45 protein-coding genes and 2 tRNA genes (2 of these 47 running past the window's edge) are annotated in these 57671 nt (G+C 34.4%); 24 read left to right on the top strand and 23 right to left on the bottom strand.

All coding sequences use genetic code 11. The annotated features are described in order from the left end of the window. Positions 1-45 carry the 5' portion of a HupE/UreJ family protein gene (locus K0R77_RS10400; protein ID WP_300352001.1) on the bottom strand. Its footprint begins 534 nt before the window's first position, so 45 of the gene's 579 nt are visible here — the first part of the coding sequence; its start codon is at positions 43-45; its stop codon lies beyond the left edge, outside the window. A gap of 69 nt (positions 46-114) precedes the next feature. On the opposite strand from K0R77_RS10400, the gene K0R77_RS10395 reads away from it, so the two are divergent. Further along, the gene (locus tag K0R77_RS10395; protein WP_300351999.1) at positions 115-282 is read left to right on the top strand and encodes a hypothetical protein; all 168 of its coding nucleotides are present in this window, start codon (positions 115-117) and stop codon (positions 280-282) included. 45 nt (positions 283-327) lie between these two features. After that, a complete protein-coding gene (locus K0R77_RS10390) occupies positions 328-828 on the top strand; it encodes a DUF6702 family protein (RefSeq protein ID WP_300351997.1) in 501 nt (166 codons plus the stop codon). A gap of 6 nt (positions 829-834) precedes the next feature. On the opposite strand, the gene K0R77_RS10385 is transcribed toward K0R77_RS10390, so the two are convergent. The 3 genes from K0R77_RS10385 to radA all read right to left on the bottom strand — a co-directional run bounded on the left by K0R77_RS10385 (position 835) and on the right by radA (position 4471). Next, positions 835-1428, bottom strand: coding sequence for an ACP phosphodiesterase (locus K0R77_RS10385; protein ID WP_300351995.1), 594 nt, complete (start codon positions 1426-1428; stop codon positions 835-837). 83 nt (positions 1429-1511) lie between these two features. After that, positions 1512-3050, bottom strand: coding sequence for a M12 family metallo-peptidase (locus tag K0R77_RS10380; protein ID WP_300351994.1), 1539 nt, complete (start codon positions 3048-3050; stop codon positions 1512-1514). A 71-nt stretch (positions 3051-3121) separates the two neighbouring features. Next, positions 3122-4471 carry a DNA repair protein RadA gene (gene radA, locus K0R77_RS10375; RefSeq protein WP_300351992.1) on the bottom strand — a complete coding sequence of 450 codons (1350 nt, stop codon included), beginning with the start codon at positions 4469-4471 and terminating at the stop codon, positions 3122-3124. Positions 4472-4575: 104 nt separating this feature from the next. On the opposite strand from radA, the gene K0R77_RS10370 reads away from it, so the two are divergent. The 3 genes from K0R77_RS10370 (at position 4576) to yidC (ending at position 8954) form a co-directional block, all read left to right on the top strand. Then, a complete protein-coding gene (locus K0R77_RS10370) occupies positions 4576-5142 on the top strand; it encodes a YceI family protein (protein ID WP_300351990.1) in 567 nt (188 codons plus the stop codon). A gap of 195 nt (positions 5143-5337) precedes the next feature. Continuing rightward, positions 5338-6951 (top strand): CTP synthase, encoded by a 1614-nt coding sequence (locus K0R77_RS10365; protein WP_300351988.1) that lies wholly within the window; start codon positions 5338-5340, stop codon positions 6949-6951. Positions 6952-7130: 179 nt separating this feature from the next. Next, complete coding sequence (gene yidC / locus K0R77_RS10360) at positions 7131-8954, top strand: membrane protein insertase YidC (RefSeq protein WP_300351986.1); 1824 nt, start codon at positions 7131-7133, stop codon at positions 8952-8954. Between the two features lie 114 nt (positions 8955-9068). On the opposite strand, the gene K0R77_RS10355 is transcribed toward yidC, so the two are convergent. After that, a complete protein-coding gene (locus tag K0R77_RS10355) occupies positions 9069-9653 on the bottom strand; it encodes a ribonuclease HII (RefSeq protein WP_300351985.1) in 585 nt (194 codons plus the stop codon). A gap of 131 nt (positions 9654-9784) precedes the next feature. Between K0R77_RS10355 and K0R77_RS10350 the strand changes: the two genes are divergently transcribed. From K0R77_RS10350 to argS, 5 genes are all read left to right on the top strand, one after another. After that, complete coding sequence (locus K0R77_RS10350) at positions 9785-12778, top strand: SusC/RagA family TonB-linked outer membrane protein (protein WP_300351984.1); 2994 nt, start codon at positions 9785-9787, stop codon at positions 12776-12778. Positions 12779-12787: 9 nt separating this feature from the next. Beyond that, the gene (locus K0R77_RS10345) at positions 12788-14461 is read left to right on the top strand and encodes a SusD/RagB family nutrient-binding outer membrane lipoprotein (protein WP_300351982.1); all 1674 of its coding nucleotides are present in this window, start codon (positions 12788-12790) and stop codon (positions 14459-14461) included. Between the two features lie 919 nt (positions 14462-15380). Next, complete coding sequence (locus K0R77_RS10340) at positions 15381-18404, top strand: SusC/RagA family TonB-linked outer membrane protein (protein WP_300351980.1); 3024 nt, start codon at positions 15381-15383, stop codon at positions 18402-18404. Between the two features lie 4 nt (positions 18405-18408). Next, positions 18409-19896, top strand: coding sequence for a SusD/RagB family nutrient-binding outer membrane lipoprotein (locus K0R77_RS10335; protein WP_300351978.1), 1488 nt, complete (start codon positions 18409-18411; stop codon positions 19894-19896). A 77-nt stretch (positions 19897-19973) separates the two neighbouring features. Then, positions 19974-22058, top strand: a complete 2085-nt coding sequence (argS, locus tag K0R77_RS10330) for an arginine--tRNA ligase (protein WP_300351977.1) — start codon at positions 19974-19976, stop codon at positions 22056-22058. A gap of 45 nt (positions 22059-22103) precedes the next feature. Here argS and K0R77_RS10325 read toward each other — a convergent pair whose 3' ends face one another. The 5 genes from K0R77_RS10325 to ccoN all read right to left on the bottom strand — a co-directional run bounded on the left by K0R77_RS10325 (position 22104) and on the right by ccoN (position 34200). Further along, on the bottom strand, positions 22104-23030 hold the full coding sequence (locus K0R77_RS10325; RefSeq protein ID WP_300351976.1) for a YihY/virulence factor BrkB family protein: 927 nt from the start codon (positions 23028-23030) through the stop codon (positions 22104-22106). 195 nt (positions 23031-23225) lie between these two features. Further along, positions 23226-25577 carry a BamA/TamA family outer membrane protein gene (locus K0R77_RS10320; protein ID WP_300351975.1) on the bottom strand — a complete coding sequence of 784 codons (2352 nt, stop codon included), beginning with the start codon at positions 25575-25577 and terminating at the stop codon, positions 23226-23228. Beyond that, entirely contained in the window at positions 25577-30616 is a 5040-nt protein-coding gene (locus K0R77_RS10315) for a translocation/assembly module TamB domain-containing protein (protein WP_300351973.1), read from the bottom strand. Before K0R77_RS10315 ends, K0R77_RS10320 begins: the two co-directional genes overlap by 1 nt. Before the next feature lie 401 nt (positions 30617-31017). After that, complete coding sequence (locus K0R77_RS10310) at positions 31018-31896, bottom strand: cbb3-type cytochrome c oxidase N-terminal domain-containing protein (RefSeq protein WP_300351971.1); 879 nt, start codon at positions 31894-31896, stop codon at positions 31018-31020. A gap of 24 nt (positions 31897-31920) precedes the next feature. After that, positions 31921-34200, bottom strand: a complete 2280-nt coding sequence (gene ccoN / locus K0R77_RS10305) for a cytochrome-c oxidase, cbb3-type subunit I (protein WP_300351969.1) — start codon at positions 34198-34200, stop codon at positions 31921-31923. A 183-nt stretch (positions 34201-34383) separates the two neighbouring features. Between ccoN and K0R77_RS10300 the strand changes: the two genes are divergently transcribed. Together K0R77_RS10300 and K0R77_RS10295 are read left to right on the top strand one after the other, a co-directional pair. Next, positions 34384-34677 carry a helix-turn-helix transcriptional regulator gene (locus K0R77_RS10300; RefSeq protein ID WP_300351968.1) on the top strand — a complete coding sequence of 98 codons (294 nt, stop codon included), beginning with the start codon at positions 34384-34386 and terminating at the stop codon, positions 34675-34677. Between the two features lie 166 nt (positions 34678-34843). Beyond that, positions 34844-35806: a beta-1,6-N-acetylglucosaminyltransferase gene (locus tag K0R77_RS10295; RefSeq protein ID WP_300351966.1), complete on the top strand. Its 963-nt coding sequence runs from the start codon at positions 34844-34846 to the stop codon at positions 35804-35806. A gap of 147 nt (positions 35807-35953) precedes the next feature. Here K0R77_RS10295 and K0R77_RS10290 read toward each other — a convergent pair. Further along, positions 35954-36024: transfer RNA gene (locus K0R77_RS10290), tRNA-Gln, on the bottom strand. Between the two features lie 152 nt (positions 36025-36176). Next, positions 36177-36247 (bottom strand) — tRNA-Gln (locus K0R77_RS10285). Positions 36248-36344: 97 nt separating this feature from the next. On the opposite strand from K0R77_RS10285, the gene K0R77_RS10280 reads away from it, so the two are divergent. From K0R77_RS10280 to K0R77_RS10255, 6 genes are read left to right on the top strand one after another with little or no spacing between them, the layout of a single operon-like run. Then, complete coding sequence (locus K0R77_RS10280) at positions 36345-37376, top strand: AMP-binding protein (protein ID WP_300351964.1); 1032 nt, start codon at positions 36345-36347, stop codon at positions 37374-37376. Continuing rightward, on the top strand, positions 37366-37827 hold the full coding sequence (locus tag K0R77_RS10275; RefSeq protein WP_300351962.1) for a hypothetical protein: 462 nt from the start codon (positions 37366-37368) through the stop codon (positions 37825-37827). Before K0R77_RS10280 ends, K0R77_RS10275 begins: the two co-directional genes overlap by 11 nt. Continuing rightward, entirely contained in the window at positions 37827-38219 is a 393-nt protein-coding gene (gene arfB, locus K0R77_RS10270; protein ID WP_300351961.1) for an alternative ribosome rescue aminoacyl-tRNA hydrolase ArfB, read from the top strand. Before K0R77_RS10275 ends, arfB begins: the two co-directional genes overlap by 1 nt. A gap of 46 nt (positions 38220-38265) precedes the next feature. Continuing rightward, the gene (locus K0R77_RS10265; protein ID WP_300351959.1) at positions 38266-38931 is read left to right on the top strand and encodes a hypothetical protein; all 666 of its coding nucleotides are present in this window, start codon (positions 38266-38268) and stop codon (positions 38929-38931) included. 27 nt (positions 38932-38958) lie between these two features. After that, entirely contained in the window at positions 38959-39930 is a 972-nt protein-coding gene (locus K0R77_RS10260; RefSeq protein WP_300351957.1) for a deoxyhypusine synthase family protein, read from the top strand. 56 nt (positions 39931-39986) lie between these two features. Beyond that, the gene (locus K0R77_RS10255) at positions 39987-41078 is read left to right on the top strand and encodes an acyltransferase (protein WP_300351955.1); all 1092 of its coding nucleotides are present in this window, start codon (positions 39987-39989) and stop codon (positions 41076-41078) included. A 67-nt stretch (positions 41079-41145) separates the two neighbouring features. Here K0R77_RS10255 and K0R77_RS10250 read toward each other — a convergent pair whose 3' ends face one another. Further along, the gene (locus K0R77_RS10250; protein ID WP_300351954.1) at positions 41146-41292 is read right to left on the bottom strand and encodes a hypothetical protein; all 147 of its coding nucleotides are present in this window, start codon (positions 41290-41292) and stop codon (positions 41146-41148) included. A gap of 56 nt (positions 41293-41348) precedes the next feature. On the opposite strand from K0R77_RS10250, the gene K0R77_RS10245 reads away from it, so the two are divergent. Beyond that, the gene (locus K0R77_RS10245; protein ID WP_059136069.1) at positions 41349-41645 is read left to right on the top strand and encodes an MGMT family protein; all 297 of its coding nucleotides are present in this window, start codon (positions 41349-41351) and stop codon (positions 41643-41645) included. A 285-nt stretch (positions 41646-41930) separates the two neighbouring features. Here the strand turns inward: K0R77_RS10245 and htpG are convergent, their stop codons facing one another. The 7 genes from htpG to K0R77_RS10210 form a co-directional block, all read right to left on the bottom strand. Beyond that, positions 41931-43823 carry a molecular chaperone HtpG gene (gene htpG, locus K0R77_RS10240; protein ID WP_300351952.1) on the bottom strand — a complete coding sequence of 631 codons (1893 nt, stop codon included), beginning with the start codon at positions 43821-43823 and terminating at the stop codon, positions 41931-41933. A gap of 164 nt (positions 43824-43987) precedes the next feature. Beyond that, positions 43988-44995: a recombinase RecA gene (gene recA / locus K0R77_RS10235; RefSeq protein ID WP_263003617.1), complete on the bottom strand. Its 1008-nt coding sequence runs from the start codon at positions 44993-44995 to the stop codon at positions 43988-43990. Positions 44996-45142: 147 nt separating this feature from the next. Next, positions 45143-46339, bottom strand: coding sequence for an oxygenase MpaB family protein (locus K0R77_RS10230; protein ID WP_300351949.1), 1197 nt, complete (start codon positions 46337-46339; stop codon positions 45143-45145). Between the two features lie 71 nt (positions 46340-46410). Next, positions 46411-46881, bottom strand: a complete 471-nt coding sequence (locus K0R77_RS10225; protein WP_300351947.1) for a hypothetical protein — start codon at positions 46879-46881, stop codon at positions 46411-46413. A 77-nt stretch (positions 46882-46958) separates the two neighbouring features. Further along, on the bottom strand, positions 46959-48149 hold the full coding sequence (sucC, locus tag K0R77_RS10220) for an ADP-forming succinate--CoA ligase subunit beta (protein WP_300351945.1): 1191 nt from the start codon (positions 48147-48149) through the stop codon (positions 46959-46961). A gap of 198 nt (positions 48150-48347) precedes the next feature. Beyond that, on the bottom strand, positions 48348-48734 hold the full coding sequence (locus K0R77_RS10215; protein WP_300351943.1) for a DUF423 domain-containing protein: 387 nt from the start codon (positions 48732-48734) through the stop codon (positions 48348-48350). A 193-nt stretch (positions 48735-48927) separates the two neighbouring features. Continuing rightward, positions 48928-50256, bottom strand: coding sequence for a hydroxymethylglutaryl-CoA reductase, degradative (locus K0R77_RS10210; protein ID WP_300351942.1), 1329 nt, complete (start codon positions 50254-50256; stop codon positions 48928-48930). Between the two features lie 197 nt (positions 50257-50453). Here K0R77_RS10210 and K0R77_RS10205 point away from each other — a divergent pair, with 197 nt between their 5' ends. From K0R77_RS10205 to gap, 4 genes are all read left to right on the top strand, one after another. Continuing rightward, positions 50454-51713, top strand: a complete 1260-nt coding sequence (locus tag K0R77_RS10205; RefSeq protein WP_300351940.1) for a putative DNA modification/repair radical SAM protein — start codon at positions 50454-50456, stop codon at positions 51711-51713. A gap of 106 nt (positions 51714-51819) precedes the next feature. Then, a complete protein-coding gene (locus K0R77_RS10200; RefSeq protein ID WP_300351938.1) occupies positions 51820-52578 on the top strand; it encodes a TIGR03915 family putative DNA repair protein in 759 nt (252 codons plus the stop codon). A gap of 161 nt (positions 52579-52739) precedes the next feature. Further along, entirely contained in the window at positions 52740-53726 is a 987-nt protein-coding gene (pfkA, locus tag K0R77_RS10195; protein ID WP_300351937.1) for a 6-phosphofructokinase, read from the top strand. Between the two features lie 32 nt (positions 53727-53758). Continuing rightward, entirely contained in the window at positions 53759-54769 is a 1011-nt protein-coding gene (gene gap, locus K0R77_RS10190) for a type I glyceraldehyde-3-phosphate dehydrogenase (protein WP_300351935.1), read from the top strand. Between the two features lie 443 nt (positions 54770-55212). On the opposite strand, the gene K0R77_RS10185 is transcribed toward gap, so the two are convergent. After that, a complete protein-coding gene (locus K0R77_RS10185; RefSeq protein ID WP_300351933.1) occupies positions 55213-55713 on the bottom strand; it encodes a hypothetical protein in 501 nt (166 codons plus the stop codon). 125 nt (positions 55714-55838) lie between these two features. Further along, positions 55839-56726, bottom strand: coding sequence for a mechanosensitive ion channel domain-containing protein (locus K0R77_RS10180; protein WP_300351931.1), 888 nt, complete (start codon positions 56724-56726; stop codon positions 55839-55841). Between the two features lie 96 nt (positions 56727-56822). On the opposite strand from K0R77_RS10180, the gene K0R77_RS10175 reads away from it, so the two are divergent. After that, complete coding sequence (locus K0R77_RS10175; RefSeq protein ID WP_300351929.1) at positions 56823-57458, top strand: peroxiredoxin; 636 nt, start codon at positions 56823-56825, stop codon at positions 57456-57458. 94 nt (positions 57459-57552) lie between these two features. Here the strand turns inward: K0R77_RS10175 and K0R77_RS10170 are convergent, their stop codons facing one another. Further along, positions 57553-57671, bottom strand: the end of a protein-coding gene (locus tag K0R77_RS10170) for a hypothetical protein (protein ID WP_300351927.1). The gene runs 472 nt beyond the window's last position; only the last 119 of its 591 coding nucleotides appear in the window; its start codon lies beyond the right edge, outside the window; the stop codon is at positions 57553-57555.

Raw genomic sequence — 57671 nt, 5'->3', positions numbered from 1 at the left:
AATATGTTCCCAACCAAGTTTTAAATAGAAAAGAAAATCCTGCATTTTTTCAATATTTTTTTTGAAATGCGATGATACAAAATTTATTTTAACTTTGTTGAAAAATTCAATGTCATGATTGCTAATATAGAATTAGAAAAGGATGAGGAAGAATTTTATGAAGATGATATACCAAAATGGTTTATTGATAAAATTTCAGATTATGCAGATCGCCTTGAAGAAAAAGACCTGATTTCAAAGGAAGATTTCTTTAAATTTATTGATGAAGAAATATTCAGGTAAATTCTCAAAAATAGCCAGACAAACTTTATCTGAAAACATTTTAAAATGAAAAAAATATTTTTTCTTCTGATTTTTTCTCTGATTTGCTCGTCTTTCAACAAAGATAAACATCCATATCACGTTGGTTCAGTAGAAATCAACTACAATTCAAAATCAAAAACGTTTGAAGTTACCGGACGTTTTTTTCTTGATGATCTTGAAAATGGTTTAACAGAAAAATACGGAAAACCTTTTCATTTTAATGATGAAAAATATAAATCGCAACTTAATATAGCTTTAAAAAATTATTGTACAGAATATTTTAAACTAAAGACAAATAATCAGTTTTTACAAGTGAATTATGTCGGTTATGAAGAAGACAGCGAGTCTGTAAATGTTTTTCTTGAATCTGAAACGGTAAACAATCCTAAAAAAGTAGAAGCTGCGGTGAGTTTTCTGTATAATTTATTTGACGATCAGATCAATATTGTTCATATTATTGTCGATGGAAACCGGAAAAGTGAAAAACTGAGTTATCCGAACAGATATTTGTTCCGGCAATTTTAATCTGATTTATTTTTGAAGCTGTAAAACAACATTTTCAGCTTTTGCGTGTGCTAAAAGGTCAGGAAAAAAATCATCATAGCATTTTTGCAAAACATCTTTATTATCCAAAAAAGCCTGAAAAACAGGAATATCTTTATCTAAATATTTCGCTTTATTCAAAACATTCTGAATGCTGAATTTGATACCCCAATCTTCACGATAATTGTATAACCAATCGTCGTGTTCCATTTTTACAAGCATTCTTTTGAAATTTTCAGGAAGCCATTCATAATTTTCATTCAAAACTCTATACACTTTCAGTGAATGTTCCTTCCAGCCTTGTAATGAGTTTAAAGTGAAATCTGTAGCCAGAAAATAATCCATCGAAACATCTACAAAAGCTCCTGCATACAATCTTACAAGCGGACTGAAAACCTTTTTCGCCTCATGAATTGCGGGGTGAGAGTCTGTAAACGTGTCAATTGCACGGTGAAGAGTAATTCCATCCTGAATATCTTTAGGGAAAGAGTATCGATCTTTGTTTCGGATGAAATCTTCAAGAAACTGCCCGACAATTTGTCCGTCATTGAAAGTGAGAAAAGAATGAGCGAGAAAGTTCATATTGCAAGTTAAGGCTATAAAATTAAAATCCTCCGAATAAATTTAAACTATTCGAAGGATTTTGATGTTATTTTTTTTGAAAATTATTTAATAATAAACTTTTTACTTCCCACTAAAGAATTTTTATCAGAGTAAACACTCAGGAAATATTCTCCTGAAGGTAAACCACGAAGATTAATGGTTTTCTTATCAGATGTCAGAATAATTTGACCCAATGGATTGATCACTTTAAAAGTGTATTGCTCATCATTTGTAATCCAGATATTGATTTCATCTTTAGCCGGATTTGGGAAAATAGTAAAATCTTTTACTTCTTTATAAAAACTTTCTGTGGTGGTTAGCAAAGCGGTTGGTGTAAACTGCGAAACAACACACGCAAAACGTGCAAAGCCAAAGGCTTCGTTAGAAGGATTTGGGTTTCCAATAGCAATTCCGGTGGGTTCAGAATTATAATTTACATTAGGATTTGCCCATCGGTTAATTCTTGAGCAGCCAATTCCTGCAGAGGCACACTCATCGTTATAAGCCATTATCGTTCTCCAGCGTTGAGAATTTGTACTTAAAGTTCCTAAAGTCACAGCTGTCTGATTACTATACCCATGATGATGACTGCAGGGAGTAGTTGACTGACTTACAAACCAATCATGATTCAGTCCCATATTATGACCCATTTCGTGAGCCAAAGTATAGTTGGAAACTACACAACTGTAAATGGAAACCGTAAACGCTGAATTTGCCGAATAGTTAGTAGGATTTGAATTAAAATACCCAAGTCCGCATGTATTTGTGGGTGTTGAAGTGACAAGTGCACAAAGATCTGCTCCGTAGGTTGATCTCAATATATGTACATCGTCCATCACACCATCATTGTTGTTTCTGAAACTTGCAAGATCTGTACTGATATTTCCGGTTTCTGTATAAATAATTTCTCCTGCATAAACTAAATTGATAGTAACATTTGAAACTCCGGAGTTTTGAAGGGAATTATTAAAATTAGTAATCGCCGTAGCAATAAAAGAGTTGCTTTGAGCTATGCCTCCCCATGCAATTCTTGCAAGATTGGTGTAAACGACCAAAACATCAATAGTAGTTGCCGAACAAACGGGTGTATTGTCTAAACAGATATTGGCATTTACTTTCTGACTGATTGCTGATTCGTTTAAAATAAAATCATTCTTAGAATCCTGATTTACCAGAGTGCCTTCATTGACAACAGAAACTGCAAAAATGCCGTTACTTGTCTGATGAAAAATTACTTTCTCGCCATTATTTGAAGCATACATTCCGGTTATGATGTTGTCATATTTAGAAAATACCAGTTCAGATTTTGGTTCATTTTCTATAACATATGAAGATGATTCGCTTTTATTACTGTAAGAAAATGATTTTGAGAACTTAGCTTTGATCTCTTTATTGTTTGGCAGAAGAATCTGAAGGTCAGAATTCAGGTCAAAAGAAGACTGAGAATAATATTTGGTGAGTATATAATTAGAAGCAAGATTTGTACTTATTTTTTGCTGATTATTCAGGTTGTTTTCATTGATTGTATGTTCAAAAATTCTATTTTGTGCCGACAAAAATGCAATACAAAAAATGAGAAGACAGGTAAATCTTTTTTTCACGTTAGATTGGTTGAGGTTATTGATACACAAATATATACAATTGTTATTGATATTTTAAGATTTTTTTAAGACTAAAACAGTCTCTCATGAAAATCCTCAACTTTGCTCACTTCTTCAATTTTGATTCCGAATTTTTTCTTTGGAAGTTTATTTAAATTTGAAATAAAAATCTTTTCGTAACCCAATTTTTCAGCTTCAGTGATACGCTGTTCTGCCTGTGCGATCGGACGAATTTCTCCACTCAGACCAATTTCTCCTGCAAAACAGTAATGTTCAGAAATCGCAATATCCTCATTGGATGAAAGAATCGACGCTACAACTGCCAAATCCAAAGCCGGATCGTCGGTTTTTATTCCGCCTGTAATATTCAGGAAAACGTCTTTTGCGCCTAACTGAAAACCCGCTCTTTTTTCTAAAACTGCCAAAAGCATATTGAGCCTTTTTGAATCAAAACCTGTACAGCTTCTTTGCGGAGTTCCGTAAACTGCAGTACTTACCAAAGCCTGAATTTCCAAAAGCATCGGTCGGTTTCCTTCTAAAGTAACGGCAACGGAATTTCCGGAAAGTTCTTCAAATTTTTTAGTAATTAAAATTTCTGAAGGATTTTTTATTTCTTTTAAACCTTGAGAAACCATTTCGTAAATTCCGATTTCCGCGGTTGATCCGAAACGGTTTTTATTTGCTCTTAATAATCTGAAAAGGTGATTTCTGTCGCCATCAAAATTCAAAACTACATCAACCATATGTTCCAGAACTTTAGGGCCTGCAATTTGACCGTCTTTGGTAATATGACCCACTAAGAAAACAGGAACATTATATTCTTTAGCATATTTAATAATCTCATTGGAGCATTCTCGGATTTGCGAAACTGTTCCCGGCGAACTTTCAATTAATTGCGACTGCAAAGTTTGGATAGAGTCAATGATTACAAAATCTGGCTCCAGTTTTTTAGCTTCATGTAGAATTTTTTCTAAAGAAGTTTCGGTATACAGAAAACAGTTCGGATTTTTTACATCTGCCAAACGGTCGGCTCTCATTTTAATTTGAGAAGCACTTTCCTCTCCGGAAACGTAGAAAATTTTTTTCTTCATCTTTAATGCAAGCTGAAGGAGTAGGGTAGATTTCCCGATTCCCGGTTCTCCACCGATCAATGTGACCGAACCTAATACGATTCCGCCTCCTAAAACCCGGTTGAGCTCATCGGAAGGTGTTTTTATTCTCGGTTCTTCAATTGCTTCAACTTCGATGATATTGATGACACTTTGTTTGGTTTTTGAAGGAGATAAACTTTTTTGTGGTGTTTTTTCTACAATTTCTTCTATCAAAGTATTCCATTCGCCACAGTTTTTACACTGTCCCATCCATTGTGAATATTGCGATCCGCAGTTTTGACAGAAATATGCTGTTCTCAGTTTTGCCATGCTGTAAAATTAAAAAAAATATGTGTGAATTTTTCAGAACTTATCATAGGTCAATGATTCCAAATGAAACTGTGTGTAGATTTGCAGTATAAATTTTTAAGAAAATGAAAAAAATACTACTAAGCTTTGTTTTTGCTTTTGTAAGCATGATCACTTTTGCACAATCTACCTGGACTGTAGATCCAATGCATTCATCTGTGAATTTCAATATCAAGCACATGGGAATCAGTTTCGTGCAAGGTAGATTTGATAAATTTGACGGAACTGTTTCTACTCCGGGAGCCACTTTAGATAATGCTAAATTTAACTTTTCAGTACAAACAGAATCTATCAATACAGGAGTGGAGCCAAGAGATAAGCATTTGAAAAGTGCTGATTTCTTTGACGCCGCTCAATTTCCAACGATGAAGTTTGAAAGTACATCTTTAATTAAAGGAAAAAATAATGCTTATACTTTAAAAGGTAAACTGACTGTAAAAGATGTTACAAAAGAAGTAAGTATTCCGGTAACCTTCGGTGGCGTTACAAAAAACCAACAAGGGAAAGATGTTGCAGGTTTACAGGCAAAGTTTACAGTTAACCGTTTAGATTACAACATTAAATATGATCCTACAGGAGCAGGTGTTGCTAAAGATGTTGAGGTTGTATTGTTTTTTGAATTAGTGAAATAATAATTTTCATATATATAATTTGGTTTAGGTGAAGGTTTCTCGATTGAGAGACCTTTTCTTTTATATTGTGGTGACTTCTAAAACTTCAGTTATAGACTGTATGTTTTAGAAGATAACATCAATTATTATAATTTAAAAACAAAACAAAATTGCTTTGCTTTGCTTTTTCCCCTAACTTTGCACAAACCTAATCTAATGAGTAAAAAGAATACAAAGTACATCTTTGTGACAGGAGGTGTAACTTCATCTTTGGGAAAGGGAATCGTTTCTGCTTCTCTGGGACTATTGTTAAAATCACGCGGATTTAATGTAACGATCCAAAAACTTGATCCTTATATCAATATCGACCCGGGAACGCTGAACCCTTATGAACACGGAGAATGCTATGTAACTGAAGATGGTGCTGAAACGGATCTGGATTTAGGACATTACGAGCGTTATCTTGATGCTCCGACTTCTCAAAACAACAACGTTACCACAGGGAAAATCTACCAGACTGTAATCGAAAAAGAAAGAAAAGGAGACTTCCTTGGAAAAACAGTTCAGGTAATCCCTCACATTACCAATGAAATTAAACGAAGAATTAAAATTCTTTCTAAGCAGAACTACGATATTATCATTACTGAGATTGGTGGAACTGTAGGAGATATTGAATCTTTACCTTACATCGAAACTGTACGTCAGTTGAAATGGGAATTGGGTGAGAAAAATTCTATGGTGATTCACCTGACTTTATTGCCATATTTGGCTTCAAGTGGAGAATTAAAAACTAAACCTTCTCAGCATTCTGTACGTCAATTGATGGAAAGCGGAATTATGGCAGATGTGTTAGTTTGCAGAACAGAACATAAAATTCCAAAAGACCAAAGAGCAAAATTGGCTCAGTTCTGTAATGTTTCTTTAGATAATGTCATTGAATGTAAAGATTTGGAAACGATCTATGAAGTTCCGATGTATCTTCAGAAACAAAACTTTGATGACGTAGTTCTTAAAGGATTGGATCTGAAAAGTGATAAAGAAGCTGATCTTAAAGACTGGAAAACTTTTGTGAAGAAATTCCAGAATCCAAAGAGAACAGTAGAAATAGCATTGGTTGGAAAATATATTTCTCTTCAGGATTCTTATATATCAATTGCAGAAGCTTTCAAGCATGCAGGTGCAGATATTGAAACGGAAGTAAAGATCAGATGGGTTTACAGTGGTGATTTAACCAAAGAAAATATTAAAGAAACTTTAGATGGAGTTTGCGGTATCTTGGTTGCTCCGGGTTTTGGAGACAGAGGTATTGAAGGAAAAATCCTTACAGCTCAGTATGCAAGAGAAAATAAAGTTCCGATGTTGGGAATTTGTCTTGGAATGCAGATTATGACCATAGAGTTTGCAAGAAATGTTTTAGGTTATACCAAATCCAATTCAATGGAATTTGATACGTCCACAGAACATCCTGTAATTTCATTAATGGAAGAACAGAAAAATGTTGTTGATAAAGGAGGGACAATGCGTCTTGGAGCTTGGAAATGTGCTGTGAAAAACGGTTCGAAATTACACGAAATCTACGGAAGCAAACATATTTCTGAAAGACACCGTCACCGTTACGAATTCAACAGTGAGTACATTCAGGAATTTGAGAAAAACGGCTTCCTGGCAACAGGTACAAACCCGGAAACTGGTTTGGTAGAAGCATTGGAAATGCCGGATCACCCATTCTATGTTGGGGTACAGTACCACCCGGAATACAAAAGTACGGTTGCAACACCGCATCCATTGTTCAGGGCTTTTATTAAAGCTTGTGAAAAGGAAATAAAGTAATTGCAAAATTACAAACGTCATATAATATATAAAACTCAGATTGATTTTTGTCAGTCTGAGTTTATTATATAGTAACATATTATAGTATAGAGTTTTGATAAAAAAACAGTATTTTTGTCGACTCAAAAAGCATGGCATTGCTATGTTTGTTTAAATTTAAAAATTTTAATTAAAATAAAATGCAACAGAACAACGGACTCGATAAAAGCCAGATTATTAGTTTTGCAGTTTTATGTTTGGTACTCTTCGGATTTATGTTTTATTTCCAGAATAAACAGCAGAAAGAAGAAGCAGTAAAAGCCGAGCAACAGAAAACTGAGCAGGCGAAAAACCCTGTGAAACCAACTCCGGCAGCTAATATCAATCCCAATGTAACTCCGAATTCAATTCAGACCGCAAATCTTGCCAACAACGAATTGAAACTTGAATTTTCAAGTTTAGGAGGGCAGGTTTCAAAAGTAGAGCTTTTAAAATATAAAGCTTACGACCATAAAACCGATCAGGCAGATCTTCCACTTAATCTTATTACTAAAAATAACTCAAACTACGGTTTTCAGTTTAAAGATAAAACAGGAAAAATAATCAATACCAAAGATTTGGTCTTCTCTCCTGTGGTTAACGGAAGTACAGCTACTTTAACTGCGAATTATAACGGAGCAGCCATTCAGTTTATCTATACTTTAAACAACAATACTAAAGCTGAACTGAAGGATCAATATACTTTAGATTTTAAAGTAAGAACTCAGGGTCTTGCTAAAATCACGTCTGATAATAAGGCAGATTTTATCTGGGATTACAGTGTAAGAAACCTTGAAAAAGGTAGAGCACAAGAGCAGTCTCATTCAGAGTTTTCTTATGCGTTTAATAATTATAAAGATTATGATTATGATGGAAGAACCACAATGGATGAGCCGGAAGAAACGCTTAACTGGATTGGTGTAAAACAGCAATTTTTCTCTTCCGTCATTGAAGCTAAAAACGGTTTCACACAGAGTAAAGGTAATCAGGAAGCTTTTGAAGAAGGCGAATATTTGAAGAAACTGAATTTCGAAGGATTTGTTCAAATGCAGGGAAGCGAATTGAATCAGGATTTTACCTGGTATTTCATGCCTTTAGATTTACCTTTATTAAAGTCTTACGATAAGAATTTTGATGAAATTTTACCATTAGGATGGTCATTCATCGGAGCGATGAACCGTTATTTCTTCATGCCAATGTACAACCTTATTGCATCTTGGGGAATCACGGCAGGCTGGGTCATTTTCTTGATGACCATTATTGTTAAACTGATCTTATCACCAATTATGTACAAGCAGCATAAATTGAGTGCGATGATGAAAGTAATTCGTCCGGAAATTGACGAAGCTACAGCAAAATTCAAGGATGCAGATCCAATGAAAAAGCAACAGGCAACGATGGAGATTTACAGAAAAGCAGGAGTGAATCAGATGGCGGGATGTTTGCCGGCTTTGGTACAGATTCCTATTTTCTACGCTTTATTCAGATTCTTTCCGAACTTTATAGATTTGAGAGGACAGGGATTCTGGTTTGCAAAAGATCTTACTGCTTATGATGATTTAATTAAATTACCATTTAAAGTGCCCTTTTTAGGAGATCATTTAAGTGTTTTTGCGATTGCATGTACGATTGTAATCTTAATTTATACGGTAATGACTTCAGGAAATATGCAGCAGCCACAACAGGAAGGTATGCCGAATATGAAAGTGTTGATGTATATTTTCCCAATTACATTCTTATTCTTCCTGAATACTTCAGCATCAGGTTTATCTTGGTATTATTTTGTATCGAATGCGATTAATATTTTAATTATTCTTGTCATAAAATATGTGATTTTGGATGAAAAGAAAATTCATGCACAGATTCAGGCAAACAAAGAAAAGCCAAAAACAGAAGGTAAGTTTCAGAAACGAATGAGAGAAATGATGGAGAAAGCTCAGGAACAGCAGAAAACGCAGCAGCAGACGAGAAGTAAAAAGAAATAACTTAATATAATATAACAGAAAGGAGAAGTAATGTATTGCTTCTTCTTTTGTTTAGAATGGTTTAAATTTGAAATATTAAAACTTTTAATATGATAATTTTACAAACCATTTTAATTAATCATATTTTAACCTGAAAGATCGTCTGTGGTATTTTGTTATACCGTGCTTTATCAGGGCTTCCTGATGTTTTTTTGTTGCATATCCGAAGTTGGTATTCCATCCATACTCAGGATGCTCTTCGTGCAGCTGGATCATTAATCTGTCTCTGTAATTTTTAGCTAAAATTGACGCTGCTGCAATTGATAAAATTTTAGAATCGCCCTTAATGATACATTGATGAGGTATAAAATTATAAGGGTGAAATTTATTTCCATCGACCAAAATCAGTTCCGGGCGTATTGTTAATTTATCTAAAGCTCGATGCATTGCATGAATACTGGCGTTCAATATATTATGTTCGTCAATAAATGTTGGCGGAAGTTCTGAAATTGCATAACTTTTTACATTGTCTTTAATGTAAAAATCAAGTTCCATTCTTGTTTTAAAGTTCAATTTTTTTGAATCATTTACTAAATTCTGCTCGAAATTTTCATCAAGAATTACAGCTGCTGCCACAACAGGTCCGCTTAAACATCCTCTTCCTACTTCATCGCATCCTGCTTCAATATAGAAATTTGACCATTTTTTTAATAATTCCATAAAAATTAACTGTTTTAAACCTTTAAAATTATAAAAAATAAAATTATAAAAAAATGTTAATATTTTTTTTGATTTTTAACGGTTTTTAACGAAAAGTTTCACAACTTTGCCCACACAAAATTAATGTATAAATGAATAAATTAACTGCAAGTATTTTAGCTTTGGTTCTTACATCTTCCATTGTGATGATAAATGCTCAAGAAACACAGGGCGATACTCTGAGAACTCAGGATATTCGTGAAGTAGTTATAACTGGAGCATTAGGTCTGAAAAAAAGACAGGATGCTGTAACTTCTACCAATCAAGTAGTAAATAACGCTGAAATTACCCAAGCTAACAACCCTAACGCAGTTCAAGCGTTAACAGGCAAGGTTTCAGGTTTACAGATTAATACAACCAATAATTCTGTTAATTCTTCAACCAGAGTAGTATTAAGAGGACCAAGATCAATCTCAGGAGATAATCAGGCCTTAGTTGTTATTGACGGGGTAATATCTACATTAGATATTTTACAGAATATTCCACCAGAAATCATTGATAATATGAATATTATTAAAGGAATGCAGGGGGCAGCTTTGTATGGTGAGAGAGGGAGTAATGGTGTTATTGTTGTAACAACAAAAAGAGGTACAAAGTCAGAAAAATTACAGTTTAATTTAACAAGTTCAATTGATTTCTCAACTGTTTTTAAGATGCCTATCAGACAGAGCGTTTACGGACAGGGATATCCTGGTGATACTTTTGATACTACTGATTATGGAGGTGCGAACTGGACTCCTTATGAAAATACAAATTGGGGACCGGCATATTCATCAGTTTTGGGTGGGCAGTCACTTCTCGTTGGGATGCCACAAGCTGATAATTCTTGGCTTACAGAAACCTTCAATTATAAGGAAGACGGAATGTCAAATTTCTTTAAAACAGGTGTTTTGCTTCAGAATGGATTGTCTGTAACAGCTGGAGGGTCTGATTCTTATGTTTTCTTAGCCGTGAACAGAGCTGAAAATGACTTTGTAGTTGAAAATGATAATTTAAAAAGAAATAATTTTATACTTAAAGCCGGAAAACAATTGGGTAAATTCAGAATTGACGGAAACGTTAATTATTTGGATAGAAGAACATCAACTACAGATTCCGGTCTTTATGGACAGTTGCTTCAGACCCCTACCAATGTTGACGTTAGACAATTCAGAAATTCTCTTCCTGATGCAAGCTACAGTATTTATACTGTCAATCCTTATTGGACAATTAATAATGACAGAGCTGATACCAAACAGAGAACATTTACAGGATTAATAAATTTGGAGTATAAGTTAAATGATCATATTTCATTTACCTATGCCGGAACTGCCGTTTCCGGTTCTTCAGTTCAGGAAAGTCATCTGAATGCTTTTGCTTTTGATAGAGTGTATAATGGTACAGGAACGCCAATCGACGGTACATCACCTACAGATTATGGTCTTGATCCGATTGTTTCAAATTATTATAAAACTGTTTCATCGAGTTTTAGATATTACGGTGATTTGATGGCAAATTTTGATTACAATCTGACAGATAACCTGAATTTCAGGTTTAATGTAGGGCATAATATCCAGGATGCATCTTCATCCAGAACACAAGTGGGTGGTGAAAATCTTAAGATACCAGGATGGTATCACATCAATAACGTACTACAGCCGGATTTATTTTCGAGACTTGATAACAGTAATACCAGACAAAGATCTTTTGCGTGGTTTGCCAATTTAGATTTGGGTTATAAAGATTTCTTATATTTCAACTCTACGTTCAGATATGAGAAAAGTTCTTTCACAAGTGTCAATCCTGTAACTCCACTAGGGATGCAGTTACCATTTAGTAATAAAGGTTATCCTTATTATTCTTTTGGAGCATCATTTATTCCTACTAAAGCATTCGAAAGCATAAAAGGAAATGTATTAAATTATGCAAAAGTAAGCTTAAACTACAGTAGAGTAGGAAACAGCTCTACCATTGACTTATATGGATTAGACAGAGTTGGTGCTTTCCCAACGGGGTACCCTTTTGGTTCACTTTCTTCTTATTTGCCTACAACGACGATTTTTGCTGCAGATATCGAGCCTGAATTCTACTTGTCAAAAGAGGCTTCGTTGCAGTTAGGTTTCTTTAAAGACAGAATTACTTTTGATGGGTCTATATTTAGAAATGATAATAAAAACTTTATTACTACAATTTCAACTTCTTCCGCTTCAGGCATTACCAACTTCCAGGATAATATTGGGAACAGCAGAAATCAAGGTTACGAAGTAGATTTAGGTTTTACACCAATCAGAACAAAAGATTTTGAATGGAAAATGAGAGGGTCTTATTCAACGTATGATACAGAAATTTTATCATTGGCAGACGGTGCTGATGAAGTACCTTTAAATATTGCTGGTAATGTTGGGATATATGCTGTTAAAGGTGAAAGTTTTCCCGTTATTAAAGGAACAAAATATCAAAGAGATCCAAATGGAAATATCATTGTAAACTCAAACGGTAACCCTTTATCGACGTCAAATTTTGAAGTGCTTGGGAAAGTAAATCCAGATTATATTTTAGGATTTAACACATCATTTAAGTTCAAGGGAATTACCTTGAGTGCTACTGCAGATTACAGAACTGGAAATAGTTTTGTTTCCCTTTCAAAAGTGGCTTTAGGAGCTAATGGGTCATCTGAAAAAACAGCTGAATTTGACAGATCTAAAGGCTATATTATTCCTAATTCTGTTCAGTTGGTTAATGGGCAATATGTTACCAATACCACACCAGTTGGAAATGATGATAGTTATTTTGGAGTAATGAATTATTTTACAACCGCAGCTTATTCATCTGTAGGAGAAGAATATGTTGTAGATGGTACAGCCCTAAAAGTGAGAGAAATTGCTTTAAGCTATGATTTACCAAAATCAATTCTAAAAAGCACATTTGTCAATTCATTATCAGTAGGCGTATATGCAAGAAATCCATTCTTTATCTATGCGAAGGATAATAGAAATTTTAACGATCCGGAAACAGCCAATACAAATGGAAATGCTGGTGGAATTGCTGTGACAGGGCAGTATCCTAGTATGAGAACCTTTGGTTTTAATCTTAATGCAACTTTTTAATTAACAAAAATGAAAAATAATAAATTTTTTGTAACAATTCTCGCTGCCGCTTTAAGTTTCAGTGCAACATCTTGTTCTAATGAATTTTTAGATGTAAATGATAATCCTAATGCAGTACAAGCAGAAAACATTACGCCAGATCTAATACTTCCCGGTGCTATCAGCCAAGCTTACAGAACACAGGCAGGAAGTATGATGCGATTCGGGAATCTCATGATGAACAGTTGGGCAGGAAACTCGTATACAATTGCAGGTCCTTACTCAAGAGAATTTAGTTTAGCAAGTGTGGATAATACTTTTTACAGAGAAATTTGGGAGAACTTATATCCAAGAGTTGCTAATTTTGACCAAATGGAAAAGTTTACCAATGTAAATCATGAGCAAGACTATTATATTGCTATTGCTAAAATCATGAAGGCATATTATATGCAATATATTGTAGATTTATATGGAGATGCACCTTATAGCGAGGCATTTATGGGGCAACAGAATACTACTCCTAAATATGATAATGATGCAGATATTTACAAAGTTTTAATTTCTAAATTAGAAGAAGCCAATGCCTTAATCGATCAAGCAGATGAGCATGCATTGGAACCTACTTCTGATATAGTCTTTTCTGGAACTACGCCAGAACTACATATGGCAAAATGGAAAACATTTTCAAATACTTTAATGCTTAGATTGCTGATGAGAATGTCTAAAGTTAATGGTGAATTAGCAACTTACAGAAATCAAAAGCTTACAGCTTTAGCAGCAAGAATTAATGCTGATCCGATTAATAAATTTATTGAAAATGAGGTTACTGTTAATCCTGGATATACATCATCCAGTGATGATCAAATGAACCCATTTATATTGAACTGGGCTAGAAATGCTTCGGGAGCACAGGTGTCAAACTATTCTGTTGTAGTTGTTTCTGAACATATGGCAAATTCACTTGAAAGGAATAGAATTCTTAACGATCCTAACTATTCTAAATTTAACAATATTACTGACCCTAGAAAATCAAGGTTGTTTACCAATGTAGCTTCTGTTGATGCAAATGGTGTTGCATTTACAGGTTTAAAAGGCGTACGTCAAGGTAATGTCCCAGGTCAGCCGGGAGTGCCTGTGACTAATGTTAATACCTCAAAATTAGGAATTGGTAATTTTGCAGGGGGCGCATCTGTAGGTACATGGGGTGATGTAATTGCTGAAAACAATACTAGAGGTGGTGTGTTGTTTTCGGTAGCTGAAAGTAATTTATTACAAGCAGAGGCTGCACTTAGATGGCCTGCAATTTTCGGAAATATTCCTGCACAAGATAAATTTAACAATGCTATAGCAGCCAATGGAGATTGGTTGGGTGTAGCTGCTACTGCTACTGCGACTTATCTTTCTCAAATCGCTACAAGACCAGGATTAGGCTGGACAGGAACAGATACACAAAAAATTGAGGCAATTATGACCCAAAAATGGATTGCTTTAACAAATATCAATCCAACTGAGATGTTTATCGAGTACAACAGAACAGGTTATCCGTTTACTCCAATGGCTACAACGGCACAGTTTCCAAACAAACCTTACAGACTAGTGTATCCAAACTCTGAATATGCTGCCAACTCTGCTAATGTACCAAATATTTCAAGTGCACAGGTATTTGTTAAAAACCAATACACTCCATTTTGGAATCAAAACTAATTTAATTAATTAAGTTAATAAAAAAGACCACTTTCCAAAGTGGTCTTTTTTATTGTAATGAGCGGATAAATTTTCACAATAATTTCGAGTACAGGATAAACTTAGATAAAAGAACTAATCTAGGTATAACAAAGAGAAGCATTTATTGTTGATCTTTTTATTTAGAATCATTTTAAATTTAATCATTAATTGTTGAAAAATTAATAAATTTCAGCCTGTATGTACTAAATATATTTCCATCTCAATGAGCACGGTGATATTCAGTCAAAAGAGTATTATTTTCTGGGTTTTCCAGTATTTTCTGTTGCAGATCACAATTTGGTATTTCACCATGGTATTGAGGGTCTATAAAGTCGTTATATCAATTCATCAGTCTCTGGAATTAAGCTAAACTGAGATAATTATAATCTGCACAATTGAACTGCTCTTTTTATTACAGATGAATAAATTATCAGAGAAGAAATATTTCTGTGTGCCAATTCGCTTTCCTGATACGTTGTTTATTTATCTAAAGCTGTGTTAGTTGTAAGTGTTATGAAAATCAGTATTTTATGATTACTGTAGGAATGTTTTCAAATACTATTAAATTTTCCACTGACATAAAAATCAGTATAAGTTTAGTTCTTTTTCACAATTATTTTTCTTGTACTATTCGTTCAATTTTGCCTAAGATTTCATCAAGAATTACATTCATCTCTATAGCATGTTTGCTTAAAATTTTCTATTTGTCTCCTCATAACCTGCTTTGATATAAAAATATCACTTCTTTTTTAGCGATTTAATAAAAATTAACATTTTAAAATGTTTGAAAGATAGAAAAAATAAAACTATTATGAAGTAAATAACAAATTTTTTACTTTTTAACAGTTTTTTAAGAAAAAGTTTTACAACTTTGTTAACACAAAATTAATGTATAAATATGAAGAAATTAACATCAGGTATATTACTTGTAGTAATGTCCTCGTCTTTTATTGTTGCCAACGCCCAACAAACAAAGCCGAGTGATACCTTAAAAACACAAGAAATCGAAGGGGTAGTAGTTACCGCGCTTGGAATTAAGAGAGAAAAAAAATCCTTAGGCTACTCTTCACAGCAATTAAATGCAAATCAGGTAAATTCATCTCCAACTAATAATTTTTTAAATAATCTATCGGGCAAAGTTGCAGGATTAGATGTTAAAATGAATTCCAATTTTGGAGGATCTACCAATATCGTTATGAGAGGAATCAAATCCATAACAGGTAATAATCAGGCATTAATCGTAGTAGATGGTATTCCAATAAGTAATGCCAATTTAAATACAAATGATGCTAAAAATGCACGTGATGGATTTGACTTTGGTAATGCAGCATCAGATATTGATCCTAATAATATAGAGTCTGTAAACGTTCTTAAAGGAGCAGCAGCAACAGCTCTTTATGGCAGTTTGGCTGCTAATGGAGCTATAATGATAACCACAAAAAAAGGAAAGAAAAATTCAGGATTAGGTATTTCATATAGTTCTACGGTTTCTGTAGGAACTTTTGACAAATCTACATTTGCTAAATATCAGAAAGATTATGGCCAGGGTTATGGAGGAGAAGATAGCTCATACATAGGAGATATTAATGGAGATGGTATTGATGATGGTTTAATTGCATCTACAGGAGATGATGCTTCGTACGGTAATGCATTTAATCCTAATGTCTTAGTATACAACTGGGATGCTTTTATTGAAGGTCATCCAAATTATCAAAAGGCCACACCTTGGGTTGCCGCAAAAAACGACCCCACTAAGTTCTTCAAAAAAGCCTACTCTATGATCAATAGTATCGCATTGAATGGGGGAACAGAAAAATCAACATATAGTTTCGGATATACAAATAATTATGAAACGGGTATTCTTCCAAACAGCTCTTTGAACAAAAATACGATCACTGGAAATTTTTCTCATGACCTTTCGAGCAAATTAAAGACTAATGCTTTCGTTACTTTTACTAATCAAAGTACTATCGGCAGAAATAATGTAGGATATGGTGATAATATCATAGGTGGGTTCAGGCAATGGTGGGCAACAAATGTTGACGTTTTAGATTTAAGAGAGCAATACTTCAGAACGAAAAAAAATGCGACATGGAATATGATAAGCCCTACCGGAGGAAATTTAGCACCTAATTTTTGGGACAATCCTTACTGGAGTAGATATGAAAATTATGAATCTGATACAAGAAGAAGATTTTTGACTGGTGCATCACTTAGTTATGAGATAACTAAAAATTTAAATTTATTAGCAAGAGTCGGTATTGATTACACTAGGGATAAACAGGAAATAAGAAAAGCTGTTGGAAGCCACGCTGAAGAATTTGGTCTTTCACAGACAAATCAATCTTCCGGATACGAAATTTTCACAAGAGACTTCATGCAGCAAAATTATGATTTTATTGCTACATACGACATGAAAATTGGGGAGAAAGTTACCGGGAAGTTAACAGGTGGCTATAATTTCATCAAGAGAGATATTGAAGCTTTCAATGCATCTACTACCGGTGGACTATTAAAACCAAATTTCTATGCCTTGCAAAACTCTAAAACCTTTATTGCACCTATAGAGACAGACGTTCAGTATAAAAAATCTGGTGTTTACGGACAAGCATCATTCGATTATGATAGAACAATATTTTTAGAAGGATCTTACAGATATGATAAATCTACAGCATTACCTGCAGCCAACGGTGGCTATGGTTACTGGGCGTTGGGTACAAGTTTTATTTTCTCGGAATTAATTAAACAACCTTGGCTTAATTTAGGTAAGTTAAGATTGAATTATGCAGAAGTTGGTAATGATCCTGAACCGGGCAGATTTGGATGGTTAAATAATAATGGTGCTATATCTGATGCTGCGTTATTTGATCTTTCAAATACATATTTGGATTTCTCACAGCTAAGACCTGAAATTACTAAATCTTGGGAGGCAGGTATAGAATTGCAAATGTTTAAGAATAGATTAGGCTTAGATGTTTCAGTTTATAAAACCAATAGTACAGACCAAATTTTTTCTGTTCCAACTTCGGCAGCATCACAGTATTTATTTAAGATGATTAATGCGGGAGATTTAGAAAACAAAGGGGTAGAGGTAGCTTTAAGTGGAACTCCTGTCAAAACAGAAAATTTCGCTTGGAATGTTAATGTGAATTGGTCTAGAAACAGAAATAAACTAATCTATTTGGATGAAGGTAGAACCAATCTCCAATTGGCAAATTTCCAACATACATCATTAAATGCTACAGTAGGAGAAGCCTATGGAACTATACGTGGAACAGACTATGTTTACGATGGAAATGGTAACAAAGTAGTAGGAGATGATGGGTATTATTTGATAAATAACGATCAGGTTTTGGGTAATATACAAGCAGATTGGTTGGGAGGAATTTCCAATACATTTAAATATAAAAACTTTTCAGTAGGTTTTTTAATTGATATACGAAAAGGAGGTGATGTTTTTTCATTAGATCAAGCATACGGGCAGGAAACTGGTCTTTATCCTAATACGGTAGGTCTAAATGATTTAGGAAATCCTATTCGTAATACCTTAGATCAGGGAGGAGGAACAATATTACCAGGGGTTAAAGAAGATGGAACTCCTAATGATATCAGGATTGATGGTAGTTACTCAACAGGTATTTTTGGTTCAGTTAACCCTGAGAAAGCTTTCGTATATGATGGTTCTTATGTTAAATTAAGAGAAGCTTCCATTACCTATACCCTTCCCAATGAAGTTTTTAGAGGTACGGTCATAAGATCTGCATCATTTAGCCTGTTAGGTAATAATCTTTGGATTATTCATAAAAACCTTCCTATGGCTGATCCGGAAGCAGGATCTTCAGGAGGTAATGTACAAGGTTATCAGTCCGGAGTAATGCCTACTGTCAGAACCATATCGTTTAATGTAAAAGTTAATTTTTAAGATTATGAAAAAGTTTTTTTTATCAATATTTGCAATTTCCACTTTAGTCGCTTCTTGCGCTAGCGAAGATGATATTTATAATGATGATTCTCTGAAAGCTTATGAAGCTTCCGGAGAGTATTTCTTTGCCAATGCACAAAAAGAATTAGTAGATCAGCTTACCACACCAAGTGTGAATTTAAATGTATTTCGCTATTTCTCACAATATTGGGCAGCAACTACCTACCGTGCAGAATCCCGATATGATTTAACCACAAGAAATATCCCTGATAATCATTGGGATAATCTCTATGCGGAAGTTCTTGGAAATTTTAAGAAAGCAAAAGAGAATATTTTATTAGAAAGCAAACCAGCTCTGATGTCCGAAACTGAATGGAACAAGATACAGCAAAACAGAATTGCTATTATTGAGGTTTTAATGGTATATACTTATCAGGTTTTAGTAGACAGTTTTGGTGATGTTCCATATTCTCAGTCTTTAGACATTGTAAATACGCCATTGCCAAAATATGATGATGATGCTGCAATTTATCCTCAGCTTCTTATAAGATTAAATGCAGCAATTACTAAATTAGATGCAGGTTACGGGTCAATAACTCCTAATCAGGATTTGGTATATGCTGGAGATGTTTCTAAATGGAAATTGTTTGCAAATTCATTGAAAGCGAAAATTGCTATTAATTTGGCGGATGTTAACAATAGTCTTGCAAAATCTAGTATAGAAGAAGCGTATGCAGCTGGGGTAATTGAAAGTAACACAAATAATGCTTTACTTGCATACAATTCTTTTGCACCAAACTACAATTTAATTCATGAGGAATTAGTTCAAAGTAATAGAAATGATTTCGTTCCGGCTTCCGTTTTCGTAAACAAGCTTAATTCTTTAAGTGATCCAAGAAGACCAGTTTATTTCACTTTTAAAGATGCAGACCATGGAGGAACAACTTATGAAGGAGGGAATTATGGTTACCAAAATTTACTACCATATGATGAATCTTATTCTCATATTGGGGATAAAATAAAAGAACCAAATCTCCCGGGAGTTTTAATTGATGCTGCAGAAATCAATTTCATATTGGCCGAAGCCGCAGAAAGAGGATATTCTGTTGGTTCTGCTGCAACACATTATGAAAATGCAGTGAAAGCTTCATTGTCGTATTGGGGTATTTTACCGGCAGACATCACTGCTTATTATGCCCAGCCCAACGTTAATTACACTACTGCTCCTGGCATGTGGAAAGAAAAAATCGGGAACCAAGCGTGGATTGCCATGTATAACAGAGGGTTTGAATCGTGGACATTTTTCAGACGTTTAGATTATCCGGCTATTGTTGCACCTCCAAGTGCATATCCTGTAGCAGAAGGAAAAATTCCTGTGAGATTAACGTATCCATCTACAGAGCCTAACATTAATGGGGCTAGCTACCAAGCCGCTGTTGTAGCTATCGGAGGAGATAAGTTATCAACAAAAGTCTTCTGGGATGTAAATTAAAAACATCTTTAAGTTATATCAAAACCGCCTTCGGGCGGTTTTTTTATTTCCGTATATTTGTATTTCAAATTAGAATAATGAATATTAAAGATATCATAGAACAAAAACTGGCGGAGGTTATCCTTAATGTCTATCAGCTTAAGGATATACAACTTGAAATTCAGGAGAATAAAACTGAGTATGAAGGTGACTTTACAATAGTTACTTTTCCTTTGGTTAAACAATTGAAGAAAAATCCTGAAAGCATTGGTGTTGAGCTGGGAGAGGCTTTAACTGAGCAGACTGAATTGCTTGAAAGTTTCAATGTGGTAAAAGGTTTTTTAAATGTAAAAGTTAAAAATCAGTTTTTCGTTGACCAGTTTAAAATGGTAAGCAATCAATTTTCAACTATAGAAAAGAAGAACGAAACCGTTATGGTTGAGTATTCTTCTCCAAATACCAATAAACCCCTTCACTTAGGACACGTAAGAAATAATCTTCTAGGTTTTTCCGTAGCTCAGATTCTTGAAGAAGCCGGTTATGATGTGATTAAAAGTCAAATCATCAACGACAGAGGAATTCATATCTGTAAGTCAATGTTGGCTTGGGAAAAATTTGGCAAAGGAGAAACTCCGGAAATAAATAATATAAAAGGAGATCATTTTGTAGGGAACTATTATGTAGCATTTGATAAAGAGCTAAAAAGACAGACGCAAATTATTTATGAGGATTTTAGAATAAACAAGTTTGGCAAATTTGATACTCAAAAAAAAGAAGAGGTTTTAGCTTTAAATGAGAAAATTAATTTCCTTGAAAATAGGAAGAATGATCTACTTGAGACATCGAACTTCGAGCAGCTTTCTACACTGCATTGGCAATTTGAAAATCAGCTTGAGACTGTATTAGATTTAGAATTACCAGTTTCAGCAGTAATTAAAAGAGTAGAACAGATAATATCTAAAGAGAAAGTAAATTCTTTTGAGAAAGATTCAAAGAAATTTGTAATTATATTTAAGGATATATTAGATCTTGAGAATAAACTTGAAATTGAAAAATCGAATCTCAAAGAAATTTGTAAGGCTAGTTCAGAAATAATGAAAGAAGCTCAACAAATGCTTCTCGATTGGGAAAATGGCGATGAAAAAGTAAGAAATCTTTGGAATGAAATGAACTCATGGGTGTACAAAGGTTTCGGCGAAACTTACAAAAGACTGGGGGTGAATTTTGATCAGGTGCAGTACGAAAGCAATACTTATATTTTAGGAAAAGACCTTATTCAGGAAGGGTTGGATAAGGGAGTTTTGTATCAGAAAGAAGACGGCTCGGTTTGGTGTGACCTTACGGATGAAGGTTTAGATCAGAAACTTTTGCTTCGTTCAGACGGAACTTCCGTTTATATGACGCAGGATTTAGGAACGGCTGTACAGCGTTTTAAAGAAAATAATCTTCAGAAATTAATTTACACCGTAGGAAACGAACAGGATTACCATTTTCAGGTTTTATTTAAGATATTAAAGAAACTAGGCTACGAATGGGCAGATCAATTATTTCACTTATCGTATGGAATGGTTGAGCTTCCAAACGGTAAAATGAAATCCCGTGAAGGAACCGTGGTAGATGCAGATGAATTGATGCAGGATATGTTTGATATTGCAAAGTCCAAATCTGAAGAATTAGGAAAGTTAGAAAACTTTACCGAAGAAGAAAAGAATCATAATTACGAAAGTATTGGAATCGGGGCTTTAAAATATTTCATGCTGAAAGTAGATCCTAAGAAGAAAATGCTTTTCAATCCTGAAGAAAGTATTGATTTTAATGGAAATACAGGCCCGTTTATTCAGTATACTTTTGCACGTATTCAATCATTGCTGACAAAAGCAAATTTCGAAGCTAGAGAAACTGAGAGCATAGAATTAAGTCAGTCTGAAAAAGAATTGATCATGCAGCTTGCCAATTATAAAGGGATAGTTGCTAAAGCGGCAGAAAGTTTAAGCCCGGCTTTGGTAGCAAATTATTTATATGATTTGGTGAAATCTTATAATTCATTCTATCAGAATAATCCGATTTTGATTCAGGAAGATGAAAATATCAAGCAGGTTCGTTTAAATTTATCTTATTTAACCGCAAAAACCATTCAAAAATCATTACGATTACTGGGAATAGAAACGGTAAACAGAATGTAAAAATTAAATCCTCCCGAAATTTCAGGAGGATTTTGTTATTCAATTTTAAGTGATAGCACTCTCTGACTGACTGTCTTTGTAAAGTTTTGCACTGCTCCATTTGGCGTGTTTGGAAGGCATTATTTTGTATCCTTTTTTATAAGTATACACTTTTGTAAACTCTGCTCCGAAGAAAATCAGCATACAGGAGTAATTAATCCACATCATAATCAAAATGACTGTTCCTGCAGTTCCAAATGCCGAAGTTGGTTTAAACTGTCCGAAGTAAAGACTTAGCAAAAACTTACCGAGAGTAAATAGTGCGGCAGTTAACAAAGCACCTTTCCAGACTGATTTCCAGCTGATTTCCATATCAGGAAGTACTTTAAACATCAATGCAAATAATACGACAACGATGCCGAAGCCTATTACAAAATTGATGATTTCAACAATCAGATAAGTCTCAAGACCAAAATAGGTTGTGATAAAATTATTAAATAAGCTGATTAAAGAAGATAAAACCATGGTAATCATTAATAAAAATCCTAAAATCAGAATCATCCCCAGTGAATTAGCTCTGTCTAAAAGGAATTTTACCAAAGCTTTCTTTGGTGCAGCTTCTACATCCCAGAGATTATTCAAAGATTTTTGCAGTTGGAAAAACAGAGTCGTAGAACCATAAACTAATGATCCGATTCCAATTATTTTCATAAAAATATTTTCTTTGTCAATCAATGCTCCGGCAATCATATCCTGAATGCTTTTTGCCACATCTTGTCCCATTAATCCGCTGATTTGAGTGCTTATTTGCCCGCGAATCGCCTCTTCTCCAAAGAAATATCCGGCAATCCAGATAATGATAATCAGTAAGCCGGGAATCGAAAAAATAGCATAATATGCAAGACTTGCCGAATCATTTGATGCGGAAGAATTATTCCATTCTGCGAAGGTTTCTTTCACGGTTTCCCAGAAAAATTTAAGTTCTTTTAGCATTTTCTTTAGAAATTTATTATTGGTATTATGATGATTTGCGATTAGTAATAATATCAATCTTTCACAGTTCTGTCATTGACTCCGATTTCCATAGGAATCTAATCATGATTAAATAACAATGTTGAGATTCCTGCGAAATGACAAACTTTATATTTATTTAAATTGTTTTTAGATAAACCAATTGTCAATAAGCATTTAAAAAGGATATCCGATCGCTATATTCAGGATAAGATTGTCTCTTCTCCAACTAGAATCCCCAAAATTGATTTTATCAAAAGCCCATCGATCACTTTTTTCGTAATAAGGAACTCTCAGGGGCATTGCAAGGTCAAGTCTCAGAATCAAAATTGAAAAATCAAGTCTCAGACCAACACCTGCACCAACGGCAATTTCGCTTAAAAATTCTTTAGAAAATTTTCCGCCCGGTCTTGTAATCTGTCCTTCGTTATTGAGTTCATCATTGATCAACCAGATATTTCCTGCGTCTGCAAATACGGCAACATTTAAGAATTTATAAATATTGGCCCGATATTCTGCATTTAATTCTAATTTTACATCACCTGCCTGATCAAACACAAAGCCACCATTTTGTTGTTGTGGTCTCGGATCATAACTTCCCGGTCCCAAAGTTCTCGCACGGAAAGCACGAATACTGTTGCTTCCTCCTACAAAAAACTGTCTCGAAAACGGAATATGTTCTGAATTTCCGTAAGGCACAGCAACTCCGGCAATAAATCTTGAAGCGAAGGATGTTTTTTCGTTGAATTTGTGATAGAATCTTACGTCATTTTCAATTTTTGCATACTGACTGAAAGGAACTCCGAAGATTGTTTTTTCTTTTCCTTCTTTCGCATTAGCTCCTGTTACAAGTCCTGTGATGTTTCCTGCCAGATCAAGCATTCCTTTATAATAGAATGTGTTTTTGCGGGGAAGCATTGTGGTGGAATAGGTATAAGAATAAGTGGGTCCGAATATTAATTGCTGATCTACAACTCTTTCCAAATATGGATTTTGTTGATATTTTGCAGTATATTTCGGAGTAACATTCGCCGGATCAATTAATGAAATATCAATTAGTTTAAGTTCGTGTTCTTTTCGTACATTTTCTTTCCACTGATAACCGAATGAGGCGTTGAATGTATTTAAAGTATATAAAGTTGTACGGTTCTGAAACTCATATCCGAGCTGAATATTCGTTCTCGGGACAAATGAACTCGAAGAATTGAAACGGAAAGGTGCAACAATTCTCGGAATAGATAATTGTGCATTCGCACCTGCTCTGAAAATATTTTCTGCATCTGCAGGACCACCGATCTGAACATCAAAAGCGCCGTAAACAGAAGCTTTAAACTGCTCTGCACCGCGGAAGAAATTTCTTTGAGTCCAGTTTAAATTTAATTCACTTCCTGCATAATTCGCAGAATTGGTTCTTCCTAAAGCTTCCAAACGTAACGATTGCAATTCTCTCGGAGTCAGAATATAATAGGCATCAAACTTATGATTTAAAGAATCTGAAACAACAAATTCATTTTTTACAAATTTAAAAACACCAAGACTGATCAATCGGTTCAATGACAAATTGTGATCTTTTCTGTTGTAAATATCGCCTTTGTCAAAATATAAAGCACGGTCAAAAATTTTCGGCTTAAATTTTTTATCAGGATCAACGACATAGATATCATTGTATTCATATTTTTTCAACGAATCAGGATTCATCGGAATATCATATTTCCCTTTTTTAGCATCACGAAGATTGTAATTCGGGAACACAACCACTTTATCAATCGTGAATTGCTCAGTTGCGAGTTTCGGAGTGTTGTCTTTCAATTTGACGATCATTTCGACTTTATGATCTTTACTCACCGTACTGTCTGCCTGAACGATAATATTGTCGGGATTGAAATAATAAAAACCTTTGTCTTTCAAACCGTCATCAATTCGCTGTCTTTCAGATTTGATGACATCAAGGTCAAAAGGATTTCCGGCTTTTAATAAGGTTTTGCCTTTTAAATTCTGGATTTCCTGATTGATAAGACTTGAATCCTGCACAAAATTGACATTGCTGATGAGATATTGTGCTCCGGGATTTAAAGTATAAATTACTCTTGCTTTTTTATTTTTTGAAACCGTATCGTACTTTGCTTTTGCATTAAAATATCCTTTGTTTTCAGAATAATTGACAATGATATCTTTGTTGAATTCTCTGTCGACATCTCCCAACAAAACGGGTTCTTCTCCAAACTTATATTTCAGCCAATATCTCAACCCTTTTTCTTTCTTCGGTTCTTTTGTAGCATTGTAAGCATACAGTTTTGGTCTTAATCCAAAAAAAGATGAATTGGGTTTTGGTGTTAAATTTTCTTCGAGAGCAGCTTTTAGTTCATTTTTTTTCTTTTTGGGAAGCGTGTCATTTTCAATATTTACTTCTGCTCCTGTATAAAGCATTTGTCCTTCCTTCAGAAATTTAGTATTGCTGCAAGAGACAACTGCTGCAGTAATTCCCGATGCCAAAAAATATTTACAGTATATATTAAACTTATTTTTCATTATTTAAACTCTACGACTTGGTTATCCTGTTTTTTCTTGTTCTCTCTGTTTTCCCTGTTTCGATTATTTCTCGACTTTCTGAAAATATCTCTGAATTTATCATAATCCAATGTGATGATAAATCCGACTCCCGTTTCTACGATTTGTCCCTGTAATGCAACCTGATAATCATTTTTACGGTACGCACGAAGCATATATCTTCCGTCTCGTGAAAGGCTGTAATCTACCGTAACATCTCCTGCAATATTGGTGGTATTTTCGTTTTGTCGGGCTTCACCTTCCAGTCCGAAATTACTTCCAACAGAAACTTTCAGTCTATCATTCAATAACCTTTTGCTCAGACCTATGTTCAGGTCAGTTCTGGTATTTTGTGTTCCGGTAGAGTAATCTTCGGAAGATTCAAGATCAAAATTCAGATCAACTCCTTTTATAAGATCCGAAGCCAGATTATTCAGTTGCTGAGAAAGAATTTTACTTACACTTTGTCTTGCCATCGTTTCTGCAGAAAGCCCGGAATTGCTTTGAAACGGATTTTCACCAATGAAACGATTCAGTAATAGCAATGCAAAAACTTGCTTGTTCATTTCATTTTCATCTTCTCTCAGCTGAGCGAGTTTAGCATCCACAGCATCAGTAACGAGTGATGAAACTGCATTGTTTTTTTCTTCTGTAGTAATGTCAAAACTAATTTGTGGTTTTAGTAATTCACCTTTCAAAATTAACAATGTATTGAATGGTATTCTCTGCTTAAACTGGTTGAGTTCCGAATCATTATATTGTTGTTCTACAAGATCAATCGGGGCAGTTTCGGTTTTATAAATTGCGGTAATATCGAGATTGGCGGTTGTGGGTTCACCTGTCCATGTGATTGTACTTCCTTTTTGGATGTCAAATTTTCTTTTCAGAACACTTACAGACATTTCGTAGCTTCCTTTTTCTACTTGGTAAACTCCTACCAAAGTTGTTTTTCCTGAAGGATCAATTCCACCGGTCAGATCAGCTTCACCCTGAAGCTTGACGAAATCTCCGGCTGCTTTATCAATAACGATTGACATTTTTGCTTCTTTATCGACTTCAATGTTTACGCTCAGATCCATTCCTTTAATCGGGCTTTGTGTATCGATAGAATCTGCTTTGATTGTTTTGTTTAAAGCCACCTGATCCTGATCAATAAATTCTACAATTCCGTCTCTTTCTTGTAAAGAAGGGCTTGATTGTGGTAAGACAAAAGTAAAATCGGTGTCTTTGGAAACTGCAAGTCTTCCGTCAACTTTTGGCAGATTGAGGTTTCCACGTACCTTCAATGCTGCGTCGATAGACAGAATTCCGTACATCATTGCATCGTTTGATTTTTCAGAATTTACCACCTTGAAATCTTTAGCATTCACATCAAGATTAAATGCAAAATCTCTGTACGTCTGCGTCAGAACCTGTCCGTCAATATTCAGAGAATTTCCGTCTTTATCGTTGATCTTGAAGTTGTCAAATTCAATTCCTCTGTTAGTAAATCCTATTTTATCGTTGATATTTCTAAAATCACTTCCAGTCTGTGAAATCATTAACCCAACATTATTCAGCTTTAAATCTCCCAAAATCTTCGGCGCAGTCGTCGTTCCGGTAATTTTTAGATCTCCGGAAAGATAGCCTTCCGTATTGGTAATGGCATTCATAGAAAAGCCTTGTAAAGTTTTCATCTGAAGCTGATTCATATCTAAATCTAAATCAAAAGTACTTGCCGAAGTATTATAATTTCCTGTGATTTTCACATCATTACTGTTCCCTGAAAGCGCAATATCGGCATTCAGAAGATTAGCAGATTGATTATTGACTTTAATCGCTAAATTTCCAACGGGACTTCCGTAAACGATCAGATCAGAAACATTGATGTCTGAAGTGAACGTCATATTTTTGGTTAAATCTCTCAGTTGCGCCGTTCCGTTGATGGTTCCTTTTGCCAAAAGAGAATCTTTTTTAATGATCTCAGTAATTGTTTCGATTTTAAAATCTTTTAACGAAACATTTAAAGGACTGCTTGGAGAATTGCTTTCCGATTGCAAAGAAATCTCAGCTCCTGCATTGGAAAGTGTAAAATTATCCGCAACAATTCCCTGACTGAAAATTTGGATCTTATTGTTTTCGGCAACCGTCCAATCCATATAATTCAGTTTTAAACCATTTGGATTTAATGAAATTTCGGTGATGTCATTCATTGATTTTGCATTTCCTGCAATTAAAAACTGGGTGACATCTTTATCATCTTTTGTCGTGATGTTGTAATTGATAATATTGTTGGCAACATCACCATTGATATTGACTTTATTTAAAGCAAAACTCTCACTTTTTAAAGCTGCAACACTCAAATCATACTGTAAAGCCTGATTTTCATTAGTTATTTCGAGTGAAGTGCTTTCAAGTGTATTCGTTCCATACAAAACCTGCGGAATTTGTGCGTCAATTAAAATTTGCTGAGAATCTGCATTGTAATTTCCGTTGATATTGATCGTCTCAAAGCTTTTCAATTCCGGAACAAATTTTCTGATCAGATCATCATTTTTGATTTTTGCATTGAAAGTAAAAAACTGTCCTGCATCAATTTTCTGTGCTTTTCCGGGCTTCTGGAATTGATAATACTGATTGATTGTTTGTTGTAATGCACCAAAAATCTGGGTCAGTTTATATTTTCCGTTCAGTTCTACATCCGCAATCTGAGAATTGAATTTTATTTTTGTGGAATCTGCCGTAGAAACAGCCAATAAATTAACTTCCTGAATAGGATAAACTTCTTTCGTGTCTGAAACGGCAAAATCTTTAAGATTGAGATAACCATTTAAATTATCGGGATCCAGGCTTTTAAAATCACCGTCAATTGCTCCTGCGATGATCATTGGTGAACTGTAAAATCCTAATTTATTTAAATCTAATTTATTGATGTTTCCATTGATTTTTACAGTCGGATTTTTGTCGGTATACACTCCGGAAGCTGTCAATTGTAAATTGGCATTCGGGTCCTTTGAATTGAGAATGACGTTGTAGGCTCCACGATTGATTTTTCCAACCAGATTCATATTCTGATAACGGTAACCTTTGTATGTCGCAGACTGAACAAAACCTTTAAGATTGGCATTTGCATTTTTAAAGTCAAAGCTTTCTCCTTTCGCAGAAATCTGCGCAGTAATTGATCCTAAATCTTTATTCTGAATAATTTTTCCGATCTGTAAGTTCTGAAGATTGGCTTTTACATCATATAATTCACGGTTTTTTCTTCGCATATCAACTTTAACGATAATTCCGGCATTTCCGAGAGTTGAAGTAAGACGTAAATTGGTGTCCACAACTTTGGTCGTTCCTTTTGCAGTTCCTTTTATTGTAAAGAATGACGGTAAAGTAATGTTTTTCGGAATCGTATTTTTCGGAACTAAATTGTAAATCGTTTTAGCGGATGAAGAAACTTCTGCAATTTTTAAATCGTAATATAGATTATCAGGATTCATCGCATTTTTAATTCTTCCTGAAGCTGCAACTTTCAACCGATCCAAACCGGAAACTTTCAGATTCTGAATGGCAATATCATTAATCGTTCCTTTTAAAATCGCATTGACATTTAAAGTCGAATTCGGATATTTATTGAATGGAGCAGTATTTCTCAGGCTCGGAACCAAGTTTAAAATATCTGAAAATCCAACTTTAGAATCACGGATGTCTGCTGAAATTTTCACAGCTCCCGGATTTGCAGAAAGTTGTTCAATTGAATTGTAATTTAAAATAATTTCGTCTCTTAAAACCGTTTTCGGAGTTTGTAAATACAAATTTTTCAAATAAGCCTGTTCTGCTTCATAGACAAAGTCGGTATTGAATTTCTGAACATTCAGACCTCTCGCTTCCTGTATTTCGGCAGATTTTACACTTCCTGCAAAACCATTGTTTTCCATTTTAAAATTTCGGACATCAAGATTTAATTTTGCAAAATTCAAATGATTAAAATCCATTCCGCTTTTGGTTGGAGCGACTGCGGTATTATTGTAAGCGACTTTTACATCATCAAGAATCAGTTTTCCTAAAAGAACTTTCATTGCTTTTTCTTTCGCTGAATTTTTTGATGTATCTGATTCTGCTTTTGTGTCTTTAGGATTTGCGTTTGCTGTCGGAAGATAAAGATTGGCGTTAATGTTTGCGCCTGTCAGATAAACATTTCCAACGTTGTAAGATTTGTTTTCAAGATCAAGATCGTTGATATTGGTGCTTAGTTCTTTGAAGAGAACTTTAGCAAATGTTTTGGTATTGTCGTCACCGTAATCGATGTTAAAATTGGTCAGTTTAATTCCGCTTAAACCTAATTTCATCGGTTTTTTCTGATTGAGAGAATCTACTTTTTGTTCTACATTATCTGCAACTTCTTCTATAAAGTCCTGTTTTAGTTTTAATTTTAATCCGTCAAGATTGATGTCGTTGACAGCGTAAGAATTATTCTGAAGATCAAATGTCTTTACTCTGGTATCGAACGAGTTGAAATAAACTTTGATGTCATTTTTTGACTGTTGATCATTAAAAGTCAAACCAATATCTTTCAGTTTAATTTTATCAAGTGAAATAATGAATGGTTTTGATGTGCTTTCTTCTTTGTCTGAAGTGGCAAAGGCATCAATAATGTAATCAAAATTGAATTTTCCGTCTGGTTTCCTCACCACGTTGGCTCTTACGCCTTCGAGATCAACCGAAGTAATGTCCGCTTTTGAATTGATCAGTTTCCACATATCGAGACCAACGTCAAATTTTCTTACCGCCAGAAGTGTATCGATATTCTGACCTTTCAAATACAAGTTCTCCATAACTAGACTGTTCGGAAAACCGATGTAAACTTTTTCGAGACTTACTTTTGTTTTTATTTTTTTCTCAAGGTAAACGACAAGCTTATCTTTCACGTAATTCTGAACAGCAGGAATTCTCAGACTGAAAATAGCGAGAATAAGGATAACAAGTATTGAAATAATCGTGATCGCAATACCTTTAATTATTTTTTTAAAGTTTATTTTTCTTTTCAATTTTATATGATTTAGACTGATGTAAATAATTACTCTTAAGGATAATAGTGTTAAAACTATCTTAATTATAAGTGTTTATGAATTAAATTTTATCAGTAGAAAAATAAGAATGTAGGAATATTTTCATGATTATCTTTTTATGATTTAGTTATTGAAAAAAACTTTTGTTAAAAACACCTGCAATATGTTTGCCAACCCGCCTTAAATCATATTAAATTGAATAATAACTAAAAAATAAAACCTGCTCAGAGAACAGGTTTTAGATAGAAAATGCCCCTATTGAAGTTAAATATTTAGAGAATATTTAAAAAGTGAATAGGTTTTCAGATGTTAGTCGGATACAACAGGGACATTATTCTGATGGAGGTTTTTACTTCATAGTTGATATATTTATTAGAGATTTATTCTTGCCATTTTGCAACTTCCCCTTGTGGAGCAGCACCGCCCTGATCTTCTGTAACAGGTTTTTTTTCCTGATTGATGTGATAAATGTAAGCGGCTATTTTCTCAGCATCTTTTCCTGTGATGGTTCCTTCTTTGATGAAAGGTCGCATTGTAGGATTGTTGGGTGAGCCGTTTTCGAGCATCCAGAAAACATTTCTGAAAACATTTTTTTCTTTGATGTTAATCCAGTTTTTGTCGGTAAGATTAGGTCCTATTCCGCCTTTTCCACCTTCAGAATGACAGGTTACACAGTTGGTTTTGAAAAGTTGTTCACCTTCTGAGATATTATCTGCACTATATTTTGCCGTTTCAAGGTTGATGGCGGGTGCGCTTTTTTCGTATTCTGCGATGGATGCAAGCTGCATTTTAGCTTCCTGATCATATTCTGCTTCGGGATGAGCGTAATCTGTAAATGCAAATGCGATCATGTAAACGGCACAGAAAGCAATTCCGAAATAGAAAAGACCGATCCACCATTTGGGTAAGGAATTATCAAGTTCAGTAATCCCGTCGAAACCGTGATCGATAAGAATGTCTTTTTCTTCAGACTGAGATTGTTTTTTAAAGGCTGAATTCCAAAGTTTTTGGAAGTAAGGAATTGATTTTTCTTTTAGAAACAATTGTTTCTCTTCTTCAGAAAGCTTTTTAAAATTTTCATTTTCAACCAAATCTTCTATTGAATTCATTATTAAAATAAGAATGGTGACAATAAGAAGCAATGCCCAGAAAAACGGTGATGTAAGATACCCTGAATCCTGCGTGAACATCTCGAATGCCATAATGGTTAAGCCCAATGTTACAGCAATATATATTGAAATTGGAGTTCTCGTTTTCATTGTATTAAAAATTTTTACGATTCATTATTTTACGCTTGCAGTTTTGATGTCTGTCGTTTTGATATCGGTTCCCAATCTTTGCAGATAAGCGATCATAGCAACGATTTCTCTTTGTTCAAGCGGGATAAAAGCATTTCCTTTTGCTGCTTTTTCTTTTTCCATCTGATCTTTTACATCGGTTGCTTCGGCATAAATTCTTTTAACGATTCCTTTCGACTGATTATCTGCCCATCGATCAGCAGAATCAATTTCTGCTTTTGTGTATGGTATATCGAAAGTGTTTTTCATTAGTTTGATTTTATCAGTCATCTGAGAGCGGTCGAGTTTATTGGTAATCAACCAAGGAAAACGAGGCATAATTGAACCTGCGGAAGTGATTCTCGGGTTATACATATGCTTGAAGTGCCATGAATCCGGGTTTCTGTCGCCTTCTCTGTGAAGATCTGGCCCGGTTCTTTTCGATCCCCATAAAAACGGTCTGTCGTAAACGAACTCCCCTGCTTTAGAATACTGTCCGTTTTTACCGTCAAATCTCATCACTTCATCACGGAAAGGTCTGATCATTTGCGAGTGACATGAGTTACAGCCTTCACGGATGTAGAGGTCTCTTCCTTCAAGTTCTAATGGTGAATAAGGTTTTACGGCTGAAATCTGAGGTAAATTACTTTTTACAGTCAATGTCGGAACGATCTCCACCAAACCACCAATTGCGATAGCAATAAAAGCTAATATGGATAATAGGTGAGGAGTTCTTTCCAGCCAGAGATGTACGCCTTCGCCTTCTTTTCTTGATGAACCAACATTCGCCAAAGCCGGAGCTTCTGCAGGAACATTTTTCTGAAACGAACCTTTTCTGATGGTTTTGTAAACGTTGACAACCATTAAGACAGCTCCGCATAAATAGAATAATCCACCTAAAAATCTTAATTTAAAATAAGGAATAATTGCAGTTACAGTATCGAGCCAGTTTTTCCATAATAAAGTTCCGTCCGGATTAAATTGTTTCCACATCAAACCTTGGGTAAATCCTGCGATATACATCGGGACTGCGTAAAAAATAATTCCTAAAGTTCCCATCCAGAAATGCCAGTTGGCAAGTTTTTTAGACCAAAGTTCGGTTCTCCACATGATCGGAATCAGATAATAAACGACTCCGAATGCCATGAAGCCATTCCATCCTAACGCTCCTAAATGTACGTGACCGATAACCCAGTCTGTATAATGACCGATTTTATTTAAAGATTTTGTTGCTAAAAGCGGTCCTTCGAAAGTTGCCATTCCATAACAGGTTACAGCGACTACGAAAAATTTAAGAATAGGATTTTCTCTTACTTTATCCCAGGCTCCGCGTAATGTGAGAAGACCATTTAGCATTCCTCCCCATGAAGGAGCAATCAGCATAATTGAAAACCCAGTTCCTACAGCTTGAGCCCAAGCCGGAAGTGCGGTGTATTGAAGATGATGTGGACCTGCCCAGAGATAAACGAAAATCAGTGACCAGAAGTGAATAATTGATAATTTATAGGAAAAAACAGGTCTGTTGGCTGCTTTTGGCATAAAATAATACATCAATCCTAAAACCGGTGTTGTCAGTACAAAAGCTACCGCATTGTGTCCGTACCACCATTGTACAAGTGCATCTTTTACTCCCGCATAAGCAGAGTAGGATTTCCAGCCTGTAAATGATAACGGAACTTCAAGATTGTTGAAAATATGGAGCATGGCAACTGCAATCCAAGTCGCAATATAAAACCAGATAGCCACGTAAAGGTGTCTTACTCTTCTTTTGGCAATCGTTCCGAACATATTGATTCCGAAAATTACCCACGAAAATGTAATTAAAATATCAATCGGCCATTCGTGCTCTGCATATTCTTTTGAGGTGTTGATTCCCATTAAAAAGGTGATTACAACAGCGATGATCATAATTTGCCACGTCCAGAAATGAACCCAGGATAAAGTATCACTGTACATTCTGGTTTTTAAAAGTCTCTGCATACTGTAATATGCACCGCAGAAAAATGAATTACAAACGAATGCGAAGATCACGGCACTTGTATGAAGCATTCTGATTCTTCCAAACCCTAAAGCTCCCTGCGAATTGATGAGTCCTTGAATGTTTCCGCTTTTTAAACTCTGAATAGTCGTATCATCTGTTCCAAATAAAAATTCAGGTAATTCGGGATAAAAAAGCATTAATGCAGCAGTCAGTCCCAGGATAAATCCGATGATTCCGAATACGATTGTAGCATAGAGGAATGCTCTGACAATATTATTGTCATAATTAAATTTTTGCGTCTCCATAATTCCAGTTGTGTAGTAGAGTATGAATTTATTTCTTTGAAAACCCTTTAACAAAAAGCTTCTGTTGAACAGAAATAAATATCATAATATAAGTCTAATGTTTTGACAAAGGTATTTAGTAACTTTGTCTGAGGCTAATAGATAAACTTCTAAAATATACCAAAAACTACTAAAACAAAAGCTATGAAAGTATGCGGACAAAACATCAGAAAAATCCGAAGAAGTAAAGATTTTACCCAGGAATACATGGCTTTTGAAATGGGGATTTCTCAGAAAGCCTATTCGGATATTGAAAATTCTAAAGTGAAAATCAATCTGGAAATCTTAACGAAAATTTCAGACATTTTAGAAATTAAACCCTCCGACATCTGCAGTATTTCGCACAAATGTTCGGGTGATGATTATGAAGATAAATTCAATGATCTACTTGAATATATGAAGCAAAATAACCTTCCAATTCCTGAAAGTTATCAATGATTTTGAACTTTGAGATTTTATTTACTATAAAAAAATCCGGCATAACTTAGTGGTTGGTTTGATTATTTTCAATGAATTGATTTTATTTTTCGTATATTTATAAAAATGTCTATTAATACTTTATAAAATAAGTTGTAAACATTCATAATTTTTAAATTATATTAAAATGAAAAATGTTTACATAAGCGAAAGCGACGGACATAATATTAATGATGTCCCTCTGAAGTCTATAAATATTGCCTATTTAATTTTAGTACATCGTTTACCTGATCAATTCAAAAAACTTTTCAGAGCTATCTACGAACCCACAAACTTTTATCTCATACATATTGACAAGAAAGCAAATCAGGAAATAGGTGAAGAAGTAAGAAGCTTTCTTGAAAAATATCCAAATGTACATATTCTCAATCATGAAAATGTTGTGTGGGGCGGATACAGCATGGTTCAGGCTGAACTGGACGGGATGAAATACCTTCTTGACATGAATGCAGAATGGGACTATTTTATTAATTTGAGCGGACAGGATTACCCTTTAAAATCTCAAAAAATAATTAAAAATTTTTTATCAAAAAATAACGGTAAGAGCTATATTAAGATTGCCAATCAGGAAAAAGCTAGACCTGAAACAATGAATAGAATTGAAAATTATTTTGAAGAATCAGAAGGTAAAATATCAGACAAAACTCATAAAAGAGATTTTATGAAAAATATAATTCCCTACATTGGAGGTCAGTGGATGATTTTAACGAGAGATTGTTGTGAATTTATTATAAACAGTACAGAAGTAAAAAAGTTTGAAGATTATTATTTAAATACTTTAATTCCTGATGAGTCTTTCTTTCAGACAGTTTTGATGAATACATCATTTATCGGAACATTGGTCGATGATGATAAAAGAGCGATAATCTGGATTCCTGACGGAGATATTAAATTGCGTCCCAAAACCTTCACGAAAGCAGATCTGGAATTTCTTCAGAAAGGGAACCATCTTTTTGCCAGAAAGTTTGATGATAATGTTGACGAAAATATAATTAATTATATTAAAACTGATCATGAAAAGCCTTTAAAAACAATGGTTAAAATAACTGATGTAAAAAATATGAGCAGAACTTTCAACCATCTGAACTAAATTGAAATCATTATAACATGACCTTGATTCACTTGAGTCAAGGTTTTTTTATTGCTAAAATAAAATTTCCGGACCAATATAAATCACAAGATGAAGGTTTCCAGTGTTTTTTAATCAAAAAAACCACCCTTTAAAAAGGGTGGTTTGTAGACCCACAGGGATTCGAACCCCGGATAACGGTACCAAAAACCGGTGTGTTACCACTACACTATGGGTCTGTGTTATTTTTGGTGGTGCAAATTTACAGTTTTTTTCTTTATCTGCAAGTAATTGTTGATGAAGTTTGATTTTTTTAATATTAATGATCAAATGTGATCATTAATCAGAGTTTTGTGAAAAACAAAAACCACCCTTTGAAAAGGATGGTTTGTAGACCCACAGGGATTCGAACCCCGGATAACGGTACCAAAAACCGGTGTGTTACCACTACACTATAGGTCTGTTTTATTTGGTGATGCAAATTTACAGTTTTTTTGTTTACTTGCAAATCGTTTTTTTATTTTTTTTAAATTTACATCATATTTTTAGCAGCATAATCATGGTGATTGACTTCAATAATCTCGAAATTAATAATTTACATTCCCATACAGAATTTGAAAAAAAAGTGATTTTTTTTTTAGAAGAATGGCTCTCAGATTCTGAAAGAGTAAAAGTTCAGACTTCGGGTTCTACCGGAGCTCCGAAAATTTTCGAAATTGAAAAAACTAAAATGCTGAATTCTGCAAGGATGACGTGCAGTTTTTTAGGCTTAAATGAAGATGATAAAGCACTGATTTGTCTTCCAGTCGAATACATTTCCGGGAAAATGATGGTTGTACGGTCTTTTGAAAGAAAATTGAAATTGATTGTCAAAAATCCGTCTTTAGAACCTTTAAAAGATTTGAATGAAACAGTTGATTTCTGTGCAATGACACCTTTGCAGGTTCAAAACTCATTAGATAAAATTCATTTGATTAACAATTTAATTATCGGTGGTGCGGCTGTTTCCGAATCTTTAAAGTCGACAATCAGTCAAAAGCTCAGACATTCAAACAGTATGACAAGAATCTACGAGACTTACGGAATGTCAGAAACTCTTTCTCACATAGCCTTGAAAGAGATTTTTCCTTTAGCAGATAATTATTTTACGGTTTTTGAAAATATTTCTATTTCTAAAGATGAAAGAGGTTGCCTGAAAATTTTTGCTCCCGATTTGAATTCAGAAATTTTGCAGACTAATGATTTAGTTGAAATTAGCAATGATAATCAATTTAGATTTTTAGGAAGAATTGATCATGTGATCAATTCCGGCGGTGCAAAAATATTTCCTGAAGCATTGGAAACATTGGTGAAAAAAGAAATTCAGAATGAAGTTGTTTTTTTAGGATTAAAAGATGAAAGCTTGGGACAAAAATTAATTGCGGTGATTGAAGGAAAGGAATCTGAGGATTTAATAAAGAAAATAACTGAAATTCAGTTTGAAAGAAGTTTTCATAAACCGAAAGAAATTATCTTTGTTGATGAAATTCCCAGAACTGCAAATGGAAAAGTGAACAGGATCCAACTAATGAAAATTTTACATGAAAAATAGATATAAAATCCCAATTATGTTGATTCTTTTTGTCATAATGGTTTATCAAATACAAAAATGGGGAGCACAAGAATATAAAAAAGATTCTTTGGATTTGAAAAATGATTTTAAATTAAAAGGTATAGTCGATTCTTTTCATATTTCAAATAATCATTGCTTTGCTGTAATTTACATGAGCAATTTTGAGTCTAATTTTAATTATTTTAATCCAAAAAAGAAAAAAAAATATTTTCCATATGCCATAAAAGGTGAAAATGCGGAAATCTACACTCAGGTTTGCGGAAGTCAAATTAATTCGGGGGATTCTGTAATTATTGATTCGAATAAAAGGACGGTGTTTTTTAAGACAAAGCCAATCGGCAATCATGAAGGAGACATTAATTTTGTACAAGGAGATATTGGATATATCAAAAAGAAGTCACAATTGTTTCCTGAAAATTTTTTAAAATAATGAAAGATTTCTCAAAAGAACTGAATTTCAAAACTTCCCGCAGCAGCGGAGCAGGAGGTCAGAACGTGAACAAAGTAGAGACTTCTGTTACTGTAACATGGAAAGTGGATGATTCGGAATTTTTTAATGAGAGACAGAAAAGTTTAATCAAAGAAAAACTTAAAAACAGAATCAATCTTGAGGGATTTTTATTTCTAACTGTTTCAGAAAGCAGAACGCAGCTTCAGAATAAGAAAATTGCTGTTGAGAAAATTCTTGATCTGGTAGATCAATCTTTAATTATTCCAAAGTTCCGGGCAAAAACAAAACCTACGAGGTCTTCGGTAGAAAAGCGTATTCGGCAGAAAAAACAAAATTCAGATAAAAAAGAAAACAGACGTTTTAAATTTTAATTCTCCGTATTTGGAAAAAATGTATTTTTGCGGAAAATTGATGACAATGTTTAAAAAACTTTTACTTTCGGGAGCATTCGCAGTTCCATTCTTTTTCTCAGCACAGGAAGCAACCACTTCAGAATCCAGAATTTCAGTAATACCTTCGGTTGGTTATGCGTGGCGTCTCGCAAAAATGCCTGAAGGAATTTCGAAGGAGTCAAGAGATTACATAAAAGGTTTAAAAAATGGAGTTGATGTAAGTGTTTCTGCTTATTATCACCTTAAAAGCAATAGTGCGATTGGTTTGAAATATTCTACTTACCTGGCTTCAAGTGATGGGAGAATAACTGTGCAAGATTCAAACGGACAAATTGTTTCGGGATTCGTAAGCACAAAAGATAATATCACATTTGTCGGTCCGGCTTACATGTTTTCAAATTTCAAAGATGATACAAAACATAAATTATTTTATGATATAGCATTGGGGGTAATTTCTTACACTACCAAAACGGGCTCTATTACAGGTAAAGGTTCAAACTTAGGTCTGGAAGTTAATTTCGCCTACCAATATGCACTGACCAATCATATTTTTATTGGTCCAAAATTGGGTCTTACTGGTGGAACATTGAGCAAAATGAAATATAACGGTACAACGGTAGATTTCGGTGATGAAGAAAGAGAAGGATTAAGCAGACTTTCTTTGAGTGCAGCGGCCACTTTCCGTTTTTAAATTTTATCTTTGTAAAAAATTAAAAAAATGAGCAAACCGATTACTGAGTTCATAGAAAAATATTACCTGCACTTCAATGCAGCGGCTTTAGTAGATGCATCAAAAGGATATGTTGCCCATCTGAAAGAAGGTGGAAAAATGATGATCACTTTGGCTGGGGCAATGTCTACCGCTGAATTAGGAAAAATTTTAGCTGAAATGATTCGTCAGGATAAAGTAGATTTTATCTCTTGTACAGGAGCAAACCTTGAAGAAGATTTGATGAACCTTGTAGCGCATTCTCACTACGAAAGAGTACCTCATTACAGGGATTTGACGGCTCAGGACGAATGGAATTTGTTGGAAAGAGGGCTGAACAGAGTTACGGATACTTGTATTCCTGAAGAAGAGGCGTTCAGAAGATTACAGAAACATATCGTTGAGATCTGGAAAGATGCTGAATCAAAAGGCGAAAGATATTTTCCACATGAATTCATGTATAAAATGATTCTGTCAGGAGTTCTTGAGCAGTATTATGAAATTCCTAGAGAAAACTCTTGGATGATTGCTGCGGCAGAGAAAAACCTGCCAATTGTAGTTCCGGGATGGGAAGATTCTACAATGGGAAATATTTTTGCTTCTTACTGCATTAAAGGTGAGTTGACTGCCACTACAATGAAGTCAGGAATTGAATACATGACATATTTGGCAGATTGGTACACTAAAAACTCAGCAGGGAAAGGAGTCGGATTTTTCCAGATTGGTGGAGGTATCGCAGGAGATTTTCCGATTTGTGTGGTTCCAATGTTGTATCAGGATATGGAAATGCATGATATTCCGTTTTGGTCTTATTTCTGTCAGATTTCAGATTCAACGACTTCTTATGGTTCTTATTCAGGAGCAGTTCCGAACGAAAAAATTACTTGGGGTAAATTAGATATTACTACACCGAAATTCATCGTTGAAAGTGATGCTACTATATGTGCACCATTGATGTTCTCTTATATTTTAGAAAACTAACAGTAATAATTTATGATATATAAAAGGCTTATTCTGTAAGCCTTTTGTTTTTCACTTTGGATACACTTCAGAAAAATAAATTTGACGCTCTCACAGGAATGCGCGCTGTCGCAGCGATCATGGTTTTTGTGTATCATAACCGAAAATATTGGCGTTACGATCTTCCTTTTGAAGTAATGCGTTTTATCAGCGAATGGCATATTGGTGTCACTGTATTTTTTGTGTTGAGTGGATTTTTACTTGCTTACCGATATGAAGAAAAGCCATTAGAATCTAAAAAATCTTATTTACAATATATTCTGCTGCGGATTGCAAGAATTTTTCCGCTGTATTGGATTTTGTTGAGCTGTTATTTTCTTGACAGGACCTATTCTAAAGATCTAGATACTTATTTTTTACAATATTCCCTTTTCTATTCTTTGTTTGAAGAATATTCTGTTTCCGGAATTGTTCAGGCTTGGTCGCTTACCGTAGAATTTTTCTTTTATTTGCTTTCTCCATTGTTATTTCTTTTATTAAAGAAAAGCTGGAAATACTGTATCCTGTTTTTAATTGGATTCTTCCTGCTTGGCTGGTCGATAGGTTACGGACTTCACTGGTACAATGGAAATCCTAAAGGTTTTTTGTATCCTTTAAAATTTATGGTTGGAAGTACATTTTTTGGTCGAAGTTTTGAGTTTTTCTTTGGAATGTTGCTGGCTTATTTAATGAAGAAAGAAAAAGGTTTCCAGTTTTTAAAAAATTTGAAAAAACCAACACTTTTTGGCGGAATTTCAATCTTGGCACTTATCATTGCAACTGCTTTTTTTGCCAGAAATAATTTCGTACATGGTGTAGAAAGATGGGAAGGAAGGCTGATTCACGAGTTGCTGTTGCCGATAGCAATTGCAGTTTTCTTTTGGGGTTTGATGTCAGAAAAAACCATTGTTTCAAGGTTGCTTTCAACAAAGTTTTTTATTCTTTTAGGGAATGCTTCATTTGTTTTCTATTTGATTCATCTCAGTTATTTCAATATGAAGCTGAAATCTTACCTTTATCTTCCTGATCGGAATTTTGTTTTGCTTTGGATTTGTTCAGTAATTATTTATCTACTTATTGAAAAACCTCTTTATGAAGTTTGCAGAAAACTGATTTCTAAAATTAAGTAGTTTACTGATATTTTTGCAGATTTTTTTCTGTTTAAATCTTGAAAATAGAAGTAAAATATTTACTAACTTAATCCATCGAATTAATCAGAACAAAATATCGATAAGCCAAAATTCCTTTCTGAATTTTATTGAGTTTGGTAGGATCTTTATCACTTAACTTCGGTAAAACTGCTTTATTAATCTTATTCAGGATTCTGAAGATGAACTTTTTCATAACTTTACTTTTTAGAGATTCAATACATATTAGAAAACAAAAATAATGCTAAGATCATGAACGAAATTTTCAAACAACAGGTCTGGGAAATTTCCAAACTTATTCCCAAAGGCAGGGTTTCTTCTTATGGTGCGATTGCAAAAGCGGTCGGATTCCCGAATCATTCCCGACACGTTGGGAAGGCGATGGGTGGTTGTCCGAAAGATGTTCCTGCACACCGTGTAATTTCAAGTTCGGGAACTTTATCAGTTCCGGAATTTCAGGAAAGATTGGAAGCGGAAGGAATTGAAGTGGAAAATTTCAGAATTAAAAATTTCAAAAAACTGTTTTGGAATCCTTTGGAGGAGTTGTAGGGAGAAAGCGTTTTTATGTAAACCTTGAAGGTTTGAGTTAGTTTGAATTTTTTTGAGAAAGTTTGATTGAAACACGAACTTCCTAGCCCCGATAGAAGCGGCATCCTTTTTTGCTTTTTCCCGGAATTTTCTTTTATAGCTGACTTTTCTAAAAGCAAAAAAGATATAGCGGATAGCGGGATTAGCTCCTAATTATTGGTAATGAGCAATGGGTAATTGGTGTTATTTTCATAAAAAAACTCAGAACGACATAGTCGCTCCGAGCTTCAATATAAATTAGTTAATTTATTTCTCCAATTGCTTATAACTTCTCTGAATAAAATCTGTCAGATCTTTTCCTTTCAGCAAATTCTGAGAAAGTTTAGCCAAATCTAAGGCATATTTAATCTGAGATCTTTTCTCATCAGCATTTTCATTAGCCAAAATTTTCGAAGCAAATTCACTGTTAGAATTCACGACCAAATTATACATTTCCGGGAAACCGCCCATTCCGAACATTCCGCCGCCGCCGGTTGCCTGCATTTCCTTCATTCTGCGCATAAATTCCGGCTGGGTGATTGTAAACGGGGCATCAGAACTGTCTAAATCTTCAAGCTGGACCGTGAATTTTTTATCATTAATTGATTCTTCCACATTCTTCTTTAAAGATTCTTTTTCAGTTTCATTTAATTTAGAAATTATGGGTTCGTCTTTTTTAATTAAATTATTGATGTGATCGGCATCTACTCTTGCAAACTGAATTTTCTCTTTCGTTGTTTCCAGTTTTTGGATTAAATGCGGAACAATCGGAGAATCTAAAAGTAAAACTTCATACCCTTTATCTTTCGCTGACTGGATGTAGCTGTGCTGTTCGTCAGCATTTGTAGCGTAAAGAACAACTAAATTTCCATCCTTATCAGTTTGAGTAAGCTTGATTTTTTCTTCCAGTTCATTCCACAAGAAATATTTACCATCTGTTGTTGGATAAAGTGCAAATTTGTCAGATTTTTCGAAGAATTTATCTTCAGAAATCATTCCGTATTCGATCACGATTTTGATGTCGTTCCATTTTGTTTCGTAATCTTCACGGTTTTCGTTGATTAATGAAGCCATTTTATCACCCACTTTTTTGGTGATATATGAAGAAATTTTCTTCACCGCTCCATCTGCCTGTAAGTACGAACGAGAAACATTCAACGGAATATCCGGAGAATCAATCACCCCACGAAGCAACATCAAAAAGTCCGGAACTATTCCTTTCACCTCATCGGTTACGAAAACCTGATTTTGGTACAACTGAATTTTATCTTTTTCAATATTTAAATTGTTGTTCAGTTTCGGGAAATAAAGAATTCCTGTCAAATTAAACGGATAATCTACATTAAGATGAATGTTGAAAAGAGGCTCTTCAAACTGCATTGGGTACAGTTCGTGATAGAATTTCGTATAATCTTCTTTATTCAAATCGGCTGGAGCGATTGTCCAAGCTGGATTAGGATTATTGATGATATTATCAACCTCTTCCGTTTCTGCGGTCGTTCCTTCAGGAGCGTCTTCCGGAAGTGGAAGTGTATGGGTTTTAGTTCCGAATTTAATAGGAACAGGCATGAATTTGTTATATTTCGTCAACAATTCACGGATTTTATTTTCCTCTAAAAATTCTGTAGAATCTTCGGCGATGTGAAGAATAATTTCGGTTCCTCTGTCGGTTTTTGCCGTTGTTTCTTCTAAAGTAAATTCAGGACTTCCGTCGCAAATCCAATGAACGGCTGGTTCGTCTTTGAAAGATTTAGAAATAATTTCCACTTTTTCTGCCACCATAAAAGCGGAGTAGAAGCCTAACCCGAAATGTCCGATAATTCCTGAATCTTTTGCAGAATCTTTATATTTTTCTAAAAATTCCTCAGCTCCGGAAAATGCAACCTGGTTGATGTATTTTTCAACTTCTTCGGCGGTCATTCCCAAACCTTGGTCGATGATGTGAAGTTTTTTGTTTTCTTTATCGATTTTAACTTCGATTTTCGGATTTCCGTAATCTACTTTTGCCTCACCGATATTGGTAAGGTGTTTTAATTTTAAAGTTGCATCTGTAGCATTTGAAATTAATTCTCTTAAGAATATTTCGTGGTCGCTGTACAAAAACTTTTTAATCAACGGGAAAATATTTTCCACCGAAACATTAATATTTCCTTTTGTCATTGTTATGGGTTTTTAAATTATGATTATATATTCTCAAATAAAATACCATGGATATGAAAGTGACAGATTGGCATTTTTATTAATTTATTTTTCTTAAATTATATGTATTAAAACAAAAAAAGACAGCTTTTAAAAAAAGCTGTCTTTTCATTTATATTCAGAAACTATTTTTTGTTGTTGATAATCTCTTCTTTTACTTTACCTTCAAGCTCTTCAGCCAGTTCAGGATTGTCTTTCAGAAGATCTCTTACGCCATCACGACCTTGTCCCAATTTGGTGTCGCCATAGCTGAACCAAGATCCGCTTTTCTTTACAATTCCCAAATCAACAGCAGTGTCAAGGATTTCACCAGTTTTAGAAACACCTTCACCGTACATAATGTCAAATTCTGCCATTTTGAAAGGCGGAGCTACTTTGTTTTTCACAATTTTCACTTTCACACGGCTTCCCACTGCTTCATCGCCGTTTTTAATCGGTGCACTTGCTTTTCTAATGTCAACTCTTACCGAAGCGTAAAACTTCAATGCATTACCACCTGTTGTCGTTTCAGGATTTCCGAACATTACTCCGATTTTTTCTCTCAACTGGTTGATGAAAATTACCGTACATTTTGTTCTTGAAATTGTTGCAGTAAGTTTTCTTAAAGCCTGAGACATCAATCTTGCGTGAAGACCCATTTTAGAATCTCCCATTTCACCTTCAATCTCTGCTTTTGGAGTCAATGCTGCAACCGAGTCAATTACGACAATGTCGATTGCTCCTGAACGGATCAGGTTGTCGGCAATTTCCAGAGCCTGTTCACCGTTATCCGGCTGAGAAATGATCAGGTTTTCAAGGTCAATTCCTAATTTTCCTGCATAACCTCTGTCAAAAGCATGCTCAGCATCAATAAACGCAGCGATTCCACCTGCTTTTTGCGCTTCTGCAATTGCATGTAAAGTTAAAGTTGTTTTACCTGAAGATTCAGGTCCGTAGATCTCAATGATTCTTCCTCTAGGGTAACCGCCAACGCCCAAAGCGATGTCTAGCCCTAAAGATCCTGAAGGAATAACTTCGATGGTCGTGTCAATCGCACTGTCTCCCAACGTCATTACAGTCCCTTTTCCGTATGTTTTATCTAGCTTGTCAAGCACCAAAGCAAGTGCTTTTTTCTTATCGTCTATATTGCTCATATTGTATTAAATAATTTATCAAAAATACGGAATTTAAATTTTAAAATGCTAATAATATTTGTTTTCGAAATTTGTTTTTAGCGTTAAAAAATGATAAAATTTTTCCAACCTAAATGAAATAAAATACAAATTACTAATCATTGTCAATTAATGAAAATTAGAATTTTGAGTGATTCTTAAATAATCCTCCAACACTTTCATTTGATCTTTATTTCCTTTTTTGATCCGGTTTTTCCGGCTCACCGTATTATCATATATTTTATTGAAAAATCTTTTCATATAAGGAAAACCATTGCGTAATGAAACTTCGGGAATCTGAAGTCTTTTGCAAACTTCATCATCAAGAAGATACCAAGTACAGCAAATGTGTAAATATCTCAGGTTTTTTCTCTGAAACTCAAATTTTAAAATAGGATTTTCAAGCGACTCGTTGAGCAAAGAATGTGCAAGCAAAACAGAATCCTGATCTGCAGATAGCTGAATAGAAGTCCATAAATAAAAATATTCTGTCGCTTGTTTTTTATCGTTGGGCAAAAGTTCTTCGGGAATTCCCAAAAGGTAACCCACATATTTCCAAAGGTGAAAATGACCTTTTTCCTCTTCTGCAGAAATAGTGTTTCCCAATTTATGGAGGCTGTGCAGGAAAACCAGACTGAAGCCGATGTACGTTGCCATCATATCCCAGGAATTGATAGGTTCACCCCAGTTTTCGGTGTCCCAGTTTTTGTAATGTTTTTTAATGGAAAGCCTTGCGTAAGAATGGATAAGTCTTGTTTTAATGGCAAATTCATATCCTTTTTTGTGAATTTCCAATGCATCATATCTCGTAACATTGACCCAAAAATCCAGAGTTTCTGACAGTCTTTTTACAGCACCTTTTTTCAAGGCTTCCGTAACGATGAGAGGTTTGTTGAGATAGGCATAATCATAACCACCGATGAGACAGTAGTCACGAAGCGAAATAAGAGAATCGATGTTACCACGCATACAAAGCTCGGCTCCGTTTTTCAATAAACTGTAATCTAACCAATCTGGAACGGTCTGTGTCTGTCTGAAGAGTTTTTTTACGCTTTCCGGCACATCATCGTTGTCTGAGACTCCGTTTCGGATATAATGTTCAATTTCTCTTGATGCTTCGCTGTATTTTTTGGTGAAATAGACTTCTTTTACAACCTCGTCCCCAATTTCATCTATATGATAAAAGTATTTTGAAAATTTGTCGAAATCTTTAAAGCTCACTTCTGCCCCTGAAAAATCAATCAGTTGTTTTCCGTTGCCTCTTGTCCAAAAATTTTTGAAATGTTGAGAATTTTTAAATCTTGGTTGTAAAATCGTCCTTTCCATGTGATGATAAAAGTACAAGTTTTAAGCCGAAAATTGTTGGTGAGATTTGTCAGTTTGGTATTTTAATCAAACTATTTCACAATACTGTCTTTCTTTAATTCATGATAAACAGAATCATCTTCAATCAAAGCTTCACCAATTATATAATCATCATTTTTAGGAATGCTGTCTTCTTCAATCATAATAAGACCTGTAGTGGTAAATTCTTCTGTTTTTGGTTTTGAACAACCTGTTAAGAATACTATAAAAGAAAAAATAGCTAATGCAATTCCATTGTTTCGGAAGTGCGTAGGAATATATTTAGAGAATTGGTTTTTTAAATTCAAAAATTTTGAATTTTCGTTTTGTACTTGATGGTTAAGAAATCTTCCACAAATTTTTTCATTGGTTTTTTCATTTAAAATGTCAATAATTTCCTGTGGTTTCTTTTCGGTGAAATCAATCACACATTTGTCACATACTGAACAAAATCTTCCTTTTTTCTGAGGAGACATCGATTCCCATTTTTCAGAACATGGATTCGGAATATGTAAGTTTTTCATGAATAAAGTTTTCTTAGGAGCATTAAAAAACCGTTCCAAAAAATGAAACGGTTTAAATTTATATAAAAAATTTAGTATTAAGCTAAAACTTCTTTTACTTTATTTGCAGCTTCTTCCAAAGTAATTGCAGAGTGTACCGGAAGACCAGATTCGTCAATTAATCTTTTAGCTTCTACAGCGTTAGTTCCCTGTAATCTTACGATCAACGGAACAGGAAGGCTTCCCATAGCATGATAAGCGTCTACAACACCTTGAGCAACTCTGTCACATCTTACGATACCTCCAAAGATGTTGATCAAGATTGCTTTCACGTTTGGATCTCTCAAGATAATTTCAAAAGCAGTCTGTACTCTTGCTGCATCAGCAGTACCTCCAACGTCCAAGAAGTTTGCAGGGTTACCACCAGATAATTTGATAATATCCATAGTCGCCATTGCAAGACCAGCTCCGTTTACCATACAAGCAACGTTACCGTCTAGTTTTACGAAGTTAAGACCAGCTTCACCTGCTTCTACATCTAAAGGATCTTCTTCTCTTGTATCTCTTAAAGCTTCAAGATCTTTGTGACGGAACAATGAGTTACCATCCAAAGTTACTTTAGCATCTACAGCGATAATTTTGTTGTCAGAAGTTTTTAATACAGGGTTGATCTCAAATAAAGAAGCATCAATTCCTACATACGCATTGTATAGAGAAGTGATGAATTTTGTAAATTCTTTGAATGCGTTTCCTTCAAGACCTAAATTGAAAGCAATTTTTCTAGCCTGAAAACCCTGAAGACCCAAAGTGGGATCGATCAATTCGTTGTGGATCAAGTGAGGCGTTACTTCAGCAACGTGCTCAATGTCCATACCTCCTTCAGTAGAATATACGATTGTATTTTTACCTTCAGCTCTGTCTAAAAGAATAGAAACATAAAATTCTTTAGTTTCAGATTCTCCAGGATAATAAACATCTTCTGCAACCAAAACAGAGTTTACTTTTTTACCTTCAGCAGAAGTTTGTGGAGTTACTAACTGCATTCCGATGATGTTTTGAGCGTTTTCTTTAAGCTTATCCATGTTTGGAGAGAACTTTACGCCACCACCTTTACCACGACCACCTGCGTGAATTTGTGCTTTTACAACCCAAGCCTGAGCTCCTGTTTCAGCAGTAAGTTTTTCAGCAGCAGCTACAGCTTCGTCTACGTTATTAGCTACGAAACCACGTTGTATTGCTACTCCGTACTTTGATAAAATCTCTTTTGATTGATACTCGTGAAGATTCATATTATTTTTATTATTATATTTTAATTTTAAAAGGTTGACAAATTTAATAAAAAGACACGGAAGTTCAAGATTATTAGGATAAAAATTAAAACTTACATGACTTTGTCTGAATTTCAACCAAAAACAAGTTGGTGTTCTAATCGTTTTTGCGTTTGTGATAAATTATTTTGTCTATAACTGAAATTATTGTTGATGAAGTTAAATTCTATTCTTTACAAAATAAAAAATCAACATTCCCCAACTCAAAATCATCAATAATCCTCCAAGCGGAGTGATAGGTCCTAAAAATTTAAGGTTTGCTCCTAAATAATCCTGTAGACTCAAACCGTAAATACTGAAAGAAAATAACATTGTTCCTGTAATCATCAATATAGAAATCCATTTTTGAGATGAGGTATCAAACTTTAAAATGTAACCTGCAATCAGCAAAAAAAATGCTGCGTACATTTGATATCGTACTCCTGTCTCAAAACTTTCCAGTCTTTCTAAAGATAATATTTTTTTTAATGCATGTGCTCCGAAAGCTCCCAAAATTACAGATAACATTCCGAAAGCGGCACCGAAGACTAAAGTAATTGTTTTCATTTTATTGATTTATTTAAACAGATTTAAGTGACCTGTTTTTATTTATAATTTAAAATTTTGAATATTAATGATATGGTTCCAATTCCGATAAAAACCCATGCGAATTTTTTATTATGAACAAGCCTTGGATTTTTTGTCAACTGTAGAAAAACCCCGAAAGCTAACATAAAAGCTGCGACAATAATTCCAAACATTATTGAGATCTTAATCTGTTAAATTCATTGATAACCTCATGATGCGTCACTGTTTTATCTTTAAAATAGGTCACAAAATGCTGTTTTTCCTCTTCGGTCGCACCCATTTGATTTAAAATATTAAGCAAATGCATTTTCATGTGACCTTTCTGGATTCCTGTGGTTACTAAAGATCTCAATGCTCCAAAATTCTGAGCCAATCCTGAAACCGCCAAAATACTCATCAGTTCCTGAGCTGAAGGTTTTCCAAGTAATGCAAGGGAAAATTTTACCAGAGGATGAAGATTCGTCAAACCGCCCACAACTCCCACAGAAATAGGAAGATCAATCCAGAATCTGAAAATTCCGTTGTCTGTTGTACAATGTGTCAAAGAAGAATATTTTCCATCCTTTGATGCGTAAGCATGTGCGCAAGCTTCAGTTGCTCTGAAATCGTTTCCGGTTGCAATCACAACGGCATCAACTCCATTCATAATTCCTTTGTTGTGTGTTGTTGCACGGAAAGGTTCGATCTCAGCAATCGTAACGGCTTGTTTAAATTTTCTTGCAAATTCTTCATTTGAAATTCCGCTGTCGTCCTTCAGATCTTCTATTTTACAAGAAACTTCTGCTCTCACGATACAATCCGGAGTAAAATTGGAAAGAATATTCATAACTACCTGCAAAGAATCTTTTTCTTCCTGTGTAAAATCTTCTTCAAGAGAAATCTGTTCTTTTAAAGTTTTACCAAATTGCTCAAGACAAGAATTGATAAAGTTAGCTCCCATAGAATCTACCGTATCAAAACTTGCTTTCAACTGATAATAATTAGGCATTTCAGCGGTTTTATCGATCAATTTTATTTCTAAAATTCCGCCACCACGGTTTCTCATATTTGCAGTGATGCTTTCTGTGGCTTCAAACAGTTTTTTCTTTAATTTAAAATTAAAAAAATGCTGAAGTTTATGCGATTCTGTATTAAAAATGAAATGAGTGTGACCTAATTTTTCTGTATTAATGATCGTGGTTTTAAAACCTCCTTTGTCAATCCAGAATTTGGCTGCTTTTGAAGCTGCTGCAACTACTGAACTTTCTTCAACCGCCATTGGTAAAGCAAATAATTTTCCGTCAATTAAAAAATTAGGAGCAATTCCGTAAGGCATATAAAAATTGGAAATCGTGTTCTCAGAAAACTCGTCATGAAGTTTCTGAAGATCTGCATTTTCGTTCCAGTATTGATTGAGTATGTTTTGATAATCTGCGTTTCCGTCTAGATATTCATTGACAAGCCAGTCAATTTTTCCTTTTTTTGTAAGTTTAGAAAAACCTTCGATCGGTGTGTGATTCATAGAGTTATTTTTAAATTCTTAAATATGGTGATAATCGATGGTTTACGATTTCACGCATAATTTAATGACCGTAAATATAGTAAATTTGTTACTGCCTTTTGTTGATAAGTTAGTTTAAAAAAGAGTGATATTTCTCAATTTTGGACTTAGTTTTGTACAAGGAATTGGATTTTAAATCTGCTTTAAATTAAATTTAAATGAATTTTGACCGCCTGAAAGAAAAACTGGAAATTCTTGCCGATGCAGCAAAATATGATGTGTCATGCTCGTCGAGCGGAGGTTCAAGAAAAAATAAAAAAGGCGCTTTGGGAGACAGTTCTGCAAGCGGAATTTGCCATACCTATACCGAAGACGGGCGATGTGTTTCGCTTCTCAAAATTCTTTTGACCAATCATTGCATTTACGATTGTGCTTATTGTGTTTCACGAAGCTCAAATGATATTAAAAGAGCGGCTTTTACGGTTGAAGAAGTTGTAGATTTAACCATTAATTTTTACCGTAGAAATTATATTGAAGGCTTATTTTTGAGTTCAGGAATTTTCAAAAATGCCGATACAACGATGGAACGTTTGGTGCGTGTTGCAAAAAAACTTCGTCTGGAAGAAAATTTCAATGGATATATTCATTTAAAATCAATTCCTGGCGCAAGTGATATTCTAATGCAGGAAGCAGCTTTGTATGCTGACCGATTATCAATTAATATTGAAATTCCGACAGAAAGTGGTTTGAAATTATTGGCTCCGGAAAAAAACCGACAGGATATGCTCAATCCCATGAAATATATTCAAAGCGGAATTACCCAATATAAAGAAGAGAAGAAAATTTTCAGGAAAGTTCCGAAATTCGCTCCTGCAGGACAGTCTACGCAAATGATTGTTGGTGCAACCAACGAGAATGATTTACAAATCATCAAAGTTGCTGATCATTTCTATAAAAATTATAATCTTAAAAGAGTTTATTATTCAGGATATGTTCCGGTTTTGGAAGATAATAGATTACCAGCTTTAACGACGGCGGTTCCGATGTTGAGAGAAAATCGTTTGTATCAGTCGGATTGGCTGATGCGCTTTTATGGATTTAAAGCTGATGAAATTTTAGATCCGCATATGCCGTTTTTGGACTTGGAAGTTGATCCTAAATTAAGTTGGGCACTTCGACATCTTGATCAGTTTCCGATTAATCTTCAAAGTGCAGATTATCAGATGATTCTCAGGATTCCGGGAATTGGTGTGAAAACTGCGAAGAAAATTGTTTCAGCGAGACGTTTTCAGGTTTTGACGATTGATCATTTGAAAAAATTGGGTGCAGCAGTGAATCGTGCTAAATATTTCATAGATTTTAATGCAGGAAATGTTTTCTTGAGACATTTGACAGATTTAAATCTGAAAAAACTCTTAATTGGCGGAAGCAATTCTAAATTTCAGGATCAGTTTTCGCAGCAACTCACATTGTTTTAATTTTAAACATAATTTCACAATTTTTTCACGAGGATGACTAATTTGTTCATGAAATTTAAGAAAAATAAATAGTTTCTTTAACAAACTTAATGGATAAAATAAATAAATGACCACCTTACTCTACGACGGCAGTTTCGACGGACTTTTTACTGCAGTATTTGAAGTTTTCGAATATAAGTACAGTGATGTGGAAATTGTTTCAAAAGAGAGATATCATCAGAAAAATATTTTTGCAGAAATCCATGAAGTTGTCACACAACAGGAGAAATCTGAGAGAGTTTTAAATAAATTGGAAGAGAACATTGGGAAATCCGGAATTCATGAATTGGTTAAGGTTTATTTATCCGAAGAACAGGATTCAGAGCAAATTATTTTGTCTGCCGTACAGCAATCTATAAAATATCCTAAAGAGAATATTTTACAAAATTACGCAGATAATGATATTCTTAGAATTGCCAAGATTTCAAAATCGGTAAGTAGAGAAAGGCACAGAATGACAGCTTTTGTTCGGTTTGAAAAAATGCAGGATGAGGTTTTCTTTGCTAAAATCGATCCGGATTTTAATGTGTTGCCTTTGATCAGAAAACATTTCAAAGACCGTTATCAGGATCAGAAATGGATGATTTATGATCTCAGAAGAAACTATGGAATTCTTTATGATCTGGAAACGTGCGATTTCTTTTATCCTGAAGAAAAAATTGATTTAAATAAATACCAGCAAAAGTTTCATGATGAAGAAAAAAATTATCAAACACTTTGGCAACGTTATTTCACAAAAACAAATATTGTGGAAAGGAAAAATTTGAAACTGCATATTCAGCATGTTCCAAGAAGATATTGGAAATATTTAGTTGAAAAGAATTGATATGAAAGTCTAGCTTTGAGTTTCATAAATTAAAAATGTAAATTATTTCTCAAACAAATTGCTTTTAAATTTACAGGATACTAAAGGATGAAAAGTATTCTAAAGATACTGCCGTTATCTGAACTTGTTTTTGTAAATTTGTGTTTGAAATTTTTTACTAAATGAAAGAAAGTGCTGTAAAAAAAATTGCAGTTCTTACTTCGGGAGGTGACTCTCCGGGGATGAACGCAGCATTAAGAGCGGTCGTAAGAACTGCCAATTATTATAATATCGAATGTTACGGAGTGAGAGAAGGCTATAATGGTCTTATCCACGATGATTTCCTGAAAATGGGACCTCGTTCTGTAAAAAATATAATCAACCAAGGTGGAACTATTCTGAAATCTGCCCGTTCCAAAGAGTTTATGACCAAAGAAGGTCGCCAGAAAGCCTATGACAATTGCGTGAGATACGGAATTGAAGCTTTGGTGTGCATCGGTGGAGACGGAACTTTTACCGGAGCGAAGATTTTTAATGAAGAATTCGGAATCAGAGTAATCGGTGTGCCGGGAACGATTGATAACGATATCTTCGGAACAGATAATACGATTGGTTTTGATACGGCTTTGAATACAGCCATGGATGCCATTGATAAAATCCGTGATACGGCAACTTCTCACAACAGGGTTTTCTTTGTTGAGGTGATGGGGCGTGATGCAGGTTTTATTGCCCTAAACAGTGGTTTGGCAACCGGTGCTTTGGATATTTTGATTCCTGAGAAAAAAGACAGTATGGATGAGTTGTTTGCCAACTTCAGAAATGCAGAGAAAACAGGAAAATCCTCAAGTATTGTGGTAGTTGCAGAAGGTGAAAAGCTTGCCAATATTTATGAATTGGCTGAGCAGACCAAAAAAGAATTTCCTGATTATGATATTCGTGTGGCTATCTTAGGTCATATCCAAAGAGGTGGATCACCGAGTTGTGCCGACAGAGTTTTGGCGAGCAGACTAGGTTTTGGTGCAGTTACCGGATTGATGGTAGGAGAGAATAATGTAATGGCAGGAATGCGTTCCAACGAAATTGTTTATACACCCATCGAAGAAGCCATTAAAAAACACAACGAAATCAACAAAGATCTTCTTTTGATTTCAGAAATTTTAGCAATCTAATATTTTATATAATTAAATAAATCAAAACAATTATGTCAACAATTAAAGTAGGTATTAACGGGTTTGGTAGAATCGGTCGTCTTGTATTCAGAGCTATGACTGAAAGAGACAACATCGAAGTCGTTGGTATCAATGACCTTATTAATGCAGAATACATGGCTTACATGCTAAAGTATGATTCTGTACACGGTATTTTCCCGGGAGAAGTTTCTGTAGAAGGAAATGATCTTGTAGTAAATGGTAAAAAAATCAGAGTTACCGCTGAAAGAGACCCAAATAACCTAAAGTGGAACGAAATCGGTGCTGATTACATCGTAGAATCTACTGGTTTATTTTTAGATAAAGAAAGTGCTGCTGCACACATCAACGCTGGTGCAAAAAAAGTAATCCTTTCTGCTCCTTCTAAAGATGATACTCCAATGTTTGTAATGGGTGTAAACCACACAGAACTTACAGACGATATCAAAATCTTATCAAATGCATCTTGTACTACAAACTGTTTAGCTCCTTTGGCTAAAGTAATTCACGATAACTTCGGAATCGTAGAAGGTTTGATGACCACTGTACATGCTACAACTGCAACTCAGAAAACTGTTGACGGTCCTTCAATGAAAGACTGGAGAGGTGGTAGAGCTGCCTTGAACAATATTATTCCTTCTTCTACTGGTGCTGCAAAAGCAGTAGGGAAAGTAATTCCTTCATTAAACGGAAAATTAACAGGGATGTCTTTCAGAGTACCAACTGTTGACGTTTCTGTAGTAGATTTAACGGTAAGAATTGAAAAGGCTGCTTCTTACGAAGAAATTTGTTCAGTAATCAAAGCTGCTTCTGAAGGTGAATTGAAGGGTATTCTTGGTTACACAGAAGATGCTGTAGTTTCTCAGGATTTCGTAGGAGATAAGAGAACTTCAATCTTCGATAAAGACGCTGGTATTATGCTTTCTCCTAACTTTGTAAAACTAGTTTCTTGGTATGACAACGAAATGGGTTATTCAAATAAATTAGTTGATATGTTAATTCACGCTTCTTCTTTGTCAAAATAATAAGCAATCAAATATGCATAATGAAACCTTCCGATTTTGGAAGGTTTTTTTTGTTATAGATTAAATAGAGAATAGCCTATAGCAATGCCAATCCAAGGCTTTTTGTTATAATTCCACTTTTCAGAATCATTTCCAATTGCGTAATCCCATCCTAAAAATCCACCTAAACTAATTTTGTTAAATGAATAGGCTGTTCCCAAACCAATACTTGCTAATCCTTTTGTAATTTTTACATCTCCAATTAAAGGTTGTTCGGCAGCAGAAGTATTACTGCTGTTTAATTCTACAACGGATGATCCGACAAATAATCCTAAAGTGAGTTTTGAATTATTAGTTTTGCAATCAACTTGTTCACGATACCTAAATGTTGTTTTACCAAAAGAAATACCTGCTAAGACATTGATATTGAGACTCGCTGATGAGAATTCTTCTGATATATTAGGTTATTTAAATCTATATTTAAATGGGATTGTAAAAACAGAAACTGTTCCATCAATAAAAGGTAATCTAATTTTATCCCCATTTTTAAGTTTGTAATAATAGACATCGTCTCCTAGTACTTCATTAAAACGTTTCCTACTTACATAAACTTTATCATCTACAAATTTGACATATCCCCAAAAATCGGAATCTACATTGATTTCTTTTTTTATGACGAGCATTTTAAAAAAATTATCATCAACGATTATGTCTCTAGTTACATTTTGCTTTTCTCCATTTACAGTTATTTGTTCTGTGGCTTTAACTGTTTTATTGTTTTTATAAACATCTTTTACAGAGTCAAGTTGTTTGGTAGACCATTTATCATATTTTAATGAATTTTTTTGTTTCAAATTTAATTCTTCTTTTTTTGAAACTATAAAGTAGATTCTACTTGAATTTTCCTGTCCGAAAATCATTCCTGCAAATCCCAACAGAAATATTAATAAAAATTTTGTTTTCATGGCTATTAATTTTTAAACAAATTTTATAAATTTAATAGCATGATAAAATAACCCGTTTGGGTGATTTTTTGTTAAGAGGCTTTTGGAGTTTTAATAAAATAACCTTTGATTTAAATTAATAAAATCTACAATTCCGTATTTTCTTTTGGAGGCTCAATTGGAGAATTGTTAGTAATATTAATACTTGTTGGAGTCAATAGTGGGATTCCGTCATCATCCAGACGTTTTTTTATTTTCATTAAAGCTTCACTTTTTATCTGAAGCATATTTGCTCCTACAGCAATCCAGAATTTTGCCTGTAAAGTAAATGTTCCCTGCTTCAGGTTGGTGAAAATTACCTCAGAACTTTCTATCCTATCAATATTTTCTAAACTTTTAATCACCTCTAAAATACCAATTTGTGCTTTGCTTACATCTTCATCTGCAGGAATCTCAAAATCTAAAATAATTTTTCGTTGTGGAGAAGCCGTAATATTTGAAAAAGGTGCATTGAAAATCACCTGATTCGGGATGTATACTTTTTTACCGTCATCACTGATTATTTTTGTGGTTAAGAAACCGATCTCCATTACCGTTCCCGAATTTCCGCCGATAATGATATAATCTCCGACTTTAAATGCTTTGTCAATACCAATCAGCATTCCCGAAAATATACTCGAAACGAGGTCTTTTAGCGCAACACCGGCAATTACACCTGCAACTCCTAAACTTCCGATAAATTTCCAAAGGAAACCGCTGAAGCCCATTATTTCTAAAGCAATAAAGCTTCCCATTATCACTATAATAAATCTGAAAATTCCGATAATGGTAAGTATAGATCCTTCTTTTTTAGTTTTAGGGAAAACCTTATGCATGATTTTTACCGCAAGTTTACTCAGATATTTACTCGTCAATAAAAAAAGCATAAAAACAATAATACCAACAACCAACTTTGGTGTAAGTTTCGCAAATGCGATATACCAATTTTGTAAAACTTTATATACCGTATCTACGTAGCTTAAGCCGTACTCCATAAAATATTTTTTAATATTATAAATAAATTTTCTAGCAAAAATTTTGCCAGTAACAAAAAGTCTATTAAATTTGTAGACTAATAAAAACAAAATGTTATGTCAATTAAACTAGGAGATACCGCACCCAACTTTCAGGCAGATTCTACTGCTGGAAACATTGATTTTTATGAATATCTTGGAGATTCGTGGGGGATTTTATTTTCTCACCCTGCAGATTATACTCCGGTTTGTACGACAGAACTAGGTTATACCTCAAAATTAATATCAGAGTTTGACCAAAGAAATACCAAGGTAATTGCTTTAAGCGTCGATGGAGTAGAAGATCACAAAAACTGGATCAAAGACATCAATGAAACCCAAAATACTGATGTGCAGTTTCCGATCATTGCAGATAAAGACAGAAAAGTTTCAGCACTATATGATTTTATCCATCCGAATGCATCACTTACAGCGACTGTACGTTCTTTATTAATCATTGATCCGGATAAAAAAGTAAGGCTTATTATTACCTATCCTGCTTCCACAGGAAGAAATTTTAATGAGATTCTGCGAGTTTTAGACTCGTTACAACTGGTAGATTCTCACAAAATCGCAACTCCTGCAAACTGGAATGATGGTGATGATGTCATTATTCCGCCTTCGATTAATACTGAAGATGCAAGAAATATTTTCCCTAAAGGTGTCACTGAGATCAAACCTTATCTTCGCTACACACCTCAACCTAATAAATAGTCTTAGATTTTTTATTTATTATATAGTTTAGTTTTAATTTGAAAAAGCGGCTCGGAAAATTTTCCGAGCCGCTTTTGTTGTATTTTCAAAGCTGCTATTTTAAGTCGTTGGCAACTGCTTTTGCTTTTGAAGTAGGTAAGTAAATACTGAAACCTACATTGAAACTAATTCTGGACGTTAATCCTTCGTTTCCAAAACCAGTTACTCCGTTGT

This window comes from Chryseobacterium sp., from assembly GCF_029240215.1.
Taxonomy (GTDB): Bacteria; Bacteroidota; Bacteroidia; order Flavobacteriales; family Weeksellaceae; genus Chryseobacterium.
This window is presented reverse-complemented; position numbering and strand designations above follow the sequence as displayed.

What these genes read in the sequence shown, in the direction of transcription:
- K0R77_RS10395 (WP_300351999.1), top strand. Translation starts at nt 115, where the DNA reads ATGATTGCTAATATAGAATTAGAAAAGGATGAGGAAGAATTTTATGAA.
- K0R77_RS10390 (WP_300351997.1), top strand. Translation starts at nt 328, where the DNA reads ATGAAAAAAATATTTTTTCTTCTGATTTTTTCTCTGATTTGCTCGTCT.
- K0R77_RS10385 (WP_300351995.1), bottom strand. Translation starts at nt 1,428, where the DNA reads ATGAACTTTCTCGCTCATTCTTTTCTCACTTTCAATGACGGACAAATT.
- radA (WP_300351992.1), bottom strand. Translation starts at nt 4,471, where the DNA reads ATGGCAAAACTGAGAACAGCATATTTCTGTCAAAACTGCGGATCGCAA.
- K0R77_RS10370 (WP_300351990.1), top strand. Translation starts at nt 4,576, where the DNA reads ATGAAAAAAATACTACTAAGCTTTGTTTTTGCTTTTGTAAGCATGATC.
- K0R77_RS10365 (WP_300351988.1), top strand. Translation starts at nt 5,338, where the DNA reads ATGAGTAAAAAGAATACAAAGTACATCTTTGTGACAGGAGGTGTAACT.
- yidC (WP_300351986.1), top strand. Translation starts at nt 7,131, where the DNA reads ATGCAACAGAACAACGGACTCGATAAAAGCCAGATTATTAGTTTTGCA.
- K0R77_RS10355 (WP_300351985.1), bottom strand. Translation starts at nt 9,653, where the DNA reads ATGGAATTATTAAAAAAATGGTCAAATTTCTATATTGAAGCAGGATGC.
- K0R77_RS10350 (WP_300351984.1), top strand. Translation starts at nt 9,785, where the DNA reads ATGAATAAATTAACTGCAAGTATTTTAGCTTTGGTTCTTACATCTTCC.
- K0R77_RS10345 (WP_300351982.1), top strand. Translation starts at nt 12,788, where the DNA reads ATGAAAAATAATAAATTTTTTGTAACAATTCTCGCTGCCGCTTTAAGT.
- K0R77_RS10340 (WP_300351980.1), top strand. Translation starts at nt 15,381, where the DNA reads ATGAAGAAATTAACATCAGGTATATTACTTGTAGTAATGTCCTCGTCT.
- K0R77_RS10335 (WP_300351978.1), top strand. Translation starts at nt 18,409, where the DNA reads ATGAAAAAGTTTTTTTTATCAATATTTGCAATTTCCACTTTAGTCGCT.
- argS (WP_300351977.1), top strand. Translation starts at nt 19,974, where the DNA reads ATGAATATTAAAGATATCATAGAACAAAAACTGGCGGAGGTTATCCTT.
- K0R77_RS10325 (WP_300351976.1), bottom strand. Translation starts at nt 23,030, where the DNA reads ATGCTAAAAGAACTTAAATTTTTCTGGGAAACCGTGAAAGAAACCTTC.
- K0R77_RS10320 (WP_300351975.1), bottom strand. Translation starts at nt 25,577, where the DNA reads ATGAAAAATAAGTTTAATATATACTGTAAATATTTTTTGGCATCGGGA.
- K0R77_RS10310 (WP_300351971.1), bottom strand. Translation starts at nt 31,896, where the DNA reads ATGAAAACGAGAACTCCAATTTCAATATATATTGCTGTAACATTGGGC.
- ccoN (WP_300351969.1), bottom strand. Translation starts at nt 34,200, where the DNA reads ATGGAGACGCAAAAATTTAATTATGACAATAATATTGTCAGAGCATTC.
- K0R77_RS10300 (WP_300351968.1), top strand. Translation starts at nt 34,384, where the DNA reads ATGAAAGTATGCGGACAAAACATCAGAAAAATCCGAAGAAGTAAAGAT.
- K0R77_RS10295 (WP_300351966.1), top strand. Translation starts at nt 34,844, where the DNA reads ATGAAAAATGTTTACATAAGCGAAAGCGACGGACATAATATTAATGAT.
- K0R77_RS10280 (WP_300351964.1), top strand. Translation starts at nt 36,345, where the DNA reads ATGGTGATTGACTTCAATAATCTCGAAATTAATAATTTACATTCCCAT.
- K0R77_RS10275 (WP_300351962.1), top strand. Translation starts at nt 37,366, where the DNA reads ATGAAAAATAGATATAAAATCCCAATTATGTTGATTCTTTTTGTCATA.
- arfB (WP_300351961.1), top strand. Translation starts at nt 37,827, where the DNA reads ATGAAAGATTTCTCAAAAGAACTGAATTTCAAAACTTCCCGCAGCAGC.
- K0R77_RS10265 (WP_300351959.1), top strand. Translation starts at nt 38,266, where the DNA reads ATGTTTAAAAAACTTTTACTTTCGGGAGCATTCGCAGTTCCATTCTTT.
- K0R77_RS10260 (WP_300351957.1), top strand. Translation starts at nt 38,959, where the DNA reads ATGAGCAAACCGATTACTGAGTTCATAGAAAAATATTACCTGCACTTC.
- K0R77_RS10250 (WP_300351954.1), bottom strand. Translation starts at nt 41,292, where the DNA reads ATGAAAAAGTTCATCTTCAGAATCCTGAATAAGATTAATAAAGCAGTT.
- K0R77_RS10245 (WP_059136069.1), top strand. Translation starts at nt 41,349, where the DNA reads ATGAACGAAATTTTCAAACAACAGGTCTGGGAAATTTCCAAACTTATT.
- htpG (WP_300351952.1), bottom strand. Translation starts at nt 43,823, where the DNA reads ATGACAAAAGGAAATATTAATGTTTCGGTGGAAAATATTTTCCCGTTG.
- recA (WP_263003617.1), bottom strand. Translation starts at nt 44,995, where the DNA reads ATGAGCAATATAGACGATAAGAAAAAAGCACTTGCTTTGGTGCTTGAC.
- K0R77_RS10230 (WP_300351949.1), bottom strand. Translation starts at nt 46,339, where the DNA reads ATGGAAAGGACGATTTTACAACCAAGATTTAAAAATTCTCAACATTTC.
- K0R77_RS10225 (WP_300351947.1), bottom strand. Translation starts at nt 46,881, where the DNA reads ATGAAAAACTTACATATTCCGAATCCATGTTCTGAAAAATGGGAATCG.
- sucC (WP_300351945.1), bottom strand. Translation starts at nt 48,149, where the DNA reads ATGAATCTTCACGAGTATCAATCAAAAGAGATTTTATCAAAGTACGGA.
- K0R77_RS10215 (WP_300351943.1), bottom strand. Translation starts at nt 48,734, where the DNA reads ATGAAAACAATTACTTTAGTCTTCGGTGCCGCTTTCGGAATGTTATCT.
- K0R77_RS10210 (WP_300351942.1), bottom strand. Translation starts at nt 50,256, where the DNA reads ATGAATCACACACCGATCGAAGGTTTTTCTAAACTTACAAAAAAAGGA.
- K0R77_RS10205 (WP_300351940.1), top strand. Translation starts at nt 50,454, where the DNA reads ATGAATTTTGACCGCCTGAAAGAAAAACTGGAAATTCTTGCCGATGCA.
- K0R77_RS10200 (WP_300351938.1), top strand. Translation starts at nt 51,820, where the DNA reads ATGACCACCTTACTCTACGACGGCAGTTTCGACGGACTTTTTACTGCA.
- pfkA (WP_300351937.1), top strand. Translation starts at nt 52,740, where the DNA reads ATGAAAGAAAGTGCTGTAAAAAAAATTGCAGTTCTTACTTCGGGAGGT.
- gap (WP_300351935.1), top strand. Translation starts at nt 53,759, where the DNA reads ATGTCAACAATTAAAGTAGGTATTAACGGGTTTGGTAGAATCGGTCGT.
- K0R77_RS10185 (WP_300351933.1), bottom strand. Translation starts at nt 55,713, where the DNA reads ATGAAAACAAAATTTTTATTAATATTTCTGTTGGGATTTGCAGGAATG.
- K0R77_RS10180 (WP_300351931.1), bottom strand. Translation starts at nt 56,726, where the DNA reads ATGGAGTACGGCTTAAGCTACGTAGATACGGTATATAAAGTTTTACAA.
- K0R77_RS10175 (WP_300351929.1), top strand. Translation starts at nt 56,823, where the DNA reads ATGTCAATTAAACTAGGAGATACCGCACCCAACTTTCAGGCAGATTCT.